Annotated in this window: 42 protein-coding genes and 1 pseudogene (1 of these 43 running past the window's edge); 8 read left to right on the forward strand and 35 right to left on the reverse strand. The window is 34.8% G+C overall.

The annotated features are described in order from the left end of the window. Window positions 1–314: 314 nt before the first annotated feature. The 4 genes from ACHRV3_RS13585 to ACHRV3_RS13600 all read right to left on the reverse strand — a co-directional run bounded on the left by ACHRV3_RS13585 (window position 315) and on the right by ACHRV3_RS13600 (window position 4416). Entirely contained in the window at window positions 315–2222 is a 1908-nt protein-coding gene (locus ACHRV3_RS13585; protein ID WP_047773586.1) for an SPFH domain-containing protein, read from the reverse strand. Window positions 2223–2500: 278 nt separating this feature from the next. Beyond that, on the reverse strand, window positions 2501–3070 hold the full coding sequence (locus ACHRV3_RS13590) for a hypothetical protein (RefSeq protein ID WP_230002644.1): 570 nt from the start codon (window positions 3068–3070) through the stop codon (window positions 2501–2503). Between the two features lie 161 nt (window positions 3071–3231). Then, window positions 3232–3726: a TPM domain-containing protein gene (locus ACHRV3_RS13595; protein WP_395435235.1), complete on the reverse strand. Its 495-nt coding sequence runs from the start codon at window positions 3724–3726 to the stop codon at window positions 3232–3234. Window positions 3727–3933: 207 nt separating this feature from the next. Beyond that, window positions 3934–4416: a TPM domain-containing protein gene (locus ACHRV3_RS13600; protein ID WP_395435234.1), complete on the reverse strand. Its 483-nt coding sequence runs from the start codon at window positions 4414–4416 to the stop codon at window positions 3934–3936. A 352-nt stretch (window positions 4417–4768) separates the two neighbouring features. On the opposite strand from ACHRV3_RS13600, the gene ACHRV3_RS13605 reads away from it, so the two are divergent. After that, on the forward strand, window positions 4769–5170 hold the full coding sequence (locus tag ACHRV3_RS13605) for an NUDIX domain-containing protein (protein ID WP_395435233.1): 402 nt from the start codon (window positions 4769–4771) through the stop codon (window positions 5168–5170). 65 nt (window positions 5171–5235) lie between these two features. Here the strand turns inward: ACHRV3_RS13605 and ACHRV3_RS13610 are convergent, their stop codons facing one another. The 18 genes from ACHRV3_RS13610 to truA form a co-directional block, all read right to left on the reverse strand. Next, window positions 5236–5553, reverse strand: coding sequence for a hypothetical protein (locus ACHRV3_RS13610; RefSeq protein ID WP_395435232.1), 318 nt, complete (start codon window positions 5551–5553; stop codon window positions 5236–5238). Between the two features lie 48 nt (window positions 5554–5601). Next, on the reverse strand, window positions 5602–6045 hold the full coding sequence (locus tag ACHRV3_RS13615; protein ID WP_395435231.1) for a hypothetical protein: 444 nt from the start codon (window positions 6043–6045) through the stop codon (window positions 5602–5604). A 110-nt stretch (window positions 6046–6155) separates the two neighbouring features. Further along, entirely contained in the window at window positions 6156–6557 is a 402-nt protein-coding gene (locus ACHRV3_RS13620) for a DUF4288 domain-containing protein (RefSeq protein WP_047773575.1), read from the reverse strand. 38 nt (window positions 6558–6595) lie between these two features. Next, window positions 6596–7102 (reverse strand): YegJ family protein, encoded by a 507-nt coding sequence (locus ACHRV3_RS13625; protein ID WP_395435230.1) that lies wholly within the window; start codon window positions 7100–7102, stop codon window positions 6596–6598. 149 nt (window positions 7103–7251) lie between these two features. Further along, a complete protein-coding gene (locus ACHRV3_RS13630; RefSeq protein WP_395435229.1) occupies window positions 7252–8934 on the reverse strand; it encodes a CocE/NonD family hydrolase in 1683 nt (560 codons plus the stop codon). A 202-nt stretch (window positions 8935–9136) separates the two neighbouring features. Beyond that, complete coding sequence (locus tag ACHRV3_RS13635) at window positions 9137–9514, reverse strand: DUF3703 domain-containing protein (protein WP_395435228.1); 378 nt, start codon at window positions 9512–9514, stop codon at window positions 9137–9139. A gap of 194 nt (window positions 9515–9708) precedes the next feature. Then, on the reverse strand, window positions 9709–10116 hold the full coding sequence (locus ACHRV3_RS13640; protein WP_395435227.1) for a VOC family protein: 408 nt from the start codon (window positions 10114–10116) through the stop codon (window positions 9709–9711). Between the two features lie 56 nt (window positions 10117–10172). Next, window positions 10173–10904 carry a helix-turn-helix domain-containing protein gene (locus ACHRV3_RS13645; RefSeq protein WP_395435226.1) on the reverse strand — a complete coding sequence of 244 codons (732 nt, stop codon included), beginning with the start codon at window positions 10902–10904 and terminating at the stop codon, window positions 10173–10175. A gap of 62 nt (window positions 10905–10966) precedes the next feature. After that, window positions 10967–11464 carry a hypothetical protein gene (locus ACHRV3_RS13650; RefSeq protein ID WP_395435225.1) on the reverse strand — a complete coding sequence of 166 codons (498 nt, stop codon included), beginning with the start codon at window positions 11462–11464 and terminating at the stop codon, window positions 10967–10969. A gap of 373 nt (window positions 11465–11837) precedes the next feature. Further along, a complete protein-coding gene (gene lpdA / locus ACHRV3_RS13655) occupies window positions 11838–13226 on the reverse strand; it encodes a dihydrolipoyl dehydrogenase (protein WP_047773563.1) in 1389 nt (462 codons plus the stop codon). Between the two features lie 343 nt (window positions 13227–13569). Continuing rightward, window positions 13570–14154 carry an NUMOD4 domain-containing protein gene (locus tag ACHRV3_RS13660; protein ID WP_047773783.1) on the reverse strand — a complete coding sequence of 195 codons (585 nt, stop codon included), beginning with the start codon at window positions 14152–14154 and terminating at the stop codon, window positions 13570–13572. A 204-nt stretch (window positions 14155–14358) separates the two neighbouring features. Continuing rightward, window positions 14359–15123 (reverse strand): LytR/AlgR family response regulator transcription factor, encoded by a 765-nt coding sequence (locus ACHRV3_RS13665; RefSeq protein WP_395435224.1) that lies wholly within the window; start codon window positions 15121–15123, stop codon window positions 14359–14361. A 240-nt stretch (window positions 15124–15363) separates the two neighbouring features. After that, window positions 15364–16683, reverse strand: a complete 1320-nt coding sequence (locus ACHRV3_RS13670; protein ID WP_395435223.1) for a RagB/SusD family nutrient uptake outer membrane protein — start codon at window positions 16681–16683, stop codon at window positions 15364–15366. Window positions 16684–16695: 12 nt separating this feature from the next. Further along, window positions 16696–20037, reverse strand: coding sequence for a SusC/RagA family TonB-linked outer membrane protein (locus tag ACHRV3_RS13675; RefSeq protein ID WP_230002586.1), 3342 nt, complete (start codon window positions 20035–20037; stop codon window positions 16696–16698). An 18-nt stretch (window positions 20038–20055) separates the two neighbouring features. Next, entirely contained in the window at window positions 20056–22656 is a 2601-nt protein-coding gene (locus ACHRV3_RS13680; RefSeq protein WP_395435222.1) for a zinc-dependent metalloprotease, read from the reverse strand. 86 nt (window positions 22657–22742) lie between these two features. Further along, window positions 22743–24314 carry a histidine kinase gene (locus tag ACHRV3_RS13685; protein ID WP_230002584.1) on the reverse strand — a complete coding sequence of 524 codons (1572 nt, stop codon included), beginning with the start codon at window positions 24312–24314 and terminating at the stop codon, window positions 22743–22745. 33 nt (window positions 24315–24347) lie between these two features. Beyond that, the gene (locus ACHRV3_RS13690; protein WP_047773556.1) at window positions 24348–26102 is read right to left on the reverse strand and encodes an ABC transporter ATP-binding protein; all 1755 of its coding nucleotides are present in this window, start codon (window positions 26100–26102) and stop codon (window positions 24348–24350) included. 63 nt (window positions 26103–26165) lie between these two features. Then, on the reverse strand, window positions 26166–26906 hold the full coding sequence (gene truA / locus ACHRV3_RS13695) for a tRNA pseudouridine(38-40) synthase TruA (protein WP_395435221.1): 741 nt from the start codon (window positions 26904–26906) through the stop codon (window positions 26166–26168). Window positions 26907–27136: 230 nt separating this feature from the next. Here truA and ACHRV3_RS13700 point away from each other — a divergent pair, with 230 nt between their 5' ends. Beyond that, the gene (locus ACHRV3_RS13700) at window positions 27137–27631 is read left to right on the forward strand and encodes a metallophosphoesterase family protein (RefSeq protein ID WP_395435220.1); all 495 of its coding nucleotides are present in this window, start codon (window positions 27137–27139) and stop codon (window positions 27629–27631) included. A 7-nt stretch (window positions 27632–27638) separates the two neighbouring features. Here ACHRV3_RS13700 and ACHRV3_RS13705 read toward each other — a convergent pair whose 3' ends face one another. The 3 genes from ACHRV3_RS13705 to ACHRV3_RS13715 all read right to left on the reverse strand — a co-directional run bounded on the left by ACHRV3_RS13705 (window position 27639) and on the right by ACHRV3_RS13715 (window position 30166). Then, on the reverse strand, window positions 27639–28544 hold the full coding sequence (locus tag ACHRV3_RS13705; protein WP_395435219.1) for a sensor histidine kinase: 906 nt from the start codon (window positions 28542–28544) through the stop codon (window positions 27639–27641). 13 nt (window positions 28545–28557) lie between these two features. Then, a complete protein-coding gene (locus ACHRV3_RS13710; RefSeq protein ID WP_395435218.1) occupies window positions 28558–29220 on the reverse strand; it encodes a response regulator in 663 nt (220 codons plus the stop codon). Between the two features lie 532 nt (window positions 29221–29752). Then, the gene (locus tag ACHRV3_RS13715) at window positions 29753–30166 is read right to left on the reverse strand and encodes a DUF4293 domain-containing protein (RefSeq protein ID WP_230002579.1); all 414 of its coding nucleotides are present in this window, start codon (window positions 30164–30166) and stop codon (window positions 29753–29755) included. A 183-nt stretch (window positions 30167–30349) separates the two neighbouring features. On the opposite strand from ACHRV3_RS13715, the gene rho reads away from it, so the two are divergent. Next, on the forward strand, window positions 30350–32191 hold the full coding sequence (gene rho, locus ACHRV3_RS13720) for a transcription termination factor Rho (protein ID WP_395435217.1): 1842 nt from the start codon (window positions 30350–30352) through the stop codon (window positions 32189–32191). Window positions 32192–33092: 901 nt separating this feature from the next. On the opposite strand, the gene ACHRV3_RS13725 is transcribed toward rho, so the two are convergent. The 7 genes from ACHRV3_RS13725 to ACHRV3_RS13755 all read right to left on the reverse strand — a co-directional run bounded on the left by ACHRV3_RS13725 (window position 33093) and on the right by ACHRV3_RS13755 (window position 41100). Then, the gene (locus tag ACHRV3_RS13725) at window positions 33093–34115 is read right to left on the reverse strand and encodes a M28 family peptidase (protein WP_230002577.1); all 1023 of its coding nucleotides are present in this window, start codon (window positions 34113–34115) and stop codon (window positions 33093–33095) included. A 7-nt stretch (window positions 34116–34122) separates the two neighbouring features. Further along, complete coding sequence (locus ACHRV3_RS13730; RefSeq protein ID WP_395435216.1) at window positions 34123–35100, reverse strand: DUF3667 domain-containing protein; 978 nt, start codon at window positions 35098–35100, stop codon at window positions 34123–34125. Window positions 35101–35138: 38 nt separating this feature from the next. After that, a complete protein-coding gene (locus tag ACHRV3_RS13735) occupies window positions 35139–35912 on the reverse strand; it encodes a dienelactone hydrolase family protein (RefSeq protein WP_395435215.1) in 774 nt (257 codons plus the stop codon). A gap of 101 nt (window positions 35913–36013) precedes the next feature. Continuing rightward, window positions 36014–38215 carry a penicillin acylase family protein gene (locus ACHRV3_RS13740; RefSeq protein ID WP_395435214.1) on the reverse strand — a complete coding sequence of 734 codons (2202 nt, stop codon included), beginning with the start codon at window positions 38213–38215 and terminating at the stop codon, window positions 36014–36016. A gap of 2 nt (window positions 38216–38217) precedes the next feature. Next, a complete protein-coding gene (locus ACHRV3_RS13745; protein WP_395435213.1) occupies window positions 38218–39084 on the reverse strand; it encodes a cyanophycinase in 867 nt (288 codons plus the stop codon). Window positions 39085–39103: 19 nt separating this feature from the next. Beyond that, window positions 39104–40627: a M20/M25/M40 family metallo-hydrolase gene (locus tag ACHRV3_RS13750; RefSeq protein ID WP_395435212.1), complete on the reverse strand. Its 1524-nt coding sequence runs from the start codon at window positions 40625–40627 to the stop codon at window positions 39104–39106. 20 nt (window positions 40628–40647) lie between these two features. Then, entirely contained in the window at window positions 40648–41100 is a 453-nt protein-coding gene (locus ACHRV3_RS13755) for an Lrp/AsnC family transcriptional regulator (protein ID WP_047773536.1), read from the reverse strand. Between the two features lie 200 nt (window positions 41101–41300). Here ACHRV3_RS13755 and rocD point away from each other — a divergent pair, with 200 nt between their 5' ends. Beyond that, window positions 41301–42554 carry an ornithine--oxo-acid transaminase gene (rocD, locus tag ACHRV3_RS13760; protein WP_230002571.1) on the forward strand — a complete coding sequence of 418 codons (1254 nt, stop codon included), beginning with the start codon at window positions 41301–41303 and terminating at the stop codon, window positions 42552–42554. A 331-nt stretch (window positions 42555–42885) separates the two neighbouring features. Then, window positions 42886–43491 carry a hypothetical protein gene (locus ACHRV3_RS13765; protein ID WP_395435211.1) on the forward strand — a complete coding sequence of 202 codons (606 nt, stop codon included), beginning with the start codon at window positions 42886–42888 and terminating at the stop codon, window positions 43489–43491. A gap of 139 nt (window positions 43492–43630) precedes the next feature. Here the strand turns inward: ACHRV3_RS13765 and ACHRV3_RS13770 are convergent, their stop codons facing one another. Together ACHRV3_RS13770 and ACHRV3_RS13775 are read right to left on the reverse strand one after the other, a co-directional pair. Further along, a complete protein-coding gene (locus tag ACHRV3_RS13770) occupies window positions 43631–45028 on the reverse strand; it encodes a RagB/SusD family nutrient uptake outer membrane protein (RefSeq protein WP_395435210.1) in 1398 nt (465 codons plus the stop codon). Window positions 45029–45038: 10 nt separating this feature from the next. Next, window positions 45039–48029 (reverse strand): SusC/RagA family TonB-linked outer membrane protein, encoded by a 2991-nt coding sequence (locus ACHRV3_RS13775; protein ID WP_395435209.1) that lies wholly within the window; start codon window positions 48027–48029, stop codon window positions 45039–45041. Between the two features lie 548 nt (window positions 48030–48577). On the opposite strand from ACHRV3_RS13775, the gene ACHRV3_RS13780 reads away from it, so the two are divergent. Genes ACHRV3_RS13780 through ACHRV3_RS13790 form a run of 3 tightly spaced genes read left to right on the forward strand, consistent with a single transcriptional unit; the run spans window position 48578 to window position 56319 of the window. Continuing rightward, window positions 48578–49033 (forward strand): T9SS type A sorting domain-containing protein, encoded by a 456-nt coding sequence (locus ACHRV3_RS13780; protein ID WP_395435208.1) that lies wholly within the window; start codon window positions 48578–48580, stop codon window positions 49031–49033. Window positions 49034–49037: 4 nt separating this feature from the next. Further along, the gene (locus ACHRV3_RS13785; protein ID WP_395435207.1) at window positions 49038–55922 is read left to right on the forward strand and encodes an RHS repeat-associated core domain-containing protein; all 6885 of its coding nucleotides are present in this window, start codon (window positions 49038–49040) and stop codon (window positions 55920–55922) included. Window positions 55923–55965: 43 nt separating this feature from the next. After that, window positions 55966–56319, forward strand: coding sequence for a hypothetical protein (locus ACHRV3_RS13790; RefSeq protein ID WP_395435206.1), 354 nt, complete (start codon window positions 55966–55968; stop codon window positions 56317–56319). A gap of 483 nt (window positions 56320–56802) precedes the next feature. On the opposite strand, the pseudogene ACHRV3_RS13795 reads toward ACHRV3_RS13790, so the two are convergent. Beyond that, window positions 56803–57671: pseudogene (locus ACHRV3_RS13795) on the reverse strand (IS1182 family transposase); it runs 534 nt beyond the window's last position.

Raw genomic sequence — 57671 nt, forward strand, 5'->3', positions numbered from 1 at the left:
TAAAAATTCATTACAGACAAATCTCTTAAATTCTTCACTGTATTTAGATTGCCATTTTGAGGTTGATATTTTTGTATATCGTTCCATTTTGTTACACTTTTGTGTAAACCTATTTCAGGACAAGACATGATTTGTCAAAGTAAATGACTTATTTAAAAAGTCTTTCGTAGCTTTCATTCAAAGTAAGAGTAAACATATGAAGATATTATATATTGATTTTAGTAAAAAATAGTAAAGTTAGATTTGATTAATTGTATTATAAAAAAATCCGACTTGCTCTCACAAATCGGATTTAATAATAAAATTGAAATCAATTATTTTTTAGGACTTTTTACATTTTTTTCGGTGTCCATCATTTCCATTAGTTTTAAGCCAAGCAGGCCACTTATAGATCCATCGGAACCACCGTTTCCTGTAATTAAAACATCCGGAATTACTTTGATGTTTCCTTTACCAATCTCTTCGGTTACTTTGTATTTGGTAAAATTATCACCACCCATTGCAGCAACTTGTAATTGATAAGATTCGGCTGTTGATTTACCAACGGCCATAATTTTCTCTGCTTCTGCCAAACCGGTTTTTGAGATTCTTTCAGCTTCAGCACTTGCTGTCAGTTTTGTAGCTTCGGCTTGCGCTCCGGCTCTGGCTTTGGTTGCTTCTGCTTCTGCATTGGCACGCATTTTTGTAGCTTCAGCTTCGGCATTTACATTTAATTTTAAACTGGTTGCATCACCTTCCGCTTTTTTTACTGTTGCATCTGCGGTTCGTTGTGCGATTTCAACACTTTGTGAAGCGCGAACAATTTCTTTTTGCATGTCGGCAATTGCCGTTTCTTTCTCCATTCCCTGACGTTGTTCCTGTGCCATTCTTTGGGTTTGATAGGTTTTTTGCTCTTCTTCGGCCAGTTTTCTGTCCGTTAGAGTTTTCATCAAAGAGTCCGGCGGTACAATATCTCCAATTAAGGTATCAACAGCGTTTACATTGTATTCGTCTAACACCAGTTTGATATGGTTTTTAGCAGATTCTTGACGCTCTTTTCTGGTTGATAAAAACGAAATTACGTCACTATCCTGAGCTGAGTTTCTAAAATAGTTACCAATCGTTGGCTCCAAAACCTGAGAAACCAGATTGTTCATGCTTCCGAAACGCGCAATAACTTTTGGCGCTTCATTGGCCGGTACGTGAATAATTTGCGCAACATCCAGATTAAACGGGAAACCATCTTTTGAACGTACGGTAATGGTAGATAAGTTTTTATCTAAATTATGAGATTCGCTTCGTGCATTTGCCCAGTTTAAAACCAGGTTAGTGGTCGGAACAGCTTCCAGTTTTGTGGTGTATTTATTAAGCGCATATTTTCCGGGACCAAGAGGTTCCATCCAAACACCACGTTGTCCTTTGGAAACAATATTTCCGTGTTTGAAAGTGTCGCCTGTTACGTCTTGTCCGTCTTCACCTATATAGGAGATTATAACACCAACATAACCGATTGGCACATCTGTCATTGGGTTTTGTTCAATCAAAACTCCCCAGGTATTGATGTAATACGAACCGGCAAGCATGACCTGAGGTTGCAAACCACGATTTCCGCCTTTGTCAAGGAACTGGTCAAAATCCTGAAAGTTATTATGTCCTTCGATAGATTTACCTGCAATTTGTCCTTGCGGAATTGGTTCGCCATCAAGAGCCGTTACGATTCCGATCATGTTTTCGTAAATCTTAATTTGATCTGCAATAACAATCTCAAACAGGAACGTATTGATACGATAAGACCCTGTTGTAATAAAGGCGGTCTGACGTCCTTTTTGTCCTCCGTTATTTAAGAAAGCAGTAGCATCCTGAAAATTGTCGCTGTCTACTTTTCGGGCTAGAATACGTCCGGTTGGGATTTCTTTTCCGTCTTTACTTAAAACGAGTCCGATTTTGCCTTCGGGAATCAAAGTAAAGCTTGTCATGTCTACTATGTATTGCCAAATCCACATTCCCCAATACAATCCGGGAGCTAAGGCCTGTGCTTGGTAACCGGCTTCTCCTTTTGTGGCAATAATTCTACCATCGGGAAGTGATTTGTCGGCACCAAACAGTACGAATTTCTTGGTTACAAGACCAATTTTATCTTCCGGAACAATCACCATTCCGAAGAAAACGCGAAGCACAAATTTGTAAAATAAGATGGAAAGTACAAGTAGTAAAATCCACCAATAAGAAGTAATTTCAGTCATAATTATTTATAGTTTATACTACAAACGTACTGCAAATGTTTCTTGTTAAAATGAAATATTTTTAAAATTAACATTTGATAACTCCTACTTAAAAAAGTTAAAAAAAGACTGATTTTATATCGTTGGAATTGTCAATTTGTGACACGATTTTTTGCTGTGTCAACTATGATTGGTATTTTGGATTTTAACAATTTAAAACAGGAATTGTTTTGTTTTGGATGTGGTTGGTGGTGGAATGGTTTTAAGCGATTTTAAAACGTATAATGTTTCTCCATTATTTAGAATTTTGTTTGATCTCTTTCGCAATACCAATTCGGTTGACAATCTGTTATAACACATCCTCCGGGAAAGGAGGAGTTTTTTTTAGGTTTTATTTTTTTTCCTTTTCTGTCAACTTCATGGCTATCTTTATTGATAAATTTTATCCCAACTACGAAACCATAGGTAATAGGTATAACTTGATTTCTCTTTTTGCATGTTGGACATTTGTGTTTTCTCTTTGATGTGGTGTACGGACAAACTGGCGTAAAGGGGATTTCAATTTTATAATTTTCAGTATCTTTTGGTCGTATGATATAAAGCTTATTTATTGGATAGTTCCTAATTGAGAAAGAAAGCTTAAAAGTATCCTTAGGTAAATTATTAAACTCAAATTCAAATGTATCACTAAGTAAGATGCTGTCTTTTTTATTTTTATATTTTAGAATGGCATATATTTTTTTGGGTAGATCAATTTTTTGCGAATTATAGTTCATTACAAGTTTTCCCGATATTTTCTCAGCTTGAGCAGTAACAGTGTGAGAAATATAAAAAAGAAGAATAAGTAATAGAATTTTTATTTGATGCATTTTAGAGTATATTTCGCTTAATGTGTTTCTCTTTAGATTTGAGATGAGTAAAAGCTCAATTTTTTTTAATGATATCGTATATTTGAAAAAATCAGATTTTTGCTGTAAAAAATATATTTTAACTAATCAGTTTTTGATTTCAGTGTTTTACCGTTAACGGGTTATAATTCCAGTTTTTTTATAATCTGAATTGTTCCTTCTTGCAGCCCTTTAAAATAGTCTCCTTTTTTTAGTTCAGGAATCACAAAAGTAGAGAGGATGATTTCTACTTCTTTGTCACTAAGTTTGTTGCGTAACTTTTCTACTCCGCGAATTTGTATTTGTCTCAATTGTTTGCTTATTACGAGCAAAATGGAAGCATCTATCTTTAAATTGGTATTCAAATATTTGTCGAGTTCCAGAGAATAATCGGCAAGTTCTGTGTAAGAACCTAATGTAGGGGTGGTTATAATCAGTATTTTATTGTTGGTTTTTGTGTCACAGGATTTTAAGGCTTCTTTTAAAGTTTCTACTTGTTGTGAAGTCAGAATTTTTTCGAAGTCATTTACATAATCGTAGGATTTTGCGAAGATATTTTGCGCTTCTGTTTTTGACTGAGCCAATGAATTGTTGAAAAAAATTACAGAAATTGTAATGATGAAAAATATTTTTTTCATGGGTAGATTTGGTTTTTGGGAGTCGTAAAAGTAGGATATTATTATTAGATATCAAGTTGTAATTTGATACCAAATCGTTACTATTTGTTGTTTTTCAGGAAGATTTAACAGAATCAAAAAAAATCCGGTTTGTGAAGACAGACCGGATTTTTTGGATTGAAAAACACATACAATTTATAGCTGTATAGTTCTGTAATTGAAGTAAGTTTATTCTATTTTTTTTAATATTTGTGCTATGCCATCTTCCAGACCTTTGTAATAATTTCCCTTTTTTAATTCCGGAACTACAAAATTGGCTGCGATTTCTTCTATTTCTTTGTCGGAAATCTTGCTGTGTAGCTTGTTAACACCCTGAATTCGCATTTGTCTCAATTTTTCACTCATGATAATTAAAATGGAAGCATTTACCTTTAAGTCATTGATTAGATATTTGTCCAAATCCAGCGTATAATCGGAGATGTTTGAGTAAGGGTTTAGGGAAGAAGTGGTTACAATTATAATTTTATGAGTTGATTTTGTTTCCCCTTTTTTTAGAACGTTATTGAGATTTTCTATTTGTTTTGGAGTCAGAATTTTTTCAAAGTCATTTACATAGTTGTATGATTTTGCAAAAATATTTTGCGTTTTCGTCTGAGCAAACAGAACATAAGGGAAAACTAAAGAAATTACAAGAATTAAAATTTTTTTCATGAGGTGTAGTTAATTTGGGTGCCGCAAAATTAGCATTTTATTATTGTAATTAGGTCTGTCAATAACTGTTAAAAATTAATTTATATTCGATTTTTTATAAGGCACTAAAATCGGAGTATTTTTTAATTTTTTTTGAGATGCAACAATCATTTCATCTTCGTTGATTTCGCAGAGCAGGACTGGTATTAGAAAAAAAGAGCAACGAACTTCATAGAAGATTGTGATAGAAATAAATGGAATCATAGAAGCCGAGCGAACGAAAAAAGAAGAATAAATCGGATTAAAATACCGGCTCTCTTTTAGCATTTTTTTTAATTAATAGTATATTTGAGGTCAAATTTAATTTTATAGTATGCCTGATTTTATTGATAAAGTGGCTTTGATTCACGTAAATGATCACAAGGTTCTGAGTACCATCTCAAAGAATAAAAACGCATTTTTTTTCCCTGGTGGAAAGAGAGAACCTGACGAATCAGATATTGATTGTTTAAAAAGAGAGATTGAAGAAGAACTTAATGTTACATTGAATGAGGATACGATTCAGTTTTTTGGCACTTTTGAAGCGCCTGCACACGGACATCCGGAAGGTGTAAATGTACGTATGATTTGTTATTTTGCTGACTATGTTGGTGAATTGAAAGCCAGTAATGAAATAGAAAGTTTTGCTTGGTTAGAATTTAAAGACAAAGCAAATTCCTCATTGGTTGATCAGTTGATATTTGATGAATTATATGAGAAAAAAATAATTAAATAGTAGAGATGCACTGCTGTGCATCTCTACTCTGCATCTCTACTGTGCATCTCTACAACAACAATGGGTTATAAACACCAAGAATTGATATTTTGGACATTAAAATCCAGACATTTTTTGGATTGTTCCTTAGAGATCGCAATTATTTCTTCTTTTTTAATTCCTGCATTATAGTAATAATTAGTGTCGTCTTCTCCATAAATCCATGCATCACTAGAACCGTTTTCCATAACTATACTATTAAAAACAAACACATTGGATTGTTTTGGGATGTAGTAATTGGGATCAATTAGGCATCCCCAGAGATTTTCCAAGAATGTGGAAGTGAAGAACAGATAGAGAAAAACAAATAGGAATGTCGTTGCGATGTACTTTCTGTATTTCATTATAATGGTTTTGAAAAATGTAAAAAAGAGAAGGAGTTTGATTTTGTTTTATTCAACTGTCCCACATTCAATAGGTTCGGGTTGTATCTTTAACTTTTTGTACATCCTGTCAAAGTCTTCTTTGGGATTGTTGTAATCGGTTTTTCCGTATTTGAGGTAAATAGTGGTTTTCAGATCGTCTTTAATCGAAAACTTCTTTTTATAAGGTTTACACTTTAGACCATAAACTTTTATGTCAATACGATTCTTGACGATGTCTTTTGGATTAAGAGTGAAAATGTCAATGCCATCAAAATTGGTGCAACATTCTGCTTTGATTCTTTTATTGCCGGAGTATATTTCGAAAAATGATCCTATTATAGTGTCTTTCGTCTTTTTCTCAATGGTCATTATTTCAATTCTGTAGTCTTTTTTGGAATCGTTGTTTTGTCCAATCAATGATAAACTGAAAAGAAAGAGGAAGGAGTAAATTATTTTTTTTATTGAGGGCATTTTTCAGGAGGGGTTATTTTTTTAGTAATTGTTAATCTGTTTTTTTGAGCTTTTTATTTTATGAAAAAACACTAATCCTTTAAAATCCCAACCAGATTAAAGAGATATTTTTAATCTTTCTTTAACTTTATATTTTGTAAAATATCTTCCTCGGTGCGTACAAACTTTTCTGATTTTCGATTGCTTATTGATCCATAGTTTGTCCACATTAGTTCACTTCCGTCTTCAATATTGTCCTCATAGATTGGAATCAAATCAGCAATTCCGACAAAAGTATATTCCATTTCAACGTTGTCAGAATTGGTAAAATTAATTTCACCATCTTTTCCTATTTTAACAGCTTTTTCATAAGCTAATTTTGGACTTTCGGCTTTTATTAAGTGGAAGTTCCCCCAAGTTACAACCCGTCGCAAATCATTTTCTTTGTTATTGTTAAAAGGCTCTCGTTTTTCAATAATTTCTGCGATATACCAATTTCCTTTCTTGTTGGATATTTTTTCGTTTGCACTCATTTTAGACTTACCTTTTTATGAATTTAAAAATAAGGTTTTTATTTTATTTTTATTCTACTTTGAGCATCAAATTTCTTCCTTTCTTCTACTGTCATACGATCTCTTAAAAGCCTAAGCGTATACCCTCCGCGTAATTCAGAGTTTTGTATATACATCCAATCACTAATATCTTTTTTTTCTATTTCTACAGTGTCAAGAAGTTTTATACCTTTTATTATTTCCGGAAAATTGTCAATTACGCCAATATATTTTCCCTTTTCAAATTTTTGAATATTCCCGATCCAAATATGTTCTATTTTTCCATTTTCTTCAAACCTCTTTTTTAAACCAAAAAAAGTAAAAATGCGGTTATTGTTTTTAAAAGCATAATCAAAACTATCAAGAGTTTGTTTTGCTTTCTCAATAGCTTTGTTCATTTCTATATCATCTTCTGTGACTTTATAAATTGTTGATTGATTTTCTCTTTCTATTTTCTTTTGTGAATGACAACTTATGATATAAAAAGATAAAAATAGAAGAAGTATCTTAATTTGTAGATTTTTCATGAAATGTCTTGTAATGTCTAGTCGTTTGGTGATTTTTAATAGTAAATAAGGGGGGATTAAATTTTAGTAGAATGTAATTTTAGATTGAGCTTAAAACAAAAATACTTTAAATGATCATTAGTTACTGCGGTCAGTTTATATTAGTCGAATTAGTTCTTCCATATCGGAATTTTTATAAAACTGTCGTTATGCCATTTTATCTGTAACGGTTCGCCAGCATCCTTTATACTTTCGTCTACGACTTCTTTTCCTGAGCCGTAATTTATAATATCAAATGGGTGTTTGTTGATGTTTACCAAGATTAAAAGCTGACTACCTTTACTAATTTGCTTGCTTATAAATCGGGTGTTGTTGACAGGAATGCTTTCTTTTTTGCCGGGTTCTAACAATTGTCGTTTGGCGTTGTCTTTTGCATAACTGGCTCTGCCGACATATCGCGTTAAGTAAAAATATTTTCCGTTTGGGAGTATCTCGTATAAAGCCAATGAAACATCCATGTCTTTTTTATTGATAGTTGCATAAAGATTGCCAAGAAAGGAGCCATTTATTGAAAATTCTTTCTCAAAAGGGTCTGTTTTAAAAACCAAAGCACCGCTTACATCTAGTGTATCAATAATAATTTTGGGTGTGTAGTAGTTGTTTTGATTTTCACGATCTTTAAAATCAACAGTTTGGATTTCAAAACCTTTCTGTTTTGGTTTTTTGACTGTCAAAGTTTTAGTGTTGAGATACAATTTTAGGGTGTCGTTATTTATTTTGTTTAATGAGGGAACGTGTTTCCATTCGTTTTTCCCCATTAACTGAAAGTTGACTTTGTCTTTTAACAGATCGGGTTTAGGTTTGTCTTTTAGAATATAATCAAGCCATTGATAAGCGAGATCCCCCATGCTAATGTTGGCAACGTTGTCTATTTCGTAGCCCATTAGATTTGGAGTTGCTTTTCGTTGTCCACTCCAATGGTCATAGGGACCAATTACAAGATAATGGTTGGCATTTTTGTTGTATTGGTTGTGCCGTTTGAAGTATTGTAAAGAACTAATCTGAGCACCATCATAATATCCGGTTGTAGATAAAACCGGAATGTTTATTTTGGCGTATTCCTGTGGTGTTGGTACTACTGATTTCCAATAGGCATCATAAGCAGGATGTTGCAGCCATTTTTGAAACATAGGATTTGGAATTCCGGCTAAACTGTCTAAACTCCTGTAGGAACTTCCTTTTTCAAACCATTCAAAAGGCAAATTTTTGCTTATGCCCTGCGATTTGTATATATTTTGATAGGGCCAGTTTAATGCGATATTGCTTTGAACATTATTCTCCATTGGCACATCAAAACCGGGCATTATTGCTACTTGTGGCACAATGGTTTTAAGTGCGGGATGAATGTTTTTTGCGGTTGCCCATTGCGAAAAACCGGTATAACTGCCTCCCAACATTCCAACTTTTCCATCACACCATGATTGTTTACTAATCCAATCTATAATGTCATAGATATCCGTTCCTTCGTGTTCATAGGGCACATAGTTCTTGAGGTCGCCTCTGATACCACGGGCGTAAGCGACAATTCCGACATAATCTTTGTCGGCAGATCTTTTGCCAAGAATAGCATCACCGGCTCCCTGATAATAGGTTGTGTAAAAAAGTACCGCAGGCAATGGTTGAACATTTGTTTTTTTACGAACTATAATTGCCGAGATCGGGATTCCGCTCTTTGTAGGTATTAAAACGCTGTCCTGAATACGGTATATAGTGTCAGCAGGATTGGTTTGTTGCGCAAAAACTGTTGTTAAACTTGTCAGTGTAAGTAAAAAGATTAAAAATAAATGTCTCATTCATTTTATGTTTTTGGTTGCTCAATTTTAACGTGTTGTGGGGTGTACCCGTTGCTACTGTTTTGGTAATTAGTGCTTTTGGGGATTAAAGATGCGATATTTTACTTTAAAAACAAGTTTTTGAAATACAAAATTCTCTTCAGATTAAGTCTATAATGCTAATCTTACCTACGGTTTTGTATGATCTTTTCTCCCTGTAATCTCAATTATAGCTTACACCTGCTTTATGGAATATATTTTTTATTTCTTCTTCAATTGGAAAAGATTTTAAAGGAGGGACATTGGCGCCTCCGGGATTTCCTGTGGGAATTTTGCCTACAAATGATTTTATACCACCAAAGATCAGACGAGGAATTTGTCCAAGAATTTCTTTTTTACTTTTTATTTTGAATCCGAATTGTAACATCTTCCAGTGTACATAAGTATGCGAAATCGGAAATTTTTGCCCTATAATATGGGCTCTTTCCAGATGATTCCAGGCAGCTTTTAAATTATTGGCAGTATATTCAGTTTGATATTTTTTTAATTCCTCATTATAAAATGGGGCTAATTCTTTTGGAAGTAATGTATTAAATTTCATGGTTTTTCTTTTTCAAAAAATGATATAATTAGCTGTAATATTCGTTGCTTATAAGTGCGCACGACTTTCGTTTTAGCACCAGGCGAGGTTGGAGATCTCGAAGCCGAATATTTTCGCTACAACGAATATAGGAATAAAAATGCTAATTTCATTGCAACTCCAATCTCATCCTGTGGCTGTTGGTGACAGATTATTTATACCTTTATATAGTTCAGATACCAATGTATTCCAAACTTATCCAGTACACAAACCAAATTGGTTTCGATGGTCGTTTCAAAAAAGTCAGAAGTAATATTCCCGTCAACTTTTAGTTTTTCGAATACCGATTTATGTTCAACGGGATTGTCAAAATTTATAGTGATTCCGATACCATTTCCATAATTTACATCCTCTTTTTCAAATCCGTCTGAGATATAAAAATGAATATTTTCGGCTTTAAATTCGGCGTGAGCAATTTTGTTTTTGTAGCTATCCGAAACTTGATAAGGTGTTTCAGAGAACCGTTGTACAAACGTTGTTTTTCCGTTAAAACATTCTTCGTAAAATTCTAAGGCTTCTTCTGTTCTGCCTTTAATGGTGAAATAAGCAACTAATGTTTTCATATTTTATGTTTTGCCAAAGATTGACATTAGTTAGACCAAAAAATTGAACGGAGTTGCTATTTTACACTTCGCGAAGGTAAAATGCCAAAAGCTTTAAAATAAGTTCTTGTAAAATGTGCCTGATCAGAAAACCCGCCTGAGTAGGAAGATTGTGTGAAATTCTGATTGTCGCATATCGCTTTTAAAGATTTTATCAATTTGGAATACAATACAAATTCTCTAAACGACATTCCGGTTTGTTCTTTAAAAAGATGGGAGAGTCGATAAGTAGATAAATTGTTTGATGCTGCAACATGCTTGAGAGTACTTTTTTCTGATTTCCGAATTAAATCAATAGCTTGTACAATTCGTGAATCCATTTTAACTGTGTTGGATATTATTCCGATTTTCGCAGCAATTTGGACAATTAATTCTTCGGTTAGTTTCTCATTATTTTCATTGACGGAAAACCAGTTCCTTAAGATTTCAAGGATGTTTTGTGTTTGAGCAGGAGATAGTTCTTTGAAAGTTTCGCTTTTGTCTGTCAGATTGAATCCCTGACTACAAAACGGATCAATATGAATAAAAGCAACATAACTCTTATACGGATTGATGAATTTTCGAATGGCATTGGGTTGAATAATTATTCCTGAACAAAAAACACTCTGTTGTCCGGATTCAAAGTGAAATTTTTCTGAAAACGAAACGGCTATGGTAATAGCATGATGCAAGTGCTGCTCAGTTTGAATGTCTTCTCCAATGTAGATTCCGCCAATCTCCGAAAATCCTATTTTTATATTTTTTCTCACGGAGGTTTTGTGTCTAAGTTTGGGTTGATGATTACTAACGGTTGTTAGCGCTCTATTTTTTTTTAATGTCTACTATCCGAAACTAAATATTTTTCAATGTGCTCTTTCCAAACTTCTCTTTTGTTAACGACAAATTGTTCTTCTTGACTATTTTTATTTTTTATGAGTATTCCATTACTTACCAAACCCATTGTCTTAACAAATTCAACTGCTTCGATTTGATTTAGAAGTATAATTTGTTCATGTCGTTTTATGTAGTTTATTAAATTGGTTTGAAAAATTAGCCTGTCACTCATTAGGTAAAGTGTTCCTCCAACTGCTATACCATCTTTAAAATGATTTGTCATTCCGTGATAAATTACGAGTTGTTTGTCAATGTCTTGAAATTTAATTGAGAAATCAATTTTTGAAAATATTTTGAAGTAAAAAAGAATAGGTGAGAGTACTAAAATGAAGACACTAACAATAATTGCAATGTCTATTTTGACAGTGTACGCAAGGTAAGTAAACATAATAACTGCAAAGATTAATCCTGATAAAATAGAATATTTAATTTTCATTTATTGATATGTTTTTATTGAGATGATTTTTTTTATTCTCGAACAATTTAATCGTTACTGTTTTAAGGCTAGTTGCGGCTGGAAATTAAAGGTGCGATATTTTCCCGTTAAACACAAATTTTGAAATTACAAAGTCTTCTTAACAGGAATCTTTTTAACTGCTAAGTGCGCAGGGGTTTACGCAAAGTTCGCAAAGTTTTTTAGACAAAGCTTTGCGAACTTTGCGTTTTTATAAAGGCTCGCATATCAAAAAAATCTTTGCGACCCTTGCGGTTTAAAACAAACGACAGAAAAAAAATCCGATCTGCTTTACACAAATCGGATTTTTAATTGAAAATTATATATAACCGTCGTCGTCCTGACGCGGGTATTTTTACAAGTGAATTACTTCGCCGTAAGCATCTGCAACAGCTTCCATAACCGCCTCACTCATCGTTGGGTGAGGGTGAATAGATTTTAAGATTTCGTGACCTGTAGTTTCGAGTTTACGAGCTACAACTGCCTCAGCAATCATATCTGTAACTCCGGCACCAATCATATGACATCCTAACCATTCTCCGTATTTAGCATCGAAGATTACTTTTACAAATCCGTCTGAATTACCCGAAGCTTTTGCTTTACCTGAAGCTGAGAATGGGAATTTACCAATTTTTAATTCGTATCCTTTTTCTTTTGCTTGCTTTTCAGTCAAACCAACAGAAGCGATTTCTGGAGTTGCGTAAGTACAACCCGGAACGTTTCCGTAGTCAATTGGGTCTACGTGTAAACCTGCAATTTTCTCCACACAGTTGATTCCTTCAGCAGAAGCTACGTGAGCTAAAGCTTGTCCCGGAGTAACGTCTCCAATTGCGTAGTAACCAGGGATATTAGTTTGGTTGTAAGCGTTTACCAGAATTTTATCACGGTCTACAGCAATACCAACTTCTTCTAATCCGATGTTTTCGATATTTGTTTTGATTCCAACTGCAGAAAGTACGATGTCTGCTTCAAGGATTTCTTCTCCTTTAGCTGTTTTTACAGTTGCTTTTACACCAGCACCTGTGGTATCTAATTTTTCAACAGAAGAATTAGTCATTACTTTGATACCTGCTTTTTTCAAAGATCTTTCAAATTGTTTTGAGATATCTTCGTCTTCTACCGGTACTACATTTGGCATAAATTCTACAATAGTAACATCTGTTCCCATTGAGTTGTAGAAATGTGCAAATTCAACACCAATGGCTCCTGAACCTACAATGATCATAGATTTTGGTTGTGTTGGTAAGGTCATTGCCTGACGGTATCCAATTACTTTTACACCATCTTGTGGTAAGTTTGGTAACTCACGAGAACGTGCTCCTGTAGCAATAATAATATGATCTGCACTATATTCGGTAACTTTATTGTCTTTGTCTGTAACGTCCAGTTTTTTTCCTGGTTTTAGTTTTCCAAAACCTTCGATAACGTCAATTTTGTTCTTTTTCATTAGAAACTGAACTCCTTTGCTCATTCCGTCTGCAACATTACGACTACGTTGTACCACTGCCGGGAAGTCTTTGTCGAATTCAGTAACTTTTAATCCGTAGTCTGAAGCATGTTTCAAATAATCAAAAACCTGAGCCGATTTTAATAATGCTTTTGTTGGGATACATCCCCAGTTTAAACATACACCACCTAAGTTTTCTTTTTCAACTACCGCTACTTTAAAACCTAATTGTGAAGCTCTAATAGCTGTTACATATCCACCAGGACCACTTCCTAAAACAATAACGTCGTATTTCATTTTTTTTGCTTTTAATAGTACTACCGAAAATGAAGTTTTATAGATCCGAAACTCATTTTCAATTTCTTTGTTATTTGTGATTGCGAATTTAAGGATTTATTTTAAAAAAAGGACTATAAAGGTAAAATGTGAATTGCGATTTGTGAAATGGTTGACGTGAAATGGGAATCTTAATGAAGGGGAGTTGTGTACAGTATAGTATCAGATGTTGAATGGTATCGTTTGCCAAGGAGAGCGGAGTCGAAGCTCTTTTGTGGTTAAAAGGTCTTCGACTTCGCTCAGCCTGACAGTTGGGGTATCACATTTTTATAATTTACATTTCACGGTAAAACAGACAAAAAAACTAGACCTTGATATGTCCCCAGTTCTCACCGCTGGCGATTCTTCTGATTTGCATTTCGCTTACACCAAACTGTTTTGCGATCATTTTCAGACGTGTTTTTTGTTCAGGTCTGGCCAGAATTTTTTTGATTAACATGACTTTCGTAGTGGTCAGTTTTCTTCCGTCGGCTTTTAAGTTGTGCTCGATCAGATTCTTTTTGGCCTGAATTACACGTGGGCTTTTACGACTGTGTGCCATCATTTCGGGTTTTGTCGCCCAACATAAATTGTTGCTGTCGTCGTTGCTTCTGTTGTAGTCTAAGTGCAAAACATAGGTTTGCTCTTCTGATTCTTTTGGAATGAAATAGTGCGCAACCAGTTTATACAAAAACAGGTATTTGTTGATAATTTTGTCGTCTTTTTTGACTTTAAATCTAAAAGTAGGGTAGCCGTCACTCAGGCCTCCTTTTAAGAGGCGACCATTTTCCATTTCGTCTATAAAGCTAATTAATCGGCCTCTGTTCGAAATGGCATATCTAAGTTGTAATGAGGCGTTTATTTCTATTTCTTTGAATTCTTCGTTTGGATAAAATCTTATTTGTGGCATTTTCTTTTTCATTTGAATTTTGTGTCTCAAATATAAATAATAAAGAAAAGTGAAAAGCTACTTTGCTGGTTCTGAGGCTCAGTTTTATGATTCCTATAACGCTAATTTAACTTTTTTAAGAAGTTTTTTGGGATTTGGAACTTGCCTTAGAGGTGCCGGATTTTAAATTACATTTTTTTTCTCAGAAAAACGGTTTGCAGTGCTTTATTGATCAAGCCAGTTTTTAAAGTTATTGATTTCTTTTTTGCTGATAATTATAGGGTCAGTTTCTAAGGGAGAAGTCGTAAGTTTCAATTCTATTTTTTGATTAGAATGTTTGATGACTTCTTTTATAATGTTTCTGTTTACGATGTATTTGCGGTTAACTTTAAAGAAAATCACCGGATCCAGATTGTGAATAATATCGGTAAGTGTATTGTTGTACAAATAACTATTCCCTGAATTTGCATAAATAAAAAGATGTTTACCGGAGGCTACAAAATAGGTAACATCATTTTCGTTGATCGAAATAAGTTTATAACCGTGATTGACCAAAAAGTGGCGCTGTACTTTACTGGTTTCAGGATTTTCGATAGCAACAAGGGATTGTAGGGTAGCATCGCTATTGAAAGTGGTTTTTATTTTTTTGAACTTCTCGAGTGCTTCCAATAAATCCTGCTCTTCAAAAGGTTTCAGAAGATAGTCGATTGTAAAATGTTTGAAGACCGTTATCGCATAAGAATCGTAGGCGGTAACAAAAATAACAGGGCAGGCGATCGTGGTTCTTTCGAAAATCTCAAGACTTTTTCCGTCGCCGAGATGAATGTCCATAAAGGCAAGGTCGACAGGATTTCCGGTAAAAAAAAGAACGGCTTCTTTTACGGATTTTAGAATAGTGATTTCTGTTATCTGTAAAATATTTTGCTGCTCTAAAATAGATTTCAGAAAACTCGATGCAAGATACTCATCTTCAACAATGGCAATTTTCATCTTCTTTTGAATGTAAGGTTAATGATGCTTCTGTATCAAAGAAGCTGGTATTTGGCTCTGCAAATATATTAGTTACGCTTAATAATTAATAAAATTGGATTGTTTTTTTATCGAAATTTTTAAGTGATTCTGTTTTATTGTCAGGAAGATAAAAATAGATAAGGATATTTTTATTTCTTCCGTTTTAAGCAAAAAAAAAGTCCAGCTTTGAAACTGGACTTTTTAGAAAACAAATAGGCATTATAGATTGGGATTGTTTAATCTCGCGTTTGCCGGAAAAAGAATGGTATAACGTGGATCGTTTTGTATTAGAGTGTGAGTTTCACCATGCAAAGTGTGAACGATTTGTTTTTGAGAGGTTCTTCTCAAATCAAACCAACGTTGTCCTTCTACAGCAAACTCACGTTGTCTTTCTTGTAAAATTAAAGTGTTTAAATCTGTAGCATTCATTGTATTGATTGCAGTTTCAAGTTGTGTGTATCCAGCCGCAGTATATCTGTTTTTGATAAAGCTTAATACAATTGTTCTGGCATCGGCAAGTTTGTCTAATTTTAATAAAGTCTCTGCTTTTGTCAAATACAATTCAGAGGTTCTGAAAGTACATTTTTGGTCGATATTGGCTCCTTTTTGAATTTTGAATTTACTTCCGCTTGCTACAAACAAAAGAGGGAAACGTAAATCTGCTGTTCTGTTGTAGGCTGTCAGTAAGTCTGTCGAAGCATAAGTAGCACGTTGAAGACCGGTCATATATCCTTCTTCTAAAGCTAATATAGATTCTTTTGAATCGTATTTATTTGGAAGAACCGGAGTTGCTTTTAAGTCAACAAGATTGTTATTAATTACCAAGGCTCTATTAGCAGCATCCAAAGATCTTTGCCATTGTTGCATGTACAAATAAAGACGGCTTTCGAAAGCATATAAGGCAACTTTAGAAAAACGGTAATTAATACCTTTTGCCTGAGTATCTTTGTTAATTAATTGTCCTGCTTTATCAGTATCAGAAATAATTTGATTGTAAATTACTTCAACACTTTGAGGTATGTAAACCTGCTCTAAGTCAATTTCAAGCGCCAATGGAACTCCTTTGTCTGATGCAGCAGTTGCAGGATTGTAAGGTTTTCCGAAAAGGTTAATCAAATCAAAATAGGCCATTGCTCTTAAAGCATAAGCTTCTCCTATTAATTGATTTTTTTCAGGAGAATTATCTAGCTTAGAGGATGCATCATTAATGACTACATTGGTGTAAAAAATAGTAGTATATAAATCCTGATAATGAAAAGTTTGTGTAAAACGATCCGGGTTAGCATCGTTCCAGTTATAAATGTCTTTGTAGAGATTAATTTCATCTCCAAATTCATCCATAATTAATTCGTCAGTACGAACTGCAGTTAATGATTTGTGCTGTGGGTAAGTGTTGTATCCTCTGGTCAGAAGGGCACGATATTGATCTAATGTTTCCGGAATAACTCGGCCCATAGGGGTAACATCGAGATAATTATCACAGCTTGTTATTGCAAGTACTGCAACAAAAAGGGCTATATATTTTGAGAATTTTTTCATCTTTAAATTTTATTAGAAAGTTACATTACATCCTAAAGTGAATGATTTAGGAACAGGTTGCGCATAAATATTTCCGAAGGTTTCCGGGTCAAAGTAACCTTTGTAATCAGAACTGATTACGAATAAGTTTCTTGCTTCAACATTAAGTCTGATACTTTGAATGTTTATGTAATCTGTAAATGTCTTTGGGAATGTATATCCTAAACGAACACTGCTTAATCTCATATAACTCATTTCACTGGTCCATGTGTCTAAGTAGTTCATTGTAGGTATTGGATTCCTTGTCGAAAAATATTGGTAAGCCATCCATGAATCTCCTGTACCTGATGTCTTGCTCGTAATTCCAGGTAAGTTAGAAGAGGTATTTGTCGGTGACCATGCATCTAAGATATCTCTGCTGTAATTTTGTCCTCTGTCAACTTGTGTTCCGTTGTATGGAGGAGTTCTTGTAACGGTCTGTTTGATATTAAAAGAAGCAGCGATGGCAAGATCAAAATTATTTACTCTAAAGGTATTTGTTAAACCTCCTGTAAACTTAGGGTCTCTGTCTCCTAAATAAACAAATAAGTCTCTAAATTCAGTAGGTGTTAACTTTGAGTCAGCAAATTCTCCAGGAAAGAAATCTCCCCAAACGTCATATAAACCAAAGAAAGTTTGAGCATTTACAGTTTCTCCTTTTTTGTTTACAAATAACGGATAACCATTTTCGTCAATACCGTTTGTTTTAAAACCAAATACAGCATTTACAGCGTAACCTTCTTGATTTGGTAAGAAACTATTGTCTCTTACAGCCAGACGATCTACGTTACTTTTGTTGTGAGAGAAGTTAATACTTGTATTCCAAGAAAAGTTTGGACGGTCGATATTTCTTGTAGATAAAGTAATCTCGAAACCTTTATTACTTACTTGTGCCCAGTTCATGTTAGTGAACTCAAAACCATTTTCTAACGGAAGTGCTTTCAGACCAATTAAGTCTGTACTTTTTCTTCCATAGACATCAGTAACAATGCTAATACGGTTGTTAAATAAACCAAGGTCCATACCGAAGTTGGTATTTTCTGTTTTTTCCCAACGCAATTTATCATTTGGAGGACTGGTAACATTAATAGTAGGCTCTGCTTGTCCTGGAAGGATAATGGCCGTACTGTTTGTACCTACTACATAAGGAGAAGTGTTTTTGTCAATATTTCCTTGTAAACCATATGAAGCACGAAGTCTTAAGTTAGAAATCGTTAGATTGTCTTTTAAGAAATCTTCTTCAGATACTGCCCATGAAGCAGAAGTTGACCAAAGAGGTAAATATTTGTATTTTGGATCTACACCAAACAAATCAGAACCATCATATCTAACACTTCCAAAGAAGCTGTATTTTCTGTTGTAGGTATAAGCAGCCGTTGCAAAGAATGATGCAAAAGCATTCTCGTTTTTAGATTTAGCGTAGGTTCTGTAATCTGATTCTTTAGCCAGACCAGCATTTGGGAAAACAATTTGCTGTGTAGTTAAATTGTTCTCATCAAAACCAAAACCTTTAGTAGCGATCGTTGTGTTGTAATTTCTTCTTAATTCATTACCAACCATTGCTTCAACTTCATGTTTTCCTCCTAAAGTTTTAGCGTAACTCACCATTGTTTTCAGGTTGTACTGAAAAAAGTCTGAGTTGGTGTTTTGGATAACACCACCAACCGGAAGAAAATAAAGTTGATTACCACCACTGAAGTAGCTCGTTTTTTCTTTTAAGTTTCTTGTATAATAAGTGTCTTTACCGGCGAATTTCTCACTAGCGGTATTGTCTAATTGTAAACCTAATTGACTTGTTACTTTTAAACTTTTGGTAAGTTTGTATTCAGCATCAAATAAGGCTTTTAAGGCTCTTGCTTTTAATTCGTAAGAAGTGTTTTCTCTTTCTTCTATGAAATTAAAAGGTACTCGACGATCTGAATATCCTGCAATATCCTGATCGTATTTGTAGCTTCCATCAGCATTGTATGGAGTTAAGTACGGGTTTACGTTTCTGGAGTACGTTGACGGACTTGTAAAAGCGTAAGAATCTGTTAAGTAAGAGGTAGTTATGTTTTGAGAACCAAAAATACTAACACCCACTTTGAATTTGTCTGTTATTTGGTAATTGTTTTTTAAGGTTACGTTGTAACGCTTGAAACCAGTTCCAATAGTAGTTCCTTTTTCATCATAATAACCTAGCGAGAAGTAGTAATCAGATTTTTCTCCACCACCGGATAAACTTAAACCATGTTGTGTATTGATAGCGGTTTGGTATAATAAATTACCCCAGTTTGTATTGTTGCCTCTTAAACTGTTGATCGATTGTTGTGTGTTTGGACTCAAAGAAGAGAATCCACCGGCTCTGAAAGCATCTAATTCATTCGATCCGTTAAGGATACGAGCTATATCACCACCGGTGTCTCTATACGTTAAATCTGAACGTCCTGCCATATAAAGTTCTAAATCTACTTTCTCAGAAGAATTCATCAAATTCAATTTAGAAAATTCAGGTCTTTGTGTAATAAAAGTATTGGTATTAAAACTTACCACCATTTTACCGGCTTTACCTTTTTTAGTAGTTACTACAATTACACCATTTGCAGCACGTGCTCCATAAATAGCTGTTGCAGCAGCATCTTTTAATATCGTAATATCTTTAATATCGTCAGGGTTTAAACCTGCAATAGAATAGTTGTTTAAAACATCAATATTGTCTTTGTCAAAGTTTTTAGGAATATCATTTCCTTCTAATGGTAAACCATCAAGTACCCATAACGGATCTTGTGCACCACTTAAAGAGGCAGTACCCCTGATTCTGATTTTTGCAGGTGCTCCCGGTGCTCCCGATGGTGTGCTAACAGCAACTCCGGCAATTTGTCCAACTAATAACTGGTCAATACTCGAAACCCCTGTTTGCTGGATAGCAGACATGTCGATTTTTGTAATGGCTGAAGTAAGCTTTCTTTTCTCAATTTTTTGGTATCCTGTTACCACAACTTCTTGAAGTTTTGCAGTCTCAGATTTTAAACTGATTGTGTAATCTTTTTGAGATGGTGATAATTCTAAAGTATAAGAAGTATATCCCATAAAAGTAACTCTCAAGGCAGTAACATTTTTGGCTATTCTTAATTGAAATTTACCATCAAAATCAGAAGTAGTTCCAATTGTTGAAGTTTGAATGATTCCCGCCATAGAAGTTTTGTTGGAAATCGAGTTGTTTTCGACGAAAATAGAAACTCCTGGAATTGGAGATTTATCATTTTCATCGAGTATAATTCCCGTAATGGTTCGGGTTTCCTGCGAGTATCCTGCGATGGCCAGGAGTAGCAGTAAGGCATGTAAAATTTTTTTCATGTTTTCGGGGGTTATTTATTAAAAGGTTGTGTTACTTAATGCTTTTTCAATTCTTTGTATCAAATCGCTATAATGATTTTGTGTCGATTGATCTCCGGTATTCTTTTTACTTTTTATAAGTTGAAGTACTTTTGCAAGCTCTCCTTTTTTATCAGAAGTGACTTCTGTAACTCTTTTTAAGGATGATTGGTTGATGTTACGCGACATTTTTTCCTCCTGTAGAGAAGTACATAAATGTGGCATGCTTAAGGTTTGTAGTACCTCTATTGTTTTTTTAGGTTCTGTTTTTTCAAATAATTTGTTTGTTGAAACAATCAGCACATCTACATAGTTTTTTTGCGTCATACGTTCCAGAATCGATAATGATTTGTTTAAGATCGTTGGAGCAAAAACCTGTTGGTGTATTTTTCTGAATAACTCATTTACCGTAAAAACTTTTTCTTTGGCTTCGTTACGCTGATACAATTCGTTTTCAGTAATTCTTAGTAAACGGTCATCGCTAAACAAATCGTACATAATGCCATATTGCAATTCTCTTGACAAGGTATACGGCGTATATTCATAAGGTCCCAAAGGAGAATCTTTCAATGGATTTGTTTTATCTAATATTGGATTGAAAAACAACCATTGTGGGATCGTAAGTACATTTTTAACCAAATAATCTGCTGCTCTTTTTTGCATCAAAGCAGGAACTGGAATATAACTTTGTTTGTTATCACCATGTACTGTTACATTTAGATAAACACCACCAATATTGTTTAATACATGACGGTTGTACATTTGCCATTGACCAATAGTTCCGATATATAATTTGGCAGTTTCATAATACGACTGATCTTTATCGTAAGTCCAGTTTAAAATATTATCAACCACACGTTTTAAGTTCTTGATACCATATTCGCTGGCTTTAACAGCATCGTTTCCTAAATCTTCAGATTGAGAGCGAGGGTCAATTAAATTTCCTCCATCTTGTTGCTCACCATAAAAATAGATCGGATCGTTTTGGTGTAAAGCGATTAAAGCATTCTGTTTTAACTTTTCGTTCTCGTTGGCAGCATACCATCTGTATCCCCATTCGATAGCATATTTATCATACTCACCGATTTTTGGAGTGATAGCGGTAACATTATCTTCCGGCTGTGCTACGTAATTGTAACGGGCATAGTCCATAATAGAAGGAGCAGTTCCACCCATTTTTGCAGTGAATTCTTTCGAACGTAACGACTCAACATCATACGCAAAAGAAGAACCCATATTGTGTTTCAGTCCAAAAGTGTGACCTACTTCGTGAGAAGACACAAATCGAATGGCTTCTCCCATATGTTCATCACTAAAAGTATTTCCTCTTGCTTTCGGGTCAATTGGTCCGGTTTGTATGCGCATCCAGCTTTGCAAAGAAGTCATTACATTGTGCCACCAGATAATATCAGCTTCAATTATTTCACCACTTCTCGGGTCAACAACTGATGGTCCCATCGCGTTTGATTTTTGCGAAGCAGCATACGTAATAACTGAATAGCGTACATCATCTGCATCAAAATCCAAATCGTCAGCTGTTGGCTCTTTGGCAATAATGGCATTTTTAAATCCGGCTTTTTCAAAAGCAATTTGCCAGTCATGCACTCCGTCAATAATATATTTTCTCCATTGTTTTGGAGTAGAAGGATCGATGTAATAAACGATTGGTTTTTGTGGCTCAACCAATTCGCCTTTTAGATAACGCTCTTCGTCTTCTTTTTTAGGCTCTAATTTCCAACGGGTAATTAGTTCTTTTTCCAACAATGCCTGTTGAGCATCGGCAAAATACCAGTGTTTTTCTGAGAAGTATCCAATACGCTCATCAGAAAAGCGTGGTTTCATTGGTACTTTATCCAACAAAACAATATTACTGGTTACGCCAAGCGTTACAGATAATGCAGGGCCACCTTCACTAACAGAAGTAGTTAGCTGCGATTTTACCACCACATTTTTAGGAAATGATTTTAAGTTTTCGATATAAGACAAGTCTGATTTTACAGAACCTCCAAAGCTAATATTGCTCAGAACATCGTTAAAACTTTTCTGTTTACCATCAAAGATTTTATTGACTTTAATGACAACCGAAGTCGAATCATTGTTTTTGGTCTCAATGTCAAAAACTTCGATAATTGATTCAGAAAAATTGTCTTTTACCGAAGCTGTTATGACATCTTCTTTTGGAGAAGTGACTTTAGGAACGTATGACTTTACCCATACCTTCTTTGCAATTGTATCTTTATAAAAACGAATTACTTTATTTTCGTAATTCATTCCTTTATTTAATCCGGCGTCATTTACTTCAAAAGGAACCTGAGATAATTTGTTTACGACAAGAAATTCTCTTTCGAATAAACTATCCTGGATTTCAAAATAAACATCAGTCTTAACTTGAATGATATTGAATAGTCCCTTTTTTACAGTTCCCTTTTTTACAAGGTCATTGTATTTTTTTCCTTTTTTAGAAGAAGTTGTGTCTTTTGCTGTTTCGGTAGTGTTTTCTTTTTTCTTATTCTTTTGTGAATAAGCAGAAATCGGGCCTAATAAAAATAAAACTAATACACAGATTACTTTTAAATCAAACAGGAGTGCCTTTTCCCTCATTTTGGTGTTAATTTTAGGTTAATTTTTGCTCGAAAATATTTGTTTTTCTAACAAAAAAAAAGGGAAAGGGAGTGAATGGCTTGTTTTTAGGAGTGAATGTCGATTAAAGGCAAAATACATACGAAATTATCCTCTTTTTCTGAGGCTTCAAAATCACTTTTAGCATAGTGATTGTAAATACTCTGGAGGTAATTTAATCCAAACTGAGTACTAGGTTCTACATGTTGTTTTTTCTGCAGGTTGTTGGTAATAATAACTTTATCTGCCTTAATAACGATTTTGGTGCGCAACGGAATTTCGTCTGTAGCCATGTTGTGCTTGATGGCATTTTCAACCACAATCTGAAGTGCTAAGTAGGGAAGGCTTTTTGTTAAAGCAGCTTCATCTTCTATTTCGATAGAAAATAATAACTCTTCCTTAAAACGGGTTTGTTGCAGGAAAATATATTTTTCGATAAATAATAGCTCCTCCTTTAATAGGACAATATTTTTTTCAGGCGGGTCAATTAAGTAACGATAAATACGAGACAGGTTTAAGGTAAATTTCTGTGCCGTTTTTACATCGCTGCCAATTAACATATAAAGCGAGTTAAGCGAATTGAATAAAAAATGCGGATTGATCTGCTCCTTCAATTGTTGGAGTTGAATAAGGGCTTTCTCTTTTATTATTTTTTCATTTTCTACCAGTAAGGTATTCTTTTCCTTGATTACAATTTCTTTTTCTTTATAAGCCCTTCTGTTGGCATAAGTAAAGAGATAGAAAATAAAAAGAAGCATTATCGTAGTAATCGAATAGATAGAAGTTGCGTATTTTTTTATAGAAGTGACATCTTCATCAATAACATCTTTTGGAAAACTCACACAAATAAACCATTTAGCGCCTTTTATATCCATTTTTTTAGTAAAACGAATGACATCCAGTTTTAAGTATTCGGAAAGAGTAGTACGTTTTACATAATCGCTTTTTTTAGTAAAAATAGTATCAGAGGACTGAATCGAAGCAATATCATACACATTTTTGCCTATGAAAGAAGTTTCGGGATGATAAATACATTTCCCTTTTTCGTCAAATATAAAAGCGTAATTAGACGTCGTGACATCTATGATCGAAAAATAATCATGCAATAACCTTAAGTTCACGTCGTAGCCATAACGAACAATGGTTCCGTCAGGACTAATTGATTTGAAATAAATTCTCCAGGCCCAGTCTTTTCCCTGCGGAACAATGGTGTTTATATGTTGCGCAGATTTATTGGTGGCCGTAAAATCACGAATATCCTTTTTTAAAGCTGCAGAGGTCGTATCATTCTCAAAGTGAATTTGACCGTCATTAATCTGAAACCAATTATTAGTAACCAACGAATCTGTTGCCTGAATTGAACTCAATACTTCAAGATTCGATAACAGATTTTTAGAGCTGCTGATTTTTAGAAGATGTTTAATCTGCATTTCATGTTCCAGAAGCTTCGAAAATTCCATGGTCATGATTTCCTGTTTTTTAACAAAATTCCGACTGGCGCTTAATTCATTTGTTTTGTTGGTAAGATCTGTAATCAGGTTACTAATAAAGTACACCGAAATCACGGTAACTAAAATAGAGATCGTGCCGTAAATTAAAAACGCTCGTCTGGAGGTGGTATTGCTAAAACTGAATTTCAAAGAAAATGTATAATTTGTATGTTAATGAGAAAATTAATTTGCGACGGCAAATTGCGAATCGTAGAGGTTTTTGTAATACCCATCTGTTTTGCTAAGCAGTTCCTGATGTGTTCCTTCTTCGACAATGAGACCTTTATCCATTACTACAATTTTGTCCGCATTTACAATAGTGGCCAATCGGTGCGCAATGATAATTGAGGTTCTTCCTTTTGTAATGGTTTCTGTGGCACGCTGAATCAGTTCTTCAGAATACGTATCAATCGACGAAGTGGCTTCATCTAAAATCAAGATACTCGGATTACTTACATACGAACGTAGAAAAGCGATTAATTGACGTTGCCCCGACGAAAGCATAACGCCACGCTCTTTAACATCAAAATCGTAATTGTCGGGCAGGCTCATAATAAAATCGTGAACGCCAATTTTTTTGGCCGCATCTAAAACCTGCTCCCGCGTAATTTCAGGATTGTGTAAGGTGATGTTGTTGTAAATCGTATCGGCAAATAAAAACACATCTTGTAAAACCACGGCAATTTGTTTTCGCAAGGAAGCCAAAGTATAGTTTTCAATATTGTGTCCGTCAATGCAAATCGTTCCGCTGTTAATTTCGTAAAAACGATTCAGAAGATTGATAATGGTTGATTTTCCTGCTCCGGTCGATCCTACAATCGCAACAGTCTGCCCTGAAGCAACCGATAAGTCAATTCCTTTTATAACTTCTTCTTCCGGGATATAACTAAAACGGACTTCTTTAAATTCAATGCTTCCATTGAAAATAGGAGCCTCAAGCGTTCCGGTATCCTGAATATGGTCTTGTGTGTCTATGATATCAAAAACACGATTGGCAGCGATCATTCCCAATTGCATCTCGTTAAATTTATCCGCGATCTGGCGCAATGGGTTAAACAACATTCCGATAAACATGGTATATGAAAATAAATCCCCAAAAGTGGTAAAATGATCTCCGTTTAAAATTCGGAATCCACCATAAACCACAACCAATCCCAAAGTAATCGAGGAGATAATATCGGCAATTGGAAAGAAGATCGAGTTATATAATATGGTTTTGATCCAGGCAACTTTGTGTTTGTTGTTGATTTCTTTGAAATTTTCGGCTTCGATTCTCTCGCGGTTAAAGAGCTGTACAATCTTCATTCCCGTAACGCGCTCCTGCACAAACGAGTTCATGTTGGCAATCTGCGTACGAACTTCTTCGAAAGCTACTTGCATTTTACGCTGGAAGATTCTGGTGATGTACACAAGAATTGGCATGGCAACCACTACAATCCAGGTTAATTTCCAGTTCATGTAAAACATAAAAATCAATACCACGATCATTTTCATCAGATCACTAATGATCATAAACAATCCCTGACTGAAAATACGGGCAATAGATTCGATATCCGATACAGATCTGGTTACCAATTGTCCTACCGGTACCAAATCAAAATATTTCATTCTGAAACTCAGTATATGTTTAAAGAGTTTGGTTCGAATGTCTTTTACAATATCCTGTCCGAGCCAGTTGGCCCAATAAACAAAATAAAACTGAGAGAAAACTTCCATCAGTAAAACCACTCCCATTAATACGATATACATTAATAAACCATGTTGGTCATGAGTCTTGATATAGCCGTCGACCGTTTGTTTTAATAAGTAGGGACGCAGTGCTGCAAAAACAGACAACGAAACAGCAAATATAATAACGCCATAGTAGCGCCATTTGTAAGGTTTGGTATATTTTAGAATTCGTTTGAATAAACGGGTATCAAATGCTTTTGCTTTCATTTTATTTTGGAGCTAATTACTTCGCTTGTTTCCTATTCTTATTTCAGTTTTTTAACTTGAGGATTATTTTTTGATATAATCGTACGTTATATCGGTTAAGTACAATCCGTGTGCGGGAACTGAAAACCCGGCCTTTTCTCTGCTTTTGCTGGCGATAATGTTTTCAAAATCCTGCAGCGAAATTTTATGTAAACCAATATTAATTAAAGTACCTACAATGGAGCGAACCATATTTCTTAAAAAGCGATTCGCAGAAATCGTAAAAACCAATTTGTCGTTTTCCTTTTTCCAATACGCTTCAAAAATCGTGCAATCAAAGGTGTTTACATCAGTATTTACTTTCGAAAAACATTGAAAATCGGTATGCTTCAGTAAAATTTTTGCCGCTTCATTCATCAAAGCTACATCTAAATTTTGATTAAAGTACCAGCTCAATTCTTCCAAAAATGGATTTTTAACAGTGTTGATGCGATATTCGTACGTTCTTTTGGTGGCATCAAAACGACAGTGCGCTTCATCGTGAACCAAAATCAGGTTAAAAATGGCAATGCTTTTAGGTAAATACGAATTGAGTTTATGAACCAGAGTCGGAATGTCAATTGGAGTTTCAAAATCAAAATGAGCATACATTTCCTGAGCATGAACACCGCTATCCGTGCGTCCGGCTCCCATAACATTTATGGTCGAATTTAGCAAAACAGAAAGTGCTTTGTTTAAAGTCTCCTGTACAGAAGAGGCGTTTGGCTGAATTTGCCAGCCGTGATAAGGTGTTCCGTTATAGGCGAATTGAATAAAATATCTCAAAGTAAAGGTTCATAGGTTTTGAGGTACAAAGGTACAAAGGTTTTTTTTAAAAGTGGTACAGGTTCGTTTCGTACGCATTTATAAATCGTAGAGACGCGTGTAGAGACGCACTGCTGTGCGTCTCTACCATTATTAAAAATTAGAACGAATCAAAGACGCACTGCTGTGCGTCTCTACGGAAAAACCTTTGTACCTTTGCGCCTCTGAACCTTCTTTTACCTTAATAGAAATTGAAAAATATCCTCCTTCTTTCCGATACACACAGTCATATTGATGACGTTATTTTAAAATATGTAGCACAGGCTGATGAAGTTTGGCATGCCGGAGATATTGGAGATCTGAATGTTACCGATACGATAAAAAAGCTGAAACCGTTGCGTTGTGTTTATGGAAACATAGACGATGCTAAGGCAAGACTGGAATTTCCGCTGCACAATCGTTTTATGTGTGAAAATGTTTCCGTCTGGATTACGCATATTGGAGGATATCCGGGAAAATACAATCCAAGTATCAGAGAAGAAATGACATTAAATCCGCCGAAGTTGTTTATTTGCGGGCATTCTCATATTCTGAAAGTGATGTTTGATAAAAAGAACAATTTGCTGCACATGAATCCCGGTGCTGCTGGAAAAAGTGGCTTTCACCAAATGCGGACGATGCTGCGATTTGTAATTGATGATGATAAGATAAAAGATTTGGAGATTGTAGAAATCGGTAAAAAATAAAGAGTTACTAAATTGGAACTTCTATTTTTACCGTGGTGCCTGTAACTTCATTTTTTTTAGAAGTAATATTGAAATTTCCTTTTAGTTTTTTAATTCGCGCTCTGATTCGGTTAAGGCCAAAACCTTCCGTTTCGTTTAGCTTTCCAATGGTAAACCCTTTTCCGTTATCCTGAATAGTGATTATGAGTCGATCGTTTTTTTCGTGCAGAGCGATTTCAGCTTTTGATGCTTCGCTATGTTTTATAATGTTGTTAAGTAATTCAGATACAATAAAATAAATATTCATTTCGAATTTTTCAATGTACCTTTTTTTGGTTGGAATTGAACTTGAAAATTGAAAATGAAGGTTTGAATTTGAGTTTTTCTCGCATAAATCTTCCAAAGCATACAGTAGACCAAAACGAACTAAAAGCACAGGAATTAATTCATGAGAAATATCGCGTAGACGATCGTGAACTTCTTCCAGAATCGCTTTGGCTTTAGTGATTTCGTCTGATTGAATGTTATTTTGAGCCGTAAATGTATTAAGATGCAAACCAACAGAAGAAAGCAAGGAATTGATGTCGTCATGTAGAAAGGAAGCTATTTTTTTTCGTCCGATTTCCTGACTGTCAATAGCGGCGTTGATTATGTTAAGCTGTATTTTTTGCTTGATGTCTTTTTGTTTGTTTTTTCGTTTTAGCTGGTTGTTTTGGTAGTAGAAGTAGAATAAAATCAATACCATTATCACCAGAATAAACACTAAACTGACTGTGTTTTTATTGACAGTCGGATGAGATTGAAGTGGAGGGCTCTTTGTGATTTTTTCAGTAATTCCATTCTTCTTCAGAGGTTTATTGTATTGACTGGCAGCAGTGTTTGAACTAAAAGTCCAAAAAAAGAAATAGAATAGCAGTATCCTGAAAATTGACATATAAGTAATGCAATTAGGGTTTTATTAAATTGTTTTTTAAAGCATATTTTACAAGGCCGATCACGTTTTTCATTTTTAACTTTTTCATGATGTTTTTTCGATGCGTTTCAACGGTATTGAGACTTATAAAAAGTTCTTCGCTTATTTCTTTTCCGCTGTACTCCAATGAGATCAGAGTAATAATCTCCAGTTCTCTGGGGCTTAGTATTTGGTTTTCTTCAAAAGAGTTTTTGTTCAATTTTGGATTGTTCCGGGTGAAGCTGGCAAAGATTTTTTCTCTTACATGGTCATCAAAATATTCCTGATCAGCGTTGACGACTTTAATGGCTTCAATAATATTTTCTCCGGCGCTTTTTTTTGTGAGATAGCCTTTTGCACCCAGTTTCATTACTTCTTTTACGATTTTTAAATCGTCGTAACTGGAAAGAATAATGACTTTACAAGGGAAATTTTTTCGGCTGAATTCCTTTAATACTTCAATTCCATCCATATTTGGCATGCTGATATCCAGTAATAAAATAGCGGCATTGTTTTTTATAACGTCTTCATATATAGTAGTTCCGTCTAATGAGCTGCCTACCACTTCAAAGTTATGGACAGTGTGTAATAAATTGCTTAGACCGTCTATGAGTACCTGATGATCATCGGCAAGATGTATTCTTATTTTTTGTGTCATTGGTACTTTTTGAATCAGGGAAACTCAAATTTATGAAAAATAACTTACAATGAGCATTTTCTTGGGTATTTTGGCAGGGTAGGTGGGACAGGCTGAAACTGGATCAAGACATATTGTTGTGGAGGGACAAATATCCTGTAGTTCCGTAATTTCGAATCAAGTTAAAAAATTGTGGAATAATTTTTAGAAATTTCTTTTGTTAGAAGTAGCAGATCTTATACTTTTTCGCCACAGCTTTTTAAGTACCTAATTTTCCAACTTCTCGCTTTGACGATCTCGCCAAGCCGCTAAGTTTTTTTTCTATTTTTAAGTTTCATCTTTCAGTTCTCTACTTTCTCGCTTTGGATTTCTAAAAATGTTATAGAGTCTCAAAGTTTTTTCTGTTTTTTCATTAAAACTTTGCGATTTTGCGACTCTGCGAGATTTTTACTTCCCCACAACTTTCGGACTTGATCCCTGAAACTTTTAGGCACAAAAAAACCCGGATCATAAAATCCGGGTTTTTTCACACAAATAAATTAAGTTTATAGGTTTACCTCAAACGATCTACAGATTTTACAAGATCTTCATCCTTTTTGATGGCCTTATTAGCTAAAACTAATAACACGATAGCAACAATCGGTAGAAACATCCCAATACCTTTCTCAGAAACTTGTACAGTTTCTCCAGATAAATTTAGTGATCGATATACAAATAATCCTAATAAAATTAAGTTTAATATTATATTCAGTCTGCCCATTACAAACTGGTTTTGTCTTTTTTTGTATGAAATAATACTTACAATCGTAAGCATTGTGCTTAGACCTAATACTACGGTGTAAATCTGGTCTTGCATAAAATAGAATGCTTTTCCGTTGTTTAATGTCCAAAGCGGAACAAAAAATAGTAGTACCCCCGTTACGATAAAGGTAAGAATTAAATATATAGTTTGAATTCGTTGTATCATGGTCTAAAATTGTTTTACAAAAATATATTTTCTTTTTTATAAATACTATTGTATGATAAAATTTTATTCGTATTATTGCATTATAATACCGTAAGCACTTCATACTGCGGTCAATTCAAAACAATTATCTACCTATTCTTTTTACAGTATTTCCGTTAAAATAATTAAATTCATAGAACATTCATGTTTGATATTTCTGCATTAAAAGAAATGAAGCTTGCTGAGCTTCAAGAAATAGCTAAGTTAGCTAAAACTATAAAGTTTAATGGCGTTAAAAAAGAGACTTTAATCAGTCAGATTTTAGCGCACCAAGAAGCGACTGTAGCGCCGCCAGCTAACACTGTGGCCGATGCGGAAATAGTGGATGACAAACCTAAAAGAGCAAGAATTGTTCCGGTCAAAAAAGCGCCGATTAGTAAAAACGCGTCAGCGAGCAAAAATGCACCGGTTCTGGAATTTGATAAAGTAGAGGAAGCCCCTGTGATTGCAGCAACTCCGGAGGTTCCAACTGAGACACCAAAAGAAGAAGAGGCTGCAGAGAATAAAGTAGTAGAGAAAAAAGGCCCTAAAATTGTAAAATTTAATAAGTCAGCTTACGAAAAAAAGGTCGCTCAGCAAAAAGAAAAAGAAGCAGCAAAAGAGTTAGTCAACGAGGAAGTTAATGAAGATAGTGATACTTCGGCTCCAATAGCAGAAAGAACGGAAACTCCCGCTCCGACAACTGAAAAAGCAGAAACGGCTGCTCCGACAAAAAAAATAAATCCGAATCAGACTAAAAACCAGAATCCGAATCAAAATCAAAACCCGAATCAGAATCCAAATCAAAACGGGAACGGAAATGGTAACAGTACGAATCAAAATCCAAATCATAAAAATAAAAAGAATAATTTCAGAGATTCAGATTTTGAATTTGACGGAATTATAGAAAGTGAAGGTGTTCTTGAGATGATGCCAGACGGATATGGTTTCTTACGTTCATCAGATTATAATTATTTAGCGTCTCCGGATGATATTTATTTATCAACTTCACAAATCAGATTATTCGGTTTAAAAACCGGTGATACCGTAAAAGGGGTGGTTCGCCCACCAAAAGAAGGCGAGAAATTTTTCCCTTTAGTTCGTGTACTAAAAATTAATGGTCACGATCCGCAAGTAGTTCGCGACAGAGTTTCTTTCGAACACTTAACTCCGGTTTTTCCTTCAGAAAAATTCAAATTAGCCGAAAAAGGCAGTTCCGTTTCAACCCGTATTATCGATTTGTTTTCTCCAATTGGAAAAGGGCAACGTGGTATGATCGTAGCTCAACCGAAAACCGGTAAAACAATGTTACTAAAAGACATTGCCAATGCAATTGCAGCCAACCACCCTGAAGTTTATTTGATCGTTCTTCTTATTGACGAACGTCCTGAGGAGGTTACTGACATGCAACGCAGTGTTCGTGGAGAAGTAATCGCTTCGACTTTTGACAGAGAGCCACAAGAACACGTGAAAATTGCCAATATTGTACTTGAAAAAGCAAAACGTTTGGTAGAATGTGGCCATGATGTGGTTATTTTATTAGACTCTATTACGCGTTTGGCAAGAGCGTACAATACGGTTCAGCCTGCTTCAGGAAAAGTTTTAAGTGGTGGTGTTGATGCGAATGCATTGCAAAAACCAAAACGTTTCTTTGGTGCTGCCAGAAATGTAGAAAACGGAGGTTCATTAAGTATCATCGCTACTGCATTGACAGAAACAGGTTCTAAAATGGATGAAGTAATCTTTGAAGAATTTAAAGGAACCGGTAATATGGAGTTACAATTGGATCGTAAAATTGCGAACAAACGTATTTTCCCTGCTATCGATTTAACGTCTTCAAGTACACGTCGTGATGATTTATTATTAGACGAAAAAACATTGCAAAGAATGTGGATCATGCGTAAATATCTATCGGATATGAACCCGGTTGAGTCTATGGATTTTGTAAACGACCGTTTCAAAAAAACCAGAAATAACGAAGAGTTTTTGATTTCTATGAATGACTAAGGAGGAAGGTTCTGAGCTGCTAAGGTTCTGAGTTTTTTAACTTGATATTTATTGAATAAAATATATAAAAAAGAGGAGTTTTTAGCTCCTCTTTTTTTTGTTTTCTGGTTTATAGGGAAGGGGAAAGGGATGAAGTCTTAAAATTTATGGAGAAGTAAAAAAGAGGCAAGTAAATCTTGTGCAATTGTTTCTTTGAGTCTCGTGAAAGCGAAATGCTAAATTAGGAGGTATCATGTTTTTTAAACTTATTATTTTTGCTTGGTTCTGTGTCATTTAGGAGGGGGGAGTAGTTTCAGGTTTCAGGTTTCAAGTTTCAGCTTTTAGGTTTCAGGTTCCGAGTGGCTGAGCTTTATAGATTTTGTCTGATAGTGTCATTTCGAAGAATGAGAAATCGCATCCAATATTCCACATAGTGTGTGCTCAGCTTGTGTGATTTCTCATTCTTCGAAATTTCGAGGGGGAGTAGTTTCAAGTTTCAGGTTCCGAGTGGCTGAGCTTTATAGATTTTGTCTGATAGTGTCATTTCGAAGAATGAGAAATCACATCCAATATTCCATACAGTGTGTGCTCAGCTTGTGTGATTTCTCATTCTTCGAAATGACAAATGGAGTGCGTCCAGCTCTTAGGATTAGTTTTTTTATTTGCTATTTTCATTTCGAGGCACTAATAGTTCTCTTTTATTTCTTCGCAATTTTTAGATTTGATTCCTGAAAGGTTTAAAGCGGCAAAGGTTTTTAAATTTGATTTAATATTTACAGAATAAAATATATAAAAAAAGAGGAGTTTTTGGCTCCTCTTTTTTAGTTTTATTATTTGAAAAATCTTAGAGCCTCAGCCGCTTTAAACCTTTGCCCCTCCGTTTTAAAACCTCAGAACCTTAGCCACTCAGCACCTCAGTACCTTACTTAATCGGTTTATCAACCACAGGTCTGTTCGCTCTATTGGCTAGATCCCAGGCAACAACAAATGCCAATTGTGTTCTTTTGGTTAAGGCGTCGTATTCGATTTTTTCAGGTTCATCACCTTTACCGTGGTAATCTTCGTGTACTCCGTTAAAGAAGAATACAGCAGGAACACCATATTTAGCAAAGTTATAGTGGTCAGAACGCTCGTAAAAATGATTTGGATCTTTCGGGTCGTTAAATTTAAAATCTAAGTCTACTTTGGTGTATTTTTCGTTTTGACTTACAACCGCATTGTGCAAATCTGTAGACAAACGATCTGCTCCAATTACGTAAACATAATTGTTTGATTTGGCATGCTCTACATCGCGACGACCAATCATGTCGATGTTGATGTCGGTAATGGTATTGGCAATTGGAAACAATGGATTCTCAGAATAGTAACGAGAACCGTGTAAACCGTGCTCTTCTCCGGTAACGTGTAAGAATAAAATAGAACGTTTTGGCCCGTGTCCGTCTTTTTTTGCTTTTGCGAATGCTTTTGCGATCTCGATAACAGCAACAGTTCCGGATCCGTCATCATCAGCACCGTTATAAACTTCTCCGTTTTTGATACCAACATGGTCGTAATGTGCCGAAATTACCAATACTTCATCCGGTTTTTCTGAACCTTCGATGTAAGCCCAGATATTTTCTGAATCAGGTAGGTTTTCGTTGCGTCTTGCATTTAAGAAAGCTGCCGGAACAGGTTGATAGAAGTCTGTTGCTCCTTTAGGAAACGAAATACCATTTTTTTTGTATTGCTCAATCATATAAAGACCGGCCTTTTTCTGTCCTTTTGAACCGGTTTCACGGCCTTCCATTTCATCTGAAGCAACCGTATATAACATTGTTTTTAAGTCTTTTTCGGTGATAAGCTTGATGTATTTCGTTGGATCTGAATTGTCTTTCGACGCAACAGACTGCGCATTTTTACAAGAAAATGCAGTAGCAATTAATAATAAGAGAACAATCTTTTTCATTTTTGGTTTAGTGTAAATTGATAAATATGTAAAAAACATAAAAGGTAAGTAAAAATAGAATAAAAAAGGAATTTACAATAAACAGCATTACACTTTTAACAAATGAAACTATTCTTGATTCTCCATAAAAGCGATGATGTGCCGGATAGAAGTAATAACACATCCAGATAACCCCGACGAAGTTGGTAATATTAGAGATGAAACTTAGTGGGCTATTCTCTCCGAACAGACCAATTATTTTTGTTATGCTAAATAAAATCAGAAACATTAGAAGGAGAAAAGAAAAGTAATGTAAGGTAAAGATTCCATGATCAAAATAGTACCATTTCTTTTTGTTGTGAAAAAGCCATAATAAAAAAGCAAAAAATGGCATTATGATAAAAAGGATTTTGGGAATATTATGAATAAAGGATTCAATAAACTTTTCAAAAATCTCTTTTTTACTATAATGCTTTGTGATATTATAAACTTTTGAGTAAGCCCAATATTCAAATTCTGAAAGTTTTTCTTTTTCTTTTCCGTATTGCTGAATAGAATCGATTTCTTTCATAGGTCTAATATCTAGATAGTTGCTTGAAATTTTTAATTCCTCATCCTTACTGTTTTTATCCGTTTTAGCTATTTCTGCTGATAATGCTTTTGCGTTTTTATTGAAATCTTCGCTGACTTTGTTTGGAAATAGGGCAATTAAAAGAAAGGTTATAAAACTGATAAAGATGTATAATCGGACAGGAGCCAAATAAGACAGTCTTTTCCCTGAAAGGTACTCTTTAGTTAACGTGGAAGGTTTGAAAAGTAAATTTCGGATCGTTTTCCAGAAAGCATTTTCATAGTGTGTTAAATCTTCAAAAAAATGAATAAATAAATGGTGAAATGTTTTTCTGGTATCGCTGTTTTCCTGGCCGCAATTTGGACAAAATTTTTGCTCCACGACATGTCTGCAATTCAGACAGGTTTTATCTTTTCTAATGGTACTTTTTGACATTGGTTGTATGGACTAAGTTGGTTTTGGTAAGCTGGTTGTTATTTTTTTAAGACTTCTTTTAAGAAAAGTTGTAAATGTTCAAAAGCTCTTTTTGCAGCAACCGGATTGTAAGCAGCACCTTTTGAATTGTCGTTTCCTGCTTCAGGATTTGTAAAAGAGTGAACCGCATTGGCGTAATAAATCATTTGCCAATCGGCTTTTGAATCGCGAAATTCTTGTTGAAGAGCTGTTATTTCCTCTTGTGATACATAAGGATCATCGGCACCGTGGCAAATCAAAACTTTTGATGAAATTGGTGTTACTGGTCTGGTGCCTTCCTTACCCAGTCCGCCGTGAAAAGAAACAATACCTTTTAGATTTAGTTGTCCACGCACCGCTTCAAGGACCCCGCTACCACCAAAACAATATCCAATTGCGACAATATTATCAGCATCGGCACCGGATTTTATTAATTGTTGTAAAGCAAGGTTGATCCTGTTTTGATATTCAGTAAAGTTGGTTTTGTAATGACCGGCTATTTTTGATGCTTCAGTAGTATTTTTAGGATAGTTTCCTTCGCCATAGATATCAGCAATAAAAACATGATACCCTAGTTTCGATAGATTTTCTGCAATTCCTTTTGAAGCATTATCGATTCCGAGCCATGCAGGCAAAAGTAAAATTCCCGGATTGTTGGGGCTTTTTTTAGCAGATTTTATAAATAATCCGTTTAAGGTCTGATTTCCGTCGGCGTATTTTACAGGTTTCAATTGAGCGCTTATAGTGCTATAAAATAGAATGGTAGCAAAAAGAAGCATAGTGTGGTTTTTCATAAATTTACAATTTTTAACAAATATCAGAAATATTACGATACAAAAAAACCTCGAAAGATATTTCCTCCAAGGTTTGATTTTGAGATGCTAAAAGTTAAAAATTACTCTCCCGGATGATAAGTACGTTCGGCATTTTTTGTAATATCTTCTTTGTAGAATAAAACGTCTTTAAACTTTCCTTTTTGGTACATTTCTGCCTGATCGGTAAAATGTTTAGAAGTTTCATCGCCGCTATTTCCTCCGGCTAATAATGATTTTGCTTTTATTTTTGGACCAAATTCAACGGCACAAACAAAACTATTACCATTGTAACCGTAACGTTTTTTTGAATTGTTTTGATAATTACTTCTAAAAGCGGGCAAACTTCCCCAGGAAGAAGGGCCAAATGCGATTGGTAAACTCGGTTTGGAGTCATCGTATTGTAGCACCAGATCTCCGCTTGTACGTTGAAAACGGTTGATTTCGCCCCAGGCAACCTGCCAGGTTCCCCATTTGGTTTTTAATTCTTTTAAAACCGATTGTAATTGCGGAATTAGTTGTGAAGTCGTTGCATTTTGGGCAAAACGTTTGGTGTTTTCGACCTGATCCGGTTCACCTTCATCAATATAAGCTTTTTGAATAATTGGGTCTAATTTATAAGCCCATTCAACGGCGAGGGTAGTTGCAACGGAGTTTTCTTTGGCATAATAGTCCCAATTTTTTAATAAAGTGATGGGCTCAATTAAATCGGAGTATTCAGGATCAGTAGTTTTTATGTTTTTTTCGAAGACCGTGATCAAACTTGGAATCAGCACTTCAAAAATGGACAACTTAGTGTCGTAACCATCAGCGATTACTTTATCAAGCGTATAGTTGTTTCCTTTGCTAAAAATTCGAACCGCATTTACACCTCTGAAATTTTCCCCGTCGGGAGCCATATAAGGCAAATAGTTTTCTTTTTTTGGACTATTTTCTGCTGCCGAAGTATAAGGTGTTGAATTGCAATTCTGAATCCAACCGTTTACAGGATTGTACAAATGAACGGTTTCGTTAACGTCATGCAAACCTTTCCATTGTGTAGCAGAAACGGATCCGTCTATCACTTTAGACCAATTAAGTGTTTTGTCTCTAATCGGGATATAATTACCATGCCAATAGGCAATATTTCCTTTGTTATCAGCATAAACGGTGTTGTTTGAGGTGTTGGCTTTTAGATCCATGGCTTTTTTGTACTCCTCAAAATTCTTTGATTTGGTTCTTACCCAGCTTTGAATTAAGCTGTTCATAGAACGATTCATCGATTTCAAACTAATCCATTTTCCATCGCGTTTGGCCATAATCGGGCCGTTATTGGTAAAATAGGTTTTGATTTTTTTAGCAATTAATTTCCCTTTTTCAGTGTAATTTATTGTGATCTCTTTCTCAATAACAGGAACTAACTTTTTGTCAAATTCATAAAAAAGTTTTCCTTTTTTGTTGGTGATTTTTTCCGCGTACATATCAGCAACATCTACATTGGATGAGGTGTGCATCCAGCCGCAATTTTCGTTGAAACCCTGATAGATAAAAAATTGCCCCCAGGTTACAGCACCATATGCATTCAATCCTTCTTCACTCGTGACTTGAACTTCGGGTCTGAAATAAAAGGTAGTGTGTGGATTAATATACAAAATCGAATTTCCATCAGCTGTTTTGGACGGAGCAAAAGCAAAACCATTTGAACCGGTTTGTACATTTTTTTCTCTTTCTACGTAAGCTACCTTGTCATTGTTTCCGGAATAAAAGGCTTTAAGTTCTGCGGTCGAAAGATCCGCAGTGCTAATGGCACCAATGCTTCCGTCTGTCCATAAAAGTGGGTACCAAGGCTCAAAATGCGTTAAAAGAGCCGGTTTGACCTCGGGATGTTTGTATAAATAAAAATTAATCGCGTCCGCATAGCTGTTCAAAAGTTTTTTAAGCCATACGGGTGCTTTTTTGTAATCAGATTTTGCATCTTCAGCATCAATTAAAAGACGAATTTCTAAATCATTGTATAAAACCGATTCGCCTTTAATTTCTGCAAGACGACCTAGTTTTTCAATATAATTCATTTCGATTCGTTTAAAATCATCTTCACATTGCGCATAAAGTAAACCAAAAACAGCATCAGCATCCGTCTTTCCGTAAATATGCGGAATGCCCCAATTGTCTCGGATAATGGTCACCTGTTGCGCCAATTTTTCCAGTCGATTGGCTTCTTTTGTATTGATTTTTTGTGCAAAAACGGTTAAGGTTGTGCAAGAAACCAAAACGATAAGTTTAATCTTTTTTAAATGCTGTAACATGATTATTTGATGTTAAATTTTTGTCCTGCGGTATAAATTCCCATTTGTAAATTCTCAATCGAAATAAGATTGTTCTTTTTGGATTTTACAATTCCTTTTGGGTTTTTAATTACAATAACTTCGCTGTCTCCGGCTACTTCAATTTGGTTGTTTCTAACAATAATGGCGGTAGCTTCATCGATTCCAATTCCGGTTAAATTTGGAAATTCAACCATTGCCGAAAGCAATCTGTTGTAGCGGTTTCTTTTTAAAAAGTGCTGGTCAATAATGGCGGTTTTCAATAAACCTAAGCCTTCAGCTGTTTCTAAATTGTCGTGTCGGATATTGTCAAAAGTACCGGAATATTCTTTTTCCAGTTTTTGGTTTCCGGTAATCATTTTTTCAGACATTACTGCCGCTCCTGCGCTTGTCCCTGAAATGGTACTTCCGTTTTCGTAAGCCTTTTGTATGGCTGTTTTTATCGGAGTATTATGTACAACTTTCATAAAACGGAGCTGATCACCACCACTTATAAAGATTAATTTTGCTTTTTGTACCGAATCTGCCAGTGTTTTATTTTGTGCGGTTTCGGTATTGAAATTCAACATCACAATTGGATTTTTCGTCAGCTTTACCATTTGATCTTTAAAAAACTGAAATGAACCATCCGGCTCTTCACTTGACATGGGTAATACTACAATATAATCTGTTGCTTTTAAATCTGCGACTTCCAGTACTTGTTTCATCAGTTCATCGGACCGGTCTCCGCCACCAATTATAAATAATTTCCCTTTTGGGTTTTGGGCTTGCGCAACAGTGCTGGAAAAGCCCAGGATTGTGATGAAAATAAAAAGTACAAACGAATAAGGCAAATAAAGTGGTTTTTTCATGGCAGTTATTTTTTGGTGGTTATTTGGTTGTTGAATGCGTTTCTATGAATTGTAACACGCTGCTATTGACTATAGAAAGAATGTCTTTTTCTTTGTTTAAATCGACTTTTGAAGCCTGATCTCTTGGACTGTGGTAATCCGCATGAAAGCCGCTGAAAAAAGTCATTATCGGAATTCCTTTTGTTGTAAAAGAAGCGTAATCGCTCCCGGTATGTCCATTAGTTTCCCAAAGATCAAGTTCAAACGGATTTTGAAGGTTTTGATTGCCTGCAGTAGCGATTTTTCTTAAGTTTTCGTCTTCTTTTTGAGTGCCAATACTTAAAATGCGTTGTTTGGTATCTTCGGGAGCACTTCTTGAAATCATATCCATATTAACACAAAGAAGGATTTTTTGTTGGTTTAAATCTAAATGCTGAACAAAGTATTCACTTCCCAAAAGCCCCGTTTCTTCAGCAGTCCAAGAGGCAAAAACAATGTTGTATGGAGGTTTTATTTTAGATGCTGACCAGTTTTTTGCCAAAGCCAGCATTCCTGATACGCCTGAAGCATTATCGTCAGCACCATTGTAAATAGAATCATTTTTGATGCCTAAATGATCGTAATGCGCTCCAATTATAATGGATTTAGAAGTATCTTTTCCCGGAATCATCCCGATTACATTGCGAACCGGAAAAGTTTCTGATTTCAAGTCAATTGAAAAATTACATTTTTTATTTTTTAATAAGGAAGAAGAAGTCTTTAATTGCTGCGCCGCTTTTTTTTCTGTTTCGACTAATTGAATGGAGGTCCCGGCCAGAATTTTTTCGGTCGCTGGTGCAGATAGTCTAAAGATGGGAATAGAAAGGGACGTGGGATTTTCTAAAGAATCGAAAGTGTAATTGTCTGTTGATTTGGGTTTAAAATTCCCGGTTACATCCAAAAAAATGACTGCTATAGCCCCTTGCTGTATGGCGTTTTGGATTTTGGTTTCTTCTAAATTATTTTCTTCGGGAAACCATTTTTTAAACTTTTTAAAGCCAACTGAAGCAGTGTCTTTGTAACCCGGATATCCTTGTAGAACTAAAACAACTTTATCTTTTGCCGATATTTTTGCATAGTCATCATAGTTTTCTTTTGGAACACTTAATCCATAGCCGGCAAATACAATTCCGGCTTCTTTTTTTGAAGATTTGTCGACAGGCGTTACTTTGTATTCTGATTTTGGAGAAAGTAAAATCGTGTTGTTATTTCCGCTGTCTATAGCTAAAGAAACCGATTGAACTGCATGTCTTTTGATATTGAAGTCCTGAAAAAAAGTATTATTTTTGGATGGAGACGAATTGTTGTAGGGAAGTAGTTGGTACAATTCCATCATGGATGCAATATAGTCTGCGGCTTTAAATCCGCCTTTACTGGTTGGTTCACGGCCTTCCATCCAGTCAGAAGCCAAAAAAGACAATGTTCCTGAAAAATCACTTTTTACAGGATTTGGAACACTGGTTTGCGAAAACAAAATTGATTTACAGAAGAATAGAACAACTAAAGAAAGTTTTTGTAATCGCATACTTTTTTATTTTAAGTTTATTATAAGCTTATATTTCGTTTAAAAGCACAACCTAATTCTACCATCGAATCTGTTTTTGCAATTCCCGGAATATTATCGACTTTCTCGTATAATATTTTGCGCATATGTTCGTGGTTTTTTGCTGTAATTTTGAGGTATAGTGTATAGGAACCAGTTACAAAATAGCATTCTGTAATTTCGGGTATTTCTTTTAAAGCTTCGATAATTCTTTCCGAATCAGAATCTTTATTCAATGTTATTCCGGTAAAAGAAGCCCAATCGTAACCAATAAGTTTTTCGTTTAGGATTGGTTTGATGCCTGTAATGATCCCTTGTTCAAATAAACGATTAATGCGTTGGTGCACCATGGTATTTGAAATTTTAAGATTAGTAGCGATGGTAGAATAGGCAATTCTTCCGTCTTTTTCTAATTCCTTTATAATTTTCACATCAAATTCATCTAAAATATCCATGTAACTTTTTTACGTTTAGTTTTTGTAAAGATAAAAATAAGTCTAATGTACCTGAGTAAATATTAAATTTTAAAATGACTTAATTACATGTTAAAATAAGTTATATTGGTTTTATTAAGCTTATTTTTAAGTTAAAAATAACTATTTATTCGCAATAAATCAATAAATTTTATATTTTTGCATTAATAAAAGAAAATATCATGGGACATAAACTAGAATCACTTTCATCAAAATCTGAGGTTTTGATCGAAAAAGAGAACAAATACGGAGCTCATAATTACCACCCGCTTCCGGTAGTTTTGGAAAAAGGAGAAGGTGTATACGTTTGGGATGTGGACGGTAAAAAGTATTATGACTTTTTATCTGCTTATTCTGCCGTAAATCAAGGACACTGTCATCCAAAAATTGTTGGAGCCATGGTGAATCAGGCGCAAACGCTTACTTTGACGTCCCGTGCCTTTTACAACGACCAATTAGGAAATTACGAAGAATATGTAACCAATTATTTTGGTTTTGATAAAGTTTTACCAATGAATACGGGTGCGGAAGCAGTAGAAACTGCTCTTAAACTTTGTAGAAAATGGGCGTATGAGGTAAAAGGAATTCATGAGAATCTGGCTCAGATTATTGTTTGTGAGAACAATTTTCACGGAAGAACGACTACCATTATTTCTTTTTCGAATGATGAAGGAGCGCGTAAAAACTTCGGTCCTTTTACAGACGGATTTATAAAAATTGAATACGATAATTTAGCAGCTCTTGAAAAAGCGCTGGAATCATCAAAAAATATTGCCGGTTTTCTTGTAGAACCAATTCAAGGAGAAGCAGGAGTTTATGTTCCTTCTGAAGGTTATTTAGCAAAAGCAAAAGAACTTTGTGAGAAACATAATGTTTTGTTTATTGCCGATGAGGTTCAGACGGGAATTGCCCGTACAGGGAAATTATTGGCTGTTCACCACGAAAATGTGCAACCTGATATTTTAATTTTAGGAAAAGCAATTTCAGGTGGAGTTTATCCGGTTTCTGCGGTTTTGGCGAATAACGAAATCATGAATGTAATCAAACCGGGACAACACGGATCTACTTTTGGTGGAAATCCTGTTGCTGCGGCTGTTGCCATTGCGGCACTTGAAGTTGTTAAAGACGAAAAACTGGCTGAAAATGCAGAACGTTTAGGAATTCTTTTAAGAAAAGGATTAAATGAAATTGCAGAACGTAACGATTTAATCACCCTGGTTCGTGGAAAAGGATTATTGAATGCCATCGTAATCAACTGCGGAGAAGATTCAGATTTGGCTTGGGAAATCTGTCTGAAATTCAGAGATAACGGATTATTAGCAAAACCAACTCACGGTAATAAAATCAGATTGGCACCACCATTGGTCATGACTGAGGCTCAAATTGAGGAATGTCTTGAGATTATTGAGAAATCTTTGAATGAGTTTAGAAGTTAAAATTTCATTTTATTATTAGTTCATATAGAAACCATTCGTTGCGACGAATGGTTTTTTTGCATACAATTGTTTTAATACTTTTGTGATTGACGTAAGTATATTTCTAAATAGCTGAAAACAAAACAAATTGGGAGAAACGGAAATGAATAAAAAAAGAAATTGGCTTACCATGATTGTTGAAATTTTGTTTGACTTTTTGATATCTTCAAAATAAAGGATCAAGTTTTTGATAGTTTTTTGAATGCCAATAGTAAATGCTTTTGGGTAGTGATTTAGTATTGAAAGAATGAATTACGATATAAGATAGTGTTGATATTAAAGGGTAACATATATGAAAACAGTAAATAATTTAATAGTATTGATTTTTGTTTTTGCATTTTCGTCTTGTGAAAGAGACAAGGTAATTGAAAAAAAAACGGTAGATAATAACAGTGATATAATTAAAAAAGAATTTAAAAGATCAAAATATTTTGATGAAGATAGAATTAAAGATGCGAAATACGCTGTAAAATATAAGGGAGATAAAGCTTCTTATGCTGAATTAGAATTATACTATGTATATAATGATTTGAAAAAAGAAGAAATTATTCCTTATACATTAATAATGGTCGAAAAATATCATAAATATGAATATGCATCTACTGCATTTATGAATTTATTAGAACTTTATACAGATGCAAAATTCACTTATGATGGAACGGATATTAGTTTATTACCTTATCTGAAAAATTTTAAAAAGTTAAATTTAGATCAGAAAAATTATTTAATATATTTTTTGAAAACCGGAGTAAAAAATGAAAACCTTGGATGTGTTCGTTATTTAGAAATATTAAATCGTGAAGGAATTGGTATTTCTCGGAATATTAAAATAGCAGATAGTTTAAAAAAGAAAGTAATACAATTGGAATACAAAAAACATTTGAGGGTAAAAAAATAAGGGGATATTAAAATGGATAGGCTTTCTGAAGTGTTTTCATAAAATTACGCTAACAAATTTCTTGCTATTTCAAGACAAGATAATTCATAAAAAAACCATTCGCTGCAACGAATGGTTTTTTAGTTAAGATGTAATTTAGTTACTGACTATAACCCGGATTTTGAGTAATTAGTTTATTAGCATCCATTTCTGTTATCGGAATGGGGAATACTAATTTATCAGCATCAAACGGAAGCAAAGACGAGCCATCACCTTTATCACTAACATCAATAGAACCTTTTGTTCTTTTGATATCGTGAATTAAAAAACCTTCCATTGCCAGTTCAAGTTGGCGTTCCAATAAAATATCATTTAAAGTTACCGCAGTTAGATTTTTGGCATTGGCTCTTGTTCTGAGAATGTTGATATCGTCGAGAGGTGTATTTCCGATGGCGGTTCCGGCCTGAAAATTGGCCTCAGCTCTTATTAAATACATTTCAGCCAGACGTATAATGCCAACATCGGCAAATTGATCGGTGTATTTTGAAGTTAGTAATTTTCCGTTTGAAGGATTTTCATAATTATATTTTCCTCTGTCATCATTAGGATCGCTGAATTTAGCTAAGTAGGGATCTCTAATATAAAAATCACCGTTGCGACCTCCTCTGTCTTCAGAGGCATAAAAGGTAACAGCATCATTTTCACCGGTTTGTTTGGTGATTTGAATAGCAAACACATCTTCGGTTTTATCCGTATCGTGATTAAAGGCATCGGCATATTTAACAGATAACCCATGGCCACTGTTGGCAATGACATCATTTGCGGCATCTCTGGCTGCTGTATAATTGCTTTGTTGCAAATATACTCTGGCCAATAGTGCTTTTGCGGCGTATTTGTCGGCATAAAAATCGTTTTCTGCGGGAAGATTGGTATAAGCGACATTTAAACCTTCAATAATAACTTTGTAGACTTCATCTACAGTACTTCTTTCTTTAGAAAGGTCAACACTAAAATCATAAATTGCTTTTGGTCGTATAACCACTCCTAATTGTGTATTGGCTTTGCCACTTTCATAAGGTTTTGCAAAGAAACGAACCAGATCAAAATAAGCTAAAGATCTTAAAAAGTTAGCTTCACCAATCATAACGGCTTTTCTTTCAGGATCTTTTACTTTATCGATGTTGTCGATAACCGTATTGGTGGCATTAATAATTTGATAACATTTGGCATAGGTTCCTTTAATGATAACATTATCGGCTAACATTGATTTGTTGTACATTTGACCTAATTCGCCATAAGTTCCTCTCCATCTCAAGTCAGTTGTAGCCGTTACACCGGTTACGCCAAGTAAATCCGCATAAAGTAAAATTCTTCCACCATAGGCCTCTTTGTTTGCGGCCAATGCGTAGGTTCCTATCAGTACATTTGTTACTCCGGCTTCGGTGCTTAGGGTAACGTTTGCATCTCCTTTTTGTTTAGGTTCGATATCGAGTTCATTTTCGCAACTTGCATAAAATAACGCGAAAACGATCAGTAGGATTAATTTATTTGATTTCATTTTGTAAGTTTTAAAAATTAATATTTACTCCTAAAGCCATTGTTCTTGCAGGAGGTGCCGAATAAAAATCTTCTCCGATTCCTTTATGGTCTCTTCGTGCTTCAGGATCAAATCCTTTATAATTAGTGAACGTAAGTAAATTTACAGCTGTAAAATAGAGTCTCAGACTGCTCAGTCCGGTATCCTTTATAGCTTGTTTAGGCAGTGTAAATCCTAATGTAAGGTTTCTTAAACGCACAAAATCTGATTTGTCTAAATAACGAGTTGATTCCTGTGTACCATTTTTTTCTCCAAATCTTGCTTGTGGTACCTCAGTAATATCTCCGGGTTTTTGCCAGCGATTTAACTGATCTGCCGTTTGATTGTCATAAACAGCAGCAGCGGTAGATTGATAAGTACCAGCAGAGTTATAGATGCTGGCGCCCCATTCTCCTTGAAAAGTAAAGGTAAAATCAAATCCTTTATAGATAATCGTATTAGTCATACCTGACATTAAAGTAGGGAACGGATTTCCGACAATCACTCTTCTTGCTTCAGCATAGTTACTTGTCATCTCTTTATTGAGCGTACCATCAGGATTTAGGGTATTTTTGAAAAAAAGAGCATCTCCGTTTTCTGAATTAACACCGGCATATTCAACTAAGTAAAAAGAGGAGATATTGGCACCGGCTCTGTTGATTGTATTGGTTGATACAATGTCAGTATTGTTATTCGGCAATGATTTCACTTTTGATTGGTTGGTGGTCAGGTTAAAACTGGTGTTCCATGTAAAGTTTTCCTTTTCAATATTTTTGGTATTTAAAGTAAATTCAAAACCACTGCTTCTGATTGCCCCAATATTTTTATTGATAGAAGCTGCTCCCGAACTTATTGGAAGAGGAACTTCAAACAATAAACCATTAGTATCTTTTTGATAGTAGTCGGCCTCAAGAGTGATTCTGTCCCAAAAACGAGTTTCAAAGCCAAAATCAATTTGTGTAGATTTCTCCCAGGTCAGATTATCATTCCCCGTCTGATCAAAAGTTAAACCTGATTTTGCGTTATATGGATTTGTTTGGTATAACTGGCGTGAAGCAAAATTACCTATCTCAGCATTTCCTAGTTTCCCCCAGCTTCCTTTTAGTTTTAAGTAGGTTAAAACAGAATTGTCTTTAAGAAAGTTTTCCTGAGAAACAATCCAACCAGCAGAAAGGGCAGGGAAATAGCCAAATCGGTTGTTTTTACCAAATCGCGAAGAGCCGTCACGACGAATACTTGCTTTAAAGAGGTATTTGTTATTAAACGCGTAGTTTAATCTTCCAAACTGAGAAACAAAAACATAATCGGTTTCACTGCCATGTCCTTTATTTACTTCGGCACCTCCATCTATGGTATTAAAATTATCATTTGGGAAATAAATACTGTTTACATCCTGATATCTTCTGTGGTACTTATTATACTCCATACCGACAACAGCATTAAAACTGTGTTTTTCTGCAACAGTTTTATCAAAAGTAAAGTAGTTGCTCGAAATATAATTTTCGGTGTTTAAGGAAGAGGCAAAAACAGCCCCATCAGTAGCCATAAAAGGAGCATTTTTCCCTTCCCAATTATCTTCTGTTTGAGATAAAAGATCATAAGAGAAATCAGAATTGAATTTTAGAGAGGGCAAAAATTTATATTCTCCGTAAACTTTTCCTGTCACTCTTCTCATGATGGTTTTCCAGAACGTATTGTCTTTGGCTAAAAGATAATTTGAATATTCGGTATTAGGATTGGCACTACCGTCTGCTAATCGGGCAGGTGAGATTGGAGCCTGTGCTACTGATTGTAACGGAGTTGAAAAGGAATCATCATTCTGAACTCTGTTGATTAAGGATCTTGAAAAGCTTAAGTTCATACCCACCGTAAAATTGTCAAAAACTTTATGCGATAAATTTGTTCTAGCTGTTATTCGTTTTAAATCATTACTGTCAATGATACCTACCGTATTGTTGTAAGCTCCTGAAATGAAATATTTTGTTTTCTGATCGCCTCCAGAGAGTGAAAAATCTGCATCAGTCGTGTGACCGGTCTGAAAAGCAATATCCTGCCAATCCGTGTTTACTGCACCGTTTCTCCAGTCTGAACCTTGAGATAAATTTTCTAATTCTTCCTCGACAGATTGCAGATCGTTTGCATTTCGTCCTGCCTCCAGTAATAATTCTACATATTGTTTAGCATTTAACCATTTCTTTTTATGTGTGGGTTCGCTAACCCCTTGCGAAAGGTTGATACTGAAAGTTCCTTTTCCTTCTTTCCCTTTTTTGGTGGTAATAATTACAACTCCATTAGCACCACGAGCACCATATATTGCTGCAGACGAAGCATCTTTTAGGACATCAATAGACTCAATCTCATTGGTACTTAAAGTAAGCAGTGGGTTGGTTGGTGCACCATTGCTGGACTCATTATCGGTAATTAACGGAATACCGTCTAACACGTACAAGGGTTGTGTTCCGGCACTGATACTGGCCGCTCCACGAACTCTGATGTTAATTCCTCCATCTACTTTACCATTTGTTTGCGTGATTTGTACGCCGGCTAATTTACCTACCAATGCATTTTGTACATTGGCAACGGGTACTTGCTGGATATCTTTTGCGGTAACTCTGGCGATATTATCGGTTGAATTTTTCTTAGATTGGGTTCCGTACCCTACAACTACAACAGCATCAAGTTCATTTGAGATCGCCTGAAGGGTTATTTTCATCGATTTTGATGCCGGAATTTCCAATGTTTTCATTCCTACATATGAAACAGTAAGCGTTTGTCCTTCTTTTGCACTGATTGTAAATTCTCCATCAAAACTAGTTTGGGCAACCACTTGGGTTCCTTTTAAAACTATGTTAGCTCCGGGAATCGGTAATCCTGCCTTGTCAAAAATCTGCCCGGTTATTTTTACTTCCTGGGCGATTGTTATTTGGATGAATAAAATCAATAGCAGTGTTGCAAACCTTTTAAAATTTAGATCATTTTTCATGTTTATTTTATCTAAGATTAGTTTTGTAAACGTCTTGATTTTATGTTAATTAATCATAATGCCTTTATAAGTGTATTGAATGGATTTATTATTGTTTTAGTTGCAATAGACTAACATTTGTACAGAAATGATTGGTTTTTGTTGAAATTACATCGTTTTATTAATGGACTTAATTGCGTTTTATGCAGATCAAAACGCAATTAAAAAGAAGCCAAAAGGGGAAAAAATAAGGGAGTCTTCATGAAGTATTTTATGAAAATTTTTGCAAGGAAACAGTTTGCTGTTTTTAACTAGAATTCGTTTTATTGACTAGTCCTAAAAAAATGTATCGTTTATTTAGAACTAGTCACATTTAAAAATTGAACGAATTAGAGTTTAATAATGAATTTTAACATTTGCAAAAAACGTTCTCAAGTCAGGTATTTTCGGCATATTGCTTTTTGGAGTTTTTTTTATAGAGGAATAGAATAAATAAAATGTTGTACAATGATTTTAATTTTATTTATTTGTAATGGTTTTAAGTTTGATAATCAGTAAATTAAGTACTTATGAGAAGTGTTATTACGATAGTTTTGTTGGCTACTTTCGCTTTAGCTAATGCGCAGCAAAAAGTTACATTCGGATACGATACAGCCGGAAATCAGATAAGCAGGGTACTATGTTTAAGTGGCTGTACTGCTAAATCAGCGAATCAAACTAAAGAGATTGATGCTATAGTTGATGGGGATTTACAAAAATTCTTTCCCGAAGATGTGATTTCGTATTATCCGAATCCTGTCAAAGAAGAACTTTATCTTAAATGGGAATTAATAGATAATAATAAAGTTTCTTCGGTAGTCGTCTATGGATTAAATGGACAGACATTAGAAACTTTTTCGAGAACAGAGACCATAAATACGCTTACTATTTCTTTTCAGCAATATTTGACAGGTATTTATCTTGTTGTATTAAACTATACCGACGGAGACCAAAAAACAGTCAAAATTATTAAACAAAAAGACTAATTCTATGAAACAGATTTACTTATCCTTTTTTATTTTATTTACTCCGTTTGTTTTTTCTCAAAATTTCACGGATACAAAAGGTGAACTACAGATTTCGGCTTCAGGTACTGCAACTTATACTTTACCTGTTGCAACTCCTCCCAGTATAAAAGGGGTAGCACCAATAATAAATCTTAACTACAGTAGTGGTGTACGTGGAGGTATAGCGGGTCAGGGCTGGAGTATTAATAGTATTTCGACTATTAGCCGTATAGCAAGCCGTCGCGATATTGATGGTTTTGTTGATGGTGTTGATTTTGACGTTGATGATAAATTGTCATTAGACGGACAACGATTGCTTATAAAAACAGGGACTTATTGGACAGCAGGATCAACATACGAGACGGAATATAAAAGCAATACTAAAATTGAATTAAAGATAGAAGGTACAATAACCTATTTTATTGTAACCGCTCCGGATGGTTCCAGAAGTTGGTACGGTTCTAAAGGATCGGGAAGTTTGCAAAATTCTGTTTCTGTAAATTCATGGTATATTATACGATATGAAGATGTGAATGGTAATTTTATCGATTATAATTATAGCACTGTTGGCTACAATGGTACAAACCAATTGTATATTAACAATATTGTTTTCAGCGGAAACACTGTAGCAGGTATAGCTGCTCAGGATAAAATTAGTTTTTTTTATAAAGCAGCAACACGTATCGAAAGGGATTATTTAAAAGGAATCCCGGTTTACGCAACACAAATATTAGATAACATAAAAGTTTATGCAAACAATGTAGTTTTTAGGACTTATAAGCTTACACACATAGAGGATACCAGTTTAGGTTATCAGAGATTAAAAGAAATACAGGAGATAAATGCTCAGAATGAGTTGTCAAATCCGGTTATTTTTGACTATTGTTTAAGTCCTACTACACCTCAAAGGATAGAGAAAGAGTACACAAATAATTTATTGTTTAATGAAATAAGCCTTGCTGGTGATTTTGATGGTGATGGTAGATTAGATTTTGTAGCTAATGATCAGCTTTTTACAAATTTATTTAATGGTAATACCGGAAATTCCCCTTTGAATATTACAGGAATGTCACCACTATATAAGTCGGTAATTACTACTTTAAAGAATGGAAAGATGAATCAATATAATTCAATTCTAAACTTAAAGGATACATCGTTAAATAGTTTGATATTTGGTATATATAGTACTGTAAATAACACTTTTGGTTTAGATTATGAGAAAGTAATCTCTATTCCTAATGCAGGGGAATGCAACTCTAATTGTGTGCCAGATAGATGTGCTACTGGTGAATTTAAAAAATTTAAAAATGAATATGTTGAAGGAGATTTCAATGGGGATGGTATTTCTGAAGTTTTGATTTTAGGTTACAAAGAATTTAGAAACTATAATTCTGATGACCCTACTACTAGAGATTGTGTGATGGATGAAGAAATTGGAACTACACCAAACGTTTATCGTTTGTTAGATCTAAATCCAAATAGTTCAACAACTCCCAATACACCAGGATACGCACAATTTAGTTCGACACATTTTTCTAGAGATCAGAGAAGATATGTATTGGATTTTAATGGAGATGGAAAATCTGATATTTTGTTAGTTAAGAGTAATAAGACTTATAAAGTAGTTAGTTTTAAGAACTTGACGATTGCGCCGTGGGTTGAGGTTGAGTTACTTGGAGCTGGAACATTAGATCAATACTCTACAACAAAACAAATGTTATTTGGAGATTTTAATGGGGATGGAAAAACAGATATAATGCTTCCAACCAGTGAAGGTGCCGCAAATCAAACACAATGGAACATCTATTATAGCAATCCGAATCCTGCCGGAGGAGAATTTTTTGTAAAAGAAAGTCTTGATATTGTGGAATACTGGCCTGATACAGGAAGTTATTACAATACCCAAAGACATTATAGTACTTATTATGCAATGGACATTAATGCTGATGGCAAATCAGATTTGGTACGTGTGTGGAGAAAATATTATAAAGATGATTGGAGTATTAATAATCATGATACGCAATGGGAGGTTTCGGGTTTTATAAACAATATAGGTAAAGTTGGAGCTTCCGGTTTTGCATTAGGTTATAGTTCTACGGTATTTACCTCCAACTCTCCTGATATTCCAATTCCTGTGACATCAAATTACAGATATGATGGAGCGAATACGGATCTGGTTTTAGTGAGAGGTCATTATAATAAAATTGAATACTATCAATTCAATAAAAATGTAGATACAGAAAACAGATTAAAATCGGTGACAGAATCCAGCGGTAATATCAAACAAACAGTTGAATATCTGCCAATGGAAGCAGTTGGAGGGGGTCAGGGTGATATTTACACTGATTTTTATTCTTCCGCCAATGTAGTAACCTATCCTAATATTGAAATTATCAGGAATTCTGGAAGTTTTTTGGTGTCTAAATTAACGGCCACTATTAACGGTATTTCTAAATTTCAGGATTTTAGATACCGAGGATACGTGTCGAATTATAATTATGGAACCGTCGGTTTTACTAAAACTACACGAAGCAGCTGGTACTTGTCAGCTACTGATACCAAAATTTGGACAACAGTGTATAATGACGTAGCACTTAGAGGTGCAAATACGGTTACGTGGACCAGTACCAATCCGTCTACGGTTTTTGATGCCACTCCGAGTGGGTTATTAACCACGAAAACCAATGTTTTTTCAACGTATACCAATCCAACATCAAAGTTGTATAATGTATTGTTGAGTACACAAACAACACTTGATGCCTTGACGGGAGTTAAAAGTGAAAATACTTATACGTATGATGGTGTTGTAACATCACCAACCTATTATGGTTTAGAAACAAAAAGTGTGATTAAACAATATAGTGGCGCAACACTTCAAGGATCTGTTACAACAGATTCTCAATATGATAATAATCCAACAGGTGTGGAAAGTGCTTATTATGTTGGACGACCTAAAAAGGTAAATACATCTGCTAATAATGTTGCTTCAGGAGATACCCGTACCGCCGAAGAGGTCTATACTTATACGGGTGCTAACTTGACCAAAACGGAAAAGAAAGGGCATAATACCTATGCTATTGTTGAGGATATGACCTATGATGCATTAGGAAATTTATTGACTAAAACAGTTTCAGCCCCTACAGCTGTCCCGATGCCAATTGCCAGAACAATTAAGGACGAATATGACACTACCAAACGATTTGTGGTTAAAAAAACAGATCACCAAGGATTCGTAACCAATTTTACCTATAATACACTCGGTCAGGTTACCCAATCTACGGATTATATGGGAGTAGTTAGTAATTTTACCTATGACAGCTGGGGGAAATTGACCAATACCACGGTAACGAATTCTTCAACAACTCCAATTTCTACAACAATCGTATATGCGAAATTAGCAAATGGTGGATATACGTCCACTAGCACTAATAATCTGGAAGCCAAAACAGTTACCCAATATGATGTCTTAGGAAGAGTTGTAGTAAGCTCTACAAAAGGATTTACTGTAAATACGATGGTGTCTAAGCAAATTGTTTACGACGGATTGGGACGCAAACAAAAAGAAAGCGAACCTTATTTTTCAGCACCTACTCTTTGGACGACTTATGAATATGATTACTTAATGAGACCCACCAAAATAACGGCGCCTACAGGGAAAATACAAACTTTATCGTATTCTGTTTTAACGACTACCAGTAACGATGATGGTAAGATTACCACTGCTACTGTAGATGCATTAGGGAATAAAGTACAAAGTGCAGATCCTGGAGGAACTATAAATTTTGCTTACTTTGCGAATGGACACATGAAAGAGTCTGATTATCTTGGTAATAAGGTGCAGATGAATATTGACGGTTGGGGTAATAAAATTTGGTTGTCTGATCCGAGTGCAGGAATCTATACCTATAGTTATGATGCTTTTGGTCAGTTAAAAACAGAGACCACGCCCAACGGAACAACTGCCTTTGTGTATGATGCAGCAGGTAGACCAACCGAAAAAACAATTGTAGGAACCAATACCAATAGTAAGACGACTTATGTTTATAATGCTTTAAATCAAATTACAAGTAATACTTTCGTAGACAATGCAGAGGTAAAAACAACTACAAATAGTTATGAGTATGATACTCTTAAAAGATTATTTAAGACGACAGAAACGACACCTTATGCTATTTTTGTAAAACAATTGTCATTTGATGTTCTAGGAAGAGTTGAAAAGGAAACCTCCACAGCTACTGCAGCCGGAAAAACCAGTGCTAAAACAGTAAAAAATACCTATCAAAACGGATTTCCGTGGCAAATTGTAGACGATAGTACGCAACAAGTATTGTGGCAATCGAATACATTGAATGAAAGAGGACAGCTTTTAACAGCTGCTTTAGGAAACGGAATAGTGATAACAAATGCTTATGATCAATATGGTTACGCTACTCAAATCAAACACGATAAAACAAGTCCTACGCTTGTAAATGTCGTAACACTTAATACCGCTTTTGAAATTAAAAGAGGAAATTTAAACAGTCGTAGCAATAACTTGTTCAGCAGAAATGAAACTTTTAAATATGATGCCTTAGATCGTTTGACGGAATATACTAATGCATTAGGTATTCAGGAGACACAGGTTTATGATGACAAGGGAAGAATTACGCAAAATGCTGTAGGTACTTATGAATATGATACTGCTAAAACCTATCAAAACAAAGCCATAACACCAACTCTGGAAGCTCTTGGATATTATGGGATGAGAGAAGGGATTTTTAATGATAGTTTTGAAGACAGAACCGGTTGGGGAGTTGAAAGATTCCCTAATACAGCATTCTACAGTTATGACAATACTAAAGTAGCCCGTAGCGGGAAGAATTCTTTAAAATTAGCAAATACTGCAACTACAGAACAATATGTCTTTTCAGATAAGTGGGTTGATATTGATAATGCAGTTGCTACTCAATATACCTATTCAGCTTGGGTTTATAGCGACAATCCACAACCAGAATTGGTTTTAGTGATGAAAGACGGCTTAAATGTTCTTAGTTATAGTAGTGAAATAACAAGTACAAAAAATAGTTGGATACAAGTTGTAAAAACATTTTTAGTTCCTGCAAACGTAAAGAAGTTACGTCTGCGTTTAGATAATAATGGATTAGGAAATGTTTGGTACGATGACGTTCAGATTCGTAAAACCAGTGATGCAGCGACTGCAACAAGAGCCTTAAATGTTACGTACAATACTTTTAAAAGCCCGGTACAAATAGAGGAGACAGGAGTAGATAAAATAAGTTTTACCTACAATGATGGTAATGACCGTAGCAGTATGTTTTACGGCGGTTTGCAAGCAGATAAACTGTTAAGAACGTATCGTAAACATTACTCAGCAGATGGTACTATGGAAGTAAAACAAAATATGGTCACAGGAGCCATTGAGTTTGTAACTTACATTGGAGGAGATGGCTATACAGCACCTATAGTTTTGAAAAGCGATGGAACAACACAAAATTATTTATATTTACACAGAGATTATCAAGGTACAATTGTAGCGGTAACCAATCAGACAGGAGTGTTAGTTGAAAAAAGACTGTTTGATGCCTGGGGTAATATTGTAAAAGTACAAGATGGTGCAGGCAATATTCTTGTAGGTTTAACCGTTCTGGATCGTGGCTATACAGGACACGAACATTTGCAAAGTGTAGGGATTATACATATGAACGGACGTTTGTACGACCCAAAATTGCACCGATTCCTGCAACCCGATAATTATGTGCAAGAGCCTAATAATACACAGAATTACAATAAGTATGGATATGTATTAAACAACCCGCTTAAGTATACGGATCCGAGCGGCGAAGAGGCAATTACATTAGGAGCGGCGGTAATTATTGGAGCTGTTATAGCGGCAACTACCTATACTCTGACCGCTTTATTGGCAGATGTCCCGTTTAGTGTAGGAGGATTGGCGAAAGCTACCTTTATTGGAGCAGCAACTTCTGCCGTGACTTTTGGGATCGGTAGTGCAGCATCAACAATTACGAACTTTTATGTTAGGGCAACAGTGAGTGCAGTTGCTCATGGTACATTTCAGGGAGGTGTGACTGCTATTTCGGGAGGAAAGTTTTGGAGTGGTTTTGCGGCAGGAGCTTTAAGCAGTATTGCGGCTAGTGCTTTTGGGAAAGGGATTAATCATGAGGGACTGGACGCTAATGGCAAAATGATAAATCCAACACAAGTTTGGGGAGGAGCTGGGAGTCTTTCTGATTCAGGTTTAGGTATGATTGCTTTTGGAACAGTTGCTGGAGGTGCAGGGGCTGCACTTACAAAGGGTAATATTTGGCAAGGAGCAGTGACAGGGCTTGTTGTCAGTGGACTGAATCATGCGGTGCATAAGATGGGAAGCTCTGTTAGAGTTTATGATAAAGATGGCGATTATGTTGGAAGAATAAAAGTACTGAAATACAAGAATACTGGTAATGGTGTTGAAATAGAATTAGGTTTTAAGGCGGCTAGAAATTCAAAATACACAAATTATAATTGGGTTCAAACAGTTAGAAGTAATCAGCCTTTAGGCGGAACGTCACAAACATATACTGACCCAAGACCAAATGATGATAATTTACCTTTTTATTACACAAACTCTGAATTAGCTGGACAGACAAATACCTCACGAGGTTTTAATATAGAATTTTACGATAGCCCGAACAGAGGAGGAATTAGAAATTCTTGGTGGAAAGGAGAATTATCTTTAGTAGGCAAATTTAATAATGCTTATCACGAGTTACATACTTTTAGTTATGGTTTTGATATGAGAAATTATCAATCTTTTGTAGGACCTCTAATGACTATAACCCCTTCAAAACGTCAATTAAATACTTTTTAAAATGAAATATGTACTGATTTTACTTTTGTTAAATTGTAACAATATGAAGCAAACTAAACTGGTCTCTAGTATAGATACTTTCAATTCAATAAGTATAGAATGGACTGGAAATGTTGATAAACCAATTCCAAAAATTATTATTTGTACCAATTGTACAGATAAAAAGGAGTTTTTATTGATTCAGCAATATAGTGTAAATGCGCAAATTCTAGATGAAATAAGAGATATCTTATTGAATAAAGATAGAGAGTCAAATGAAGAAATTAAAATAAATGAAAAAAATAAAAAGATTTATATCCAAAAGCTAAATGAAATAGTTTTATTACTTGTTAAAAAAAAACAGAACCAACTTTTTATAAATAATCTTGAGATATTTATTAGAAGAATAGATTACTAATTCATCAGTGAAGATTAAAAATCATTACTGAATCTAGAACTACAGTTTTTTTGCTGCCCGAATTTGTATTTCGTAATAGTAATTATTTTGGTTTTCATTTTGTTTACTATAAAAAGGAACGAAAGTATCTCATTTTTTTTTGGAAATAGGATATTTTTGCAATTCTAAAGGAAAAATAAAATTTCTGTTTCAAAAGAGTATAGCCAATTAAGTCCGAAACTCAACCGCAAGAATAACATAGAGTAGTAAAGTCTCAGCAAGCTTTTAACTAAAAAAACATTCGGTTAAACGAGCGCACTGAAAAATATCTCTTATTTTGATTAGAGTTCTTTTGTAGAGAACAAATAAAATGCTTGTAACAGAACTTTTATAATCCGTTGCAAGCGTTTTTATTTTAAAATTGTTTTTTATTTGAAGCTATATGAGTCTATTTTCAACTTACATAAGGGGTGTTTTGATATGGCGCATTTAGATTGTAATTTCTTACATTAATTTCAGTATTCTTTTTAAGTTGACTGTAAAAATAGCCATTGCTGCCTGCATTTGCATATTGTTAATACCATACGATATAGCTCTATCGCAAACGTGTACATTTTTTAACGCACTATTTTTGGCTTCTATTTTGTATCGATGTTTTGCTTTTTCTTTATAGTAGTGGGTTTCTTGAAAAGCAATTTGTTCTTGATGTAATTCAGATTTTATTGATACTGAATATGTTTTTGTTTTTGATCACTCTTTATTACATCCCTCTTTTAAAGAACATAACTTACATTTTTAGGCATTAAAATAATAGGTTTGTACTTGATTTTTAACATTTTTTTCCTTGTTTAGGTTTCTGAATAGCCATATATCCTGCAGGACATACAAATCTATCAGCGTTTTTATTGTAATCAAATTTATCTTCTTTTTTTCTAGCTCCTTGAGCTATTGCACTATTTAGTTTGGGTACTATTTTAATATTTTGCGCGTTTGCTCGCTTGATGTTTTCTGTTCCTGTATAAGCTCCATCTCTAATAATAGTATCGATATTAATTCCTTTTTTTGGGCTAATTTCTATGAGTTTTGTTAATTGCGAACATCTCCTTTCTCTCCTGAGGTAACTAAATCTACTGTAATGATGCGCTCTTCTGTCATAGCTAAATGAGTCTTGTATCCAAAGAAATAGCTGTCGCCAGATTTATGATCTGTTTTAGCATCAGTATCTTTTGATGAAATAAAACTTTCCTGAGTGTCTTCTATAGTTTCTTTAAGCAGGTTTAATTTTTCTTTCATAGCTGGTATAGAACTCAAAGATTCTTCTTTTTCTATACGCTTTTCTAATTCTTTTTCTAATTCATTGCTGTCATTTCTGT

The organism is Flavobacterium sp. FlaQc-49, from assembly GCF_044005985.1.
GTDB lineage: Bacteria > Bacteroidota > Bacteroidia > Flavobacteriales > Flavobacteriaceae > Flavobacterium > Flavobacterium cupriresistens.

Bases quoted from the DNA above. Each gene is read 5' to 3' on its own strand.
- ACHRV3_RS13585 (WP_047773586.1), bottom strand. From the start codon at position 2,222: ATGACTGAAATTACTTCTTATTGGTGGATTTTACTACTTGTACTTTCC.
- ACHRV3_RS13590 (WP_230002644.1), bottom strand. From the start codon at position 3,070: ATGCATCAAATAAAAATTCTATTACTTATTCTTCTTTTTTATATTTCT.
- ACHRV3_RS13595 (WP_395435235.1), bottom strand. From the start codon at position 3,726: ATGAAAAAAATATTTTTCATCATTACAATTTCTGTAATTTTTTTCAAC.
- ACHRV3_RS13600 (WP_395435234.1), bottom strand. From the start codon at position 4,416: ATGAAAAAAATTTTAATTCTTGTAATTTCTTTAGTTTTCCCTTATGTT.
- ACHRV3_RS13605 (WP_395435233.1), top strand. From the start codon at position 4,769: ATGCCTGATTTTATTGATAAAGTGGCTTTGATTCACGTAAATGATCAC.
- ACHRV3_RS13610 (WP_395435232.1), bottom strand. From the start codon at position 5,553: ATGAAATACAGAAAGTACATCGCAACGACATTCCTATTTGTTTTTCTC.
- ACHRV3_RS13615 (WP_395435231.1), bottom strand. From the start codon at position 6,045: ATGCCCTCAATAAAAAAAATAATTTACTCCTTCCTCTTTCTTTTCAGT.
- ACHRV3_RS13620 (WP_047773575.1), bottom strand. From the start codon at position 6,557: ATGAGTGCAAACGAAAAAATATCCAACAAGAAAGGAAATTGGTATATC.
- ACHRV3_RS13625 (WP_395435230.1), bottom strand. From the start codon at position 7,102: ATGAAAAATCTACAAATTAAGATACTTCTTCTATTTTTATCTTTTTAT.
- ACHRV3_RS13630 (WP_395435229.1), bottom strand. From the start codon at position 8,934: ATGAGACATTTATTTTTAATCTTTTTACTTACACTGACAAGTTTAACA.
- ACHRV3_RS13635 (WP_395435228.1), bottom strand. From the start codon at position 9,514: ATGAAATTTAATACATTACTTCCAAAAGAATTAGCCCCATTTTATAAT.
- ACHRV3_RS13640 (WP_395435227.1), bottom strand. From the start codon at position 10,116: ATGAAAACATTAGTTGCTTATTTCACCATTAAAGGCAGAACAGAAGAA.
- ACHRV3_RS13650 (WP_395435225.1), bottom strand. From the start codon at position 11,464: ATGAAAATTAAATATTCTATTTTATCAGGATTAATCTTTGCAGTTATT.
- lpdA (WP_047773563.1), bottom strand. From the start codon at position 13,226: ATGAAATACGACGTTATTGTTTTAGGAAGTGGTCCTGGTGGATATGTA.
- ACHRV3_RS13660 (WP_047773783.1), bottom strand. From the start codon at position 14,154: ATGCCACAAATAAGATTTTATCCAAACGAAGAATTCAAAGAAATAGAA.
- ACHRV3_RS13665 (WP_395435224.1), bottom strand. From the start codon at position 15,123: ATGAAAATTGCCATTGTTGAAGATGAGTATCTTGCATCGAGTTTTCTG.
- ACHRV3_RS13670 (WP_395435223.1), bottom strand. From the start codon at position 16,683: ATGAAAAAATTCTCAAAATATATAGCCCTTTTTGTTGCAGTACTTGCA.
- ACHRV3_RS13675 (WP_230002586.1), bottom strand. From the start codon at position 20,037: ATGAAAAAAATTTTACATGCCTTACTGCTACTCCTGGCCATCGCAGGA.
- ACHRV3_RS13680 (WP_395435222.1), bottom strand. From the start codon at position 22,656: ATGAGGGAAAAGGCACTCCTGTTTGATTTAAAAGTAATCTGTGTATTA.
- ACHRV3_RS13690 (WP_047773556.1), bottom strand. From the start codon at position 26,102: ATGAAAGCAAAAGCATTTGATACCCGTTTATTCAAACGAATTCTAAAA.
- ACHRV3_RS13705 (WP_395435219.1), bottom strand. From the start codon at position 28,544: ATGTCAATTTTCAGGATACTGCTATTCTATTTCTTTTTTTGGACTTTT.
- ACHRV3_RS13710 (WP_395435218.1), bottom strand. From the start codon at position 29,220: ATGACACAAAAAATAAGAATACATCTTGCCGATGATCATCAGGTACTC.
- ACHRV3_RS13715 (WP_230002579.1), bottom strand. From the start codon at position 30,166: ATGATACAACGAATTCAAACTATATATTTAATTCTTACCTTTATCGTA.
- rho (WP_395435217.1), top strand. From the start codon at position 30,350: ATGTTTGATATTTCTGCATTAAAAGAAATGAAGCTTGCTGAGCTTCAA.
- ACHRV3_RS13725 (WP_230002577.1), bottom strand. From the start codon at position 34,115: ATGAAAAAGATTGTTCTCTTATTATTAATTGCTACTGCATTTTCTTGT.
- ACHRV3_RS13730 (WP_395435216.1), bottom strand. From the start codon at position 35,100: ATGTCAAAAAGTACCATTAGAAAAGATAAAACCTGTCTGAATTGCAGA.
- ACHRV3_RS13735 (WP_395435215.1), bottom strand. From the start codon at position 35,912: ATGAAAAACCACACTATGCTTCTTTTTGCTACCATTCTATTTTATAGC.
- ACHRV3_RS13740 (WP_395435214.1), bottom strand. From the start codon at position 38,215: ATGTTACAGCATTTAAAAAAGATTAAACTTATCGTTTTGGTTTCTTGC.
- ACHRV3_RS13745 (WP_395435213.1), bottom strand. From the start codon at position 39,084: ATGAAAAAACCACTTTATTTGCCTTATTCGTTTGTACTTTTTATTTTC.
- ACHRV3_RS13750 (WP_395435212.1), bottom strand. From the start codon at position 40,627: ATGCGATTACAAAAACTTTCTTTAGTTGTTCTATTCTTCTGTAAATCA.
- ACHRV3_RS13755 (WP_047773536.1), bottom strand. From the start codon at position 41,100: ATGGATATTTTAGATGAATTTGATGTGAAAATTATAAAGGAATTAGAA.
- rocD (WP_230002571.1), top strand. From the start codon at position 41,301: ATGGGACATAAACTAGAATCACTTTCATCAAAATCTGAGGTTTTGATC.
- ACHRV3_RS13765 (WP_395435211.1), top strand. From the start codon at position 42,886: ATGAAAACAGTAAATAATTTAATAGTATTGATTTTTGTTTTTGCATTT.
- ACHRV3_RS13770 (WP_395435210.1), bottom strand. From the start codon at position 45,028: ATGAAATCAAATAAATTAATCCTACTGATCGTTTTCGCGTTATTTTAT.
- ACHRV3_RS13775 (WP_395435209.1), bottom strand. From the start codon at position 48,029: ATGAAAAATGATCTAAATTTTAAAAGGTTTGCAACACTGCTATTGATT.
- ACHRV3_RS13780 (WP_395435208.1), top strand. From the start codon at position 48,578: ATGAGAAGTGTTATTACGATAGTTTTGTTGGCTACTTTCGCTTTAGCT.
- ACHRV3_RS13785 (WP_395435207.1), top strand. From the start codon at position 49,038: ATGAAACAGATTTACTTATCCTTTTTTATTTTATTTACTCCGTTTGTT.
- ACHRV3_RS13790 (WP_395435206.1), top strand. From the start codon at position 55,966: ATGAAGCAAACTAAACTGGTCTCTAGTATAGATACTTTCAATTCAATA.